Genomic DNA, 55,947 nt, shown 5'->3' with positions numbered 1-55,947 from the left:
CGTGCCCGGCTACGGCTGGCGCCGGCACCCGGCGGTGCGGATGTGGACCGGCTACGAGGAGGCCCTCGTCCGCTACGGACTGGAGATCTGCCGCGTCTGGCGGGAGCAGGGACACCAGGACGGCTGCGCCGCCCAGCTCGTCGCCGGACTCGCCGCCTCCCGTCCCGGCACCGCGGTGCGCGACCAGCCCGAGCTGGCCGCCGCCGGGGAACTGCCGCCCTGGCTCGGCGACGACGCCTTCCACCGCAGTCACCGATCGGCACTCGTGCGCAAGGACCCGGACGTCTACGCCGGACTGTTCCCGGGCGTCCCGGACGACCTGCCCTACGTGTGGCCGGCCTCGGACCGCGAGCCGGGGGAAGGGGGAACGTAGTCCCCGCGCGGATTGGTCCCCGATGGCGCCCGGGAAGTGGACCTCATGGCGGACCGCCCCGCTTCCTAACGTCGTGGCCATGAACGCCACCACCACGCGCGGGGCCCTGCTCGCCGCGCTCGCCTGTGTCCTCGTCGGAGGCTCCTTCACCGCCAACAGCCTGCTCGGCGACTATCCGTACGCGGGCGGCCAGTTCCTGCGCTACGGCCTGGCCTTCCTGCTGCTCCTCCCGCTCGCCGGCCCGGGGGCCACGGCCCGGCTGCGCACGCTCGGGGCCGGCCGGTGGCTCCGGCTCGCGTTGCTGGCCGCCGTCGGCATGGTCGGTTTCAACCTGGCCGTCCTCGCCGCCGAACGCACCGCCGAACCGGCGGTCCCCGGTGTCTTCGTCGGCTGCGCCCCCGTGCTGGTGGCCGTGCTGGTCCCCCTCCTGGACGGGCGCAGGCCGCAACGCGCCGTGCTGTACGGGGCGTCGTTCGTGGCCGTCGGGGCGTTCACGGTCCAGGGCTGGGGCCGCACCGACGGCGCGGGCCTCGCCTTCTCCGTGTGCGCCCTGGCCGGCGAGGTCGGGTTCGCGGTGCTCGCCGTGCCCGTCCTGCGTCCCCTGGGACCGCGGCTGCTGTCCACGGTGGTGTCCGGGATCGCCGCCGTCGAGTCCGCGATCGCCGGCGTGCTGCTCGACGGCGCGGGGTGGCTGCGGCGGCCGGACGCGGTGGAGACCGGTGCGCTGCTGTGGCAGGCGGCGGTGGTCACCGTCGTCGGGTTCGTGTGCTGGTACATGGGCATGCAGCGCATCGGGGCCGAGCGCGCCACCCTGTTCTCCGGTCTGATCCCGGTCGCCGCCGCCTGCACGGCCCCGCTCGTCGGCACGGGCTCCTACGGTGCCGCGCAGGCAGCGGGCAGCGCCCTCGTCTTCGCCGGAGTGGCGGTGGGCTCGGGGGCCCTGGCCGCCCGGTCTCCCCGGCGCGGCGGCCCCGGGACGGGTCACCGGCTGGCGGAGCGCCCCTTGGAGAAGCTGTAGAGGTCCTGGGACGTGCTGATCAGCTCCCGTCGTTCGCTGCGTGAGCCGACCATGGGCTGCGATCCGTGCAGCGGCACCTGGGCGCTCTCCGGCAGGAACTTCACCGTCACCAGGCCGATGGCGCCGGCCACCATCAGGTAGTAGGCGGGCATGAGGTCGTCGCCGGTGATGCTGACCAGTGCCTCGGTGACCAGGGGCGTGGTGCCGCCGAAGGCGGCGACGGCGAAGTTGAAGCCGATGCCCATGGCCGCGTAGCGGACGGCGGTCGGGAACAGGGCGGGCAGGGTGGCCGCGCTCGGCGCGGCGAAGCAGGCCAGCAGCGTGGACAGGATCAGGACCCCGAGGACGGGCGCCGCGGTGCCGTCCGACTTGAGCAGCAGGAACGCCGGCACGGCGAGGACGATCATCGCGGCGGCCCCGACGGCGTAGAGGGGGCGCCGGCCGACATGGTCGCTGAGCCGGCCGAGGAAGGTGATCAGGACGACGATCCACAGCATGCCGATCAGCACCAGCACGTCGGCAAAACCGCTGGAGCGGTCCAGGGTCTCGGTCTGGTACGTCGGCAGGTAGCCGGTGACCATGTAGTTGGTGACGTTGTAGAGCAGCACGATGCCCATGCACAGGAGCAGCGGGCGCCAGTGGTCCTTGACGATGGTCTTGAACTCGCTGCCCGCCGACTCCTGGGCGAGGCTCTTCTCGTGCTCGTCGAGCTGCTGCTGGAAGGCGGGGGACTCCTCCAGCTTGAGCCGCATGTAGAGGCCGATGACACCGAGCGGACCGGCGATCAGGAAGGGCAGCCGCCAGCCCCAGGAGAGCATCTGGGCGTCGGTCAGCCACAGGTTCAGGCCGGTGACCAGCGCCGATCCCAGGGCATAGCCGACGAAGGTGCCGAAGTCGAGCCAGCTGGAGAGGAAGCCGCGCCGCCGGTCGGGTGAGTACTCGGCGACGAAGGTGGTGGCCCCGCCGTACTCACCGCCGGTGGAGAAGCCCTGGACCATCCGGGCGAGCAGCAGCAGGATCGGGGCGGCGATGCCGATGGTGGCGAAACTGGGGATCAGGCCGATGGAGAAGGTGCCGACCGCCATCATGATCATGGTGGTGGCGAGCACCTTCTGCCGCCCGAGCCGGTCCCCGAGGGGACCGAAGACGAGACCGCCGAGCGGACGCACCACGAAGGCCGCGGCGAAGGTGGCGAACGACGAGATGACCTGGGCGGCCGGGGAGGCGCCGGGGAAGAACACCTTGCCGATGGTGGCGGCCAGGTAGCTGTACACACCGAAGTCGAACCACTCCATGCAGTTGCCCAGGGCCGACGCGCCGACCGCGCGTTTGAGCAGGGGTTTCTCGACGACCTGCACGTCCTCCTCGCGGAAGGCCCGCTTGTTGCGGCGGAGCCGGCGGGCCAGCTCCTCACGCACCTGGTGCGGCAGTGCCGCGACCGTGCTCGGCATCTTCACCCGGCCGAGGGGGCCGGACGGGCCGTCAGGCTTCGCGTCCGTCACGCTGCTGCCTTTCTGTTGCTTCACCACGTTTCGCCTGAGCGAATTCTGCGCCGCAATGATCGTCCGGCGCACGTCAGAGCTGCTGCCCATGTTCGCGCGGGTCACACCGGCGACCGGGTGAGTCCGGGTGGCCCGGTCCCATGACGGTGCCCGATCCGTTTGCGGATTCGAACTCTCGGGCGAACGTGCGCGCGCACCCCGGCGGCCGGTCGCCGGGGTGCGCGCGTGTCGGTGCGGGGACGCTCAGGGCTGTGCGGGCACGGTCCAGCAGTTGGAGCCGGCCGGCTTGCCGTCCAGCCGGTCGGTGAGCCACGAGATGGCGGTGCCCTGGTCGGTGAGCAGCGGCGCGGCGTGGTTCAGCAGGCCGCTGCCGACGCCGGGGAGCAGGACCGGCGCGTAGGTGACCTGGCCGCCCCTGCGGCACCAGTCGACGGCCAGCTGACGTGCCTGCCCGTGCGGGACGAGGTCGTCGCCGACGCCCGTGGCGACGCGCACCGGTCCGCTCGGCTTCGAGGTGCCGATGCGCTGCTTGTCGAGGAACGCCTGGAGCGCGGGCTCGGCCCGGACGATGTCACCGAGCGACTGGCCGGTCTTCGTCCAGGACGTGCTCTCGTCGCCGCCGTAGGAGAAGAGCGCGTCGCCGATGCACATGGTGGACAGGTCCTCCAGCGCCTTCTCGCCCGCGGCGTTGACGTACCGGTCGGCGATGGGCCGCAGGGCCGGTTCGCTCTGGAGGAAGCCGTTGAGCGACCAGCCCAGCGCGCCCGCGAGGTCGCTGCCGTCGATCGCCTCGGTCACCTTCGCCAGGTCGGCGGGCGGTGCGCCCGCGTAGGTGCCGGCCAGCACGACGTCAGGCGCGTAGGACGGCTGCAGTTCGGCCGCGGCGGCCGTCGCCCCGCCGCCCTGGCTGTAGCCGAACAGTCCCACGCGCGAGTCGGCGGTGATGGACGCCGAGTCCAGGGCGCGTGCGGCGCGTACGGCGTCCAGTACCGCATGGGCCTCGTCCACGCGGTTGACGTAGGTGTGCAGCCGGTCGGTGGTGCCGAGGCCCGGGTAGTCCGTGACGACGACCGCGACGCCGCGCGCGAGGAGGCGGTAGACCGACAGGTCCTCGTACCCGACCGAGACCGTTTCGCCGTTCAGCCGCAGCGGGTGCTCCAGGCCCATCGACGCGGCGCACTGGTCGCCCTGGCCCATGGTGCCGGGGGCGACCACGACCAGCGGGCGCGGCCCGTCGCCGCGCCGGCGGGCCGTCGGCTCGATGTAGGCGCCGGTGACGGCGACCGGTTCACCGTTCGCGTCCGTGGACTTGTACATCAGACGGGTCGCCCGTCCCGGCAGGGGGCCGCCGATGCTGGGCAGGCTCAGCGCGAGGCGGAGCGGTTCGCTGCGGATCAGGGTGCCGTCGGCTTCGGGCAGCGAGGAGGGCGGGGTGTAGAAGGCGGGAATCTCGACGCCGCGGGACACCACCGGGGCGGGAGCGTCGGTGGCGGCGGCCGGGACGGCCTGGGCGCCGAGCGCGAGAGCCGCGGCGACGGCCGCGGCCAGCATGCGTGGGCGTGAGGGCATGGCGAACCTCCTGGGGAAGGACCGGGCCGGTCGTCCGCCGGTCCGGTGGGTGAGGGGCCGTAGTCGCGCTGCTCCTATGGGGTGCCGGGACCGTAACCGACCAGGGGTTACCGCGGGTAGCGGCCGACTGGTTACGGTTCAGTAACTTGACGCTTCGTCCCACAACGCGATGTTCCAGGAGCCGTCCACGCCCCGGTGGTGACGCCCCTCCGGGGGCAGCCCGGCGATCGCCGGCGCCTGCGCCGTGCCGGGCCTCCCGCGCGGCCCGCGGTTCTCGGTGAAGACCGCCTCGGCGTCGGTGTGGGTGCGCTCGGCGGGATGGCGGAAGGGGTGGGCCGGCCGCTCCGCCGCGCACCGGCGGACGCACTGGTGCCGGTCGTGGTCGCCCCAGCTCGCCCAGGGCCGGATGCCTGCGCCGCACTCCCGCACCAGCGTGTCGCAGGCCTCGGCGAAGCTCACGCCGGTGTCGGTCTCGGCCTGGGTGAGGCCGGTGAGTCCGGTGTGCAACGCGCTGCGCGGGAGCGGGTGGGCCCCACCGGAATCCGGTGCCGGGCCACCCGCTCCCCGGCGTCGAGGTCGACCACGGCGAGCCCGATCTCGATGATCTCGCTCACCGCGCCGGGCGGCGGGTGCCTCTCCCAGCCTCCACGTCGGTGACGTTCAGCAGACCGGCGTGGGCCTCCGGCGCGGTGTGTCCGTCCGTCCCGGCACCGTACGAGGGGGCGGAGGGCAGCGTCACCGGGTTGTCGGGCGCCCGCCCGGCTACCGCCTGCTGCGTACCAGCAGGTAGAGGAAGTACGGCGTCCCGATCACCGCCGTCATGAGTCCCGCGCCGAGCTGGGCCGGGGCGATCACCGTGCGGCCCAGCAGATCGGCCGTGCAGACGAGCGCGGCGCCCAGCAGCATCGCCACCGGGACGACCCGCACGTGCCGCCGGCCCACCAGGGCGCGTGCCGCGTGCGGCGCCACCAGGCCCACGAAGCCGATGGTGCCCGCGCACGCCACGGCGGTCGCGCTGAGCAGCACGCTCAGCACCAGGAAGCCGAGGCGGCCCGGGCCCAGCGACAGGCCGAGCAGCCGGGGCGTGTCCTCGTCCAGGGAGAGCAGGTCCAACTCCGTGCGCCGGGCCACGGCCACGACCGTGCCCACGGCCAGCACCAGGGCGACAGGCAGCACGTCCGGCATGCCGCGCCCGTAGGTGGAACCCGACAGCCAGGTCAGCGCCTTGGTGGCGTTGAACGGGTCGGTGAGCACGATCAGCAGGCTGATCAGCGCCGTCGTCGCGGCGGCGACGCCGATGCCGACGAGGACCAGCCGGTTCTGCTGGAAACCGCCCCGCGCGGCGAGCCCGAAGACGACGACCGCCGTCGCACCGGCCCCCGCGAACGCGGCACCGGCGACAGCCCACCCCCCGGCGACGGGCGCGGTCGTCACCAGGAGCACGGCACCCAGCGCCGCCCCGCCGGAGACGCCCAGGACGCTCGGCTCCGCCAGCGGATTGCGGGTGACGGCCTGCACCAGCGTGCCCGACAGGGCGAGCGCCGCACCCGCGCACAGCGCCGCCAGCACCCGCGGCACCCGGGTGTCCAGGACGAACGAGACGGTCCGTCCGGCGTTTCCCCGAGCCCAGTTGACGACGTCACCGAGCAGCAGCTTGCTGTCGCCCACCAGCACGGCGGCGACGACCAGGCCGACCAGGACGGCCACGAGGACGGCCACCGTGGCGAGGAACACCGCCCGGCTCGGGATGCGCAGCCGGTCCGGCGCACCGGTCCCCCCGGTGTCCCGCAGCCGCAGCGCCATCACGACCAGGAACACGGCACCGACCAGACTCGTGACGACACCCGTGGGCACGGCCACCGACAGGTCGTCCGGCACCAGCGCCCGCAGCAGCACGTCCGAACCGAGCACCAGGGCCGCGCCGGTGAGCGCGGCGGCGGGCAGGGCCGTACGGGAGCGCGCGTACCCGCGGAACCGGCGGGCGAGCGGGCGCACCAGGGCGGGCGCGGCCAGGCCGACGAAGCCGATGGGGCCCGCGAGCGTGACCGCCGCGGCGGACAGCAGCGCCGCCAGGACGACGACGGTGACGCGCGTGGCGCGCACCGGAACCCCCACGCCGCGCGCCGCGTCGTCGCCGAGGGCGAGCGCGTCCACCCGACGGGCGGTCAGCATCAGTCCCGCCAGGCCGATCAGGGCGATCGGCAGCATCTGGAGGACGCCGTCGAAGCCGTTCTGCGCGATGCTGCCCTGGTTCCACTGGTACAGGCCCTCCGTCTCTTCGGGGAACAGCAGGAGCAGCCCCTCGGTGACGGAGGTCAGGCCCAGCATCAGCGCGGTGCCGGCCAGGACGAGCCGGACGGTTCCCGTGCCGAGGCCGGACAGGCCGAGCACGACGGCCGCCGCCGCCAGGCCGCCCGCGAAGGCGACACCGGAGGAGGCGATCATCGGGAGCGAGACGCCGGTGGCGCCGACCAGCCCGAGGGCCAGGTACGAACCGGCGTTCACCGCGAGGGTGTCGGGCGAGGCGAGCATGTTGCGGCTGACCGCCTGGAGCACGGCGCCGGCCGCGCCGAGCACGGCGCCGACCAGGAGTCCGGCGGTCATGCGCGGCAGCCGGGACGCGACGACGACGGACGCGTCGTCGGGGTCGGCCCGGCCGGTCAGGGCCTTGAACACCTCGGCCGGTCCGACGGCGGCGGTGCCCTGGGAGATGTCCACGACCGCGAGGACGGCGACCAGGAGGACGAGTCCGGCCGTCACCGCGGCCGCGCCCGACCGGGACGTGGGAGCCGTCGACGGACGGGCGGCGGGTTTCGTTGCGGTGACGGCCATGGCCCCGCTACTTCGTCAGCGCGCCGACGAGGGCGTCGATGTACGCCGACATCGAGGCCGGGCCGCCGAACATCCAGATGCCGTCGTCGAGCCGGTGCACGTCGCCGGCCTTCACGAACGGCAGGGACTTCCACACCGAGTTCTTGGCCAGCGCGCCGGTGAACGGCGTGGCGTTCGGGTCGTCGTCGTTGCCGATGTAGGCGAACTGGACGTCCCCGGGCAGGGCGGTCAGTCCCTCGACGTCGGTGGAGCCGAGACCGTACGCCTCGTCGCCCTTCACCTTCCAGGCGTTGTTCAGGCCGATCGCCTCGTTGACCTCGCCGATGAGCGACGTCGCCGTGTAGGGGCGGACGGAGACCTGGTTGGACGTGACGTAGCCGTCGGCGAAGGCGATGTCCTTGCCGGCCGATCCCGCGTCGGCCAGGGCCTTCTTGCCCTCGGCGACCTTCGCCTCGAAGCCGTCGCGGACCGTCTTCGCCTTGTCGGTGGTGCCGGTGGCCTTGGCGACGAGGTCGACGTTCTCGAGCATCTGGCCGATCTGGTCGGTGCCGTCGGCGGACGTGACCTCCAGCACCGGGGCGATCTCGCGCAGCTGCTTCACGGCGGCCGGCGGCAGGTCCGTGGTGGCGACGATCAGGTCGGGGGCGAGCGAGGCGACGGTGTCCATGCTCGGCTCGCCGCGCGTGCCGATGTCCTTGGGCTGGTTCTTCAGCGGGGCGGCGGTGTCCCAGGTCTGGTAGCCCTTGACGTCCGCGACGCCGACCGGGTCGACACCGAGCTGGACGAGGCTCTCGACGACGTTCCACTCGGTGGCGACGACCTTGGTGGCCGGGCCGTCGAGCTTCACCTCGGTGCCCTTGCCATCCTTGAGCGTGATGGCCTCGGAGGCCCTCTTCTCCGTCTTGTCGGCGGCGGATTCGGTGGTGCCGCAGGCGGCGAGGGTCAGCGCCGCGGCGGTGGCGGCTGCCGCGGTGAGCAGGAGGCGTCTCATGAGGTGGTGCCGAGCCTTTCGGTTCGTATGTGGTGGCGGCCGATCGGGCGGGTGCGCAGCCGGCCGGTCAAGGGGTCGGTGTCGACGTCGATCCGGATGCCGTAGACGGCGGTCAGCCGTTCCGGCGTCAGGACGTCCTCGGGCAGGCCGTCGGCGACGATCCGGCCCGCTTCGAGCAGCGTGATCCGGTCCGCGACGGCCGCCGCCTGGTCGAGATCGTGCAGGACGACTCCGACGGCGATCCCGTGGTCGTCCGCCAGGTCGCGGATGAGGTCGAGGAGTTCGATCTGGTAGCGCAGGTCCAGGTAGGTCGTCGGCTCGTCGAGGAGCAGGACGCCGGTCTCCTGGGCGAGGCAGCTCGCGAGCCAGACCCGCTGCAACTGCCCGCCGGACAGGTGGTCGGCGCCGCGGTCGGCGAGGCCGTCGACGCCGGTGAGCGCGAGCGCCCGGTCGACGGCGGCCGGACCGTCCGGATCCGGCCGGCCCCAGCGGCCCCGGTACGGATAGCGGCCGAACTCGACGACGTCCCGTACGGTCAGCCCGCCCGGGGTCGGCCTGCCCTGCGTCAGCAGCGCGACGTAGCGGGAGAACTCACGGGCCGTCAGCGCCAGGCCGTCGGTGGTGCCGTCGATGCTGAGCGTGGCGCTGCGGGCCCGCTGCAAGCGGGCGATCGTCCGCAGCAGCGTGGACTTCCCGCTGCCGTTCGGGCCCACCAGGACGGTCACTTCACCGGGCCTGAGCCCGACCGCCGCGTCGTGCACGACATCGACGCCGTCGTACGACACGGTCACGCCCGTGGCCGACAGCTCATGGCCCCGCAGGCGCGGGGTACCGGCTGCGTCTTCACCAGATCTCACATGACGAAGGTTAGCCTAACCTAAGAAGTGCTGGTGGCGCCGGGTGCGGGAGGCTCCGAGCGGGAGGCGGTCGGGTCCGTGCGAGCCCCCGAGGAGCAGCGGTCAACTCGCCTTCGGCGCCCGGGACTTCCACAACCCCGCGCGGTTCAGGGACGCCGGGCAATGGAGGTATATCTCGTCGATCTCCAGGAGCAGCGCCAGATCCGGGCGCCGGCCGTCCCGTGCCATCGCGTCGAAGAACGGCGCGTCTCTGAGCACGCGCGCCCGGCCGTTGATCCGCAGCACCTCCTTGCCGCCGGGGATCAGGTGGAGCAGTCCGGCGTGCGGGTTGTCGAGGATGTTGTGGAAGCTGTCCCCCCGCCGGTTCCCCGGCCGGTCCGGCAGGGCGAGGGTCCCGGCGTCCAGGACGTGCGTGAAGCCCGGAGCGTCGCCGCGCGGCGACACGTCGCAGTTGCCGTCCGCGTCCGAGGTGGCGAGGAGGCAGAAGGGGGAGCGGGCCAGCAGGTCCCGGTCGTCGTCCGTGAGCCGGTCGTGGACCTTGTCGATCACGACGGGCCAGGGCTCGCCCAGCAGCTCGCGCAGTTCGGCGCGGGAGCCGACCTCGGTCCAGCCCTGGTCGGTGACGGCGCCGGGCCGCTCTCCGGTCGTGTCGAACGTGTGCGGCAAGGCCGGCTCCCCACAGGTGTGCTCCGGGTGGATGGTTGCACGCAGCACCTTAACTGACGTTAGGTTCGGCTTACCTAACCGGCTGGCGGGTCAGAAGGCGTACCGGATGCGCAGCCAGGGTGCGTGGGCGGCGACCAGCGCACGGAGCCGCGCGACCGCGTCGGCCTTGACGCCGTTGCGGTAGCGCACGTTGAGCGCCCCGTTCTCGGAACGCTTGGCCTGCTGGAGGTCCGGCCGCCACAGCGTCTCCTCCGCCCGCGGATGCCAGCCCAGGTTGACCTCGTGCAGCTCCCGGTTGTGCGTCAGCATGATCACCTCGGCGGCGGCCTGCCGCTTCACCCGGTCCGGCAGCACGTCGTCGAGGTGCCCCAGCAGCTCCGCCCAGGCCTCCTCCCAGCCCGGCCGCACGACCACGGGGGACAGGTTGAAGTGCACCTCGTACCCGGCGTCCAGGAAGTCGCCCGCCGCGGCGATGCGCTCCGCGACCGGGGAGGTACGCAGGTCGAGCAGCCGTGAGTCGTCCGGCGGCATCAGCGAGAAGCGGATCCGGGTCCGGCCCCGCGGGTCGAGAGCGAGCAGGTCCGGATTGACGAACTCGGTGGCGAAGGACGCCTTGGCCGTCGGCCACTGCCGGAAGGCGTGCACCAGGTCCGCGGTGTTGTCGCAGATCAGGGCGTCCACCGAGCAGTCGCCGTTCTCGCCGATGTCGTACACCCAGGCCTCGGGGTCGCACTGGTTCGGCTCGGTCTTGGGCCCCTGCCGGGCGATGTGCCGGCCGAGGTGGGCGACGATGCGGTCGATGTTGGTGAAGACGGTGACGGGGTTGGCGTACCCCTTGCGGCGGGGCACGTAGCAGTAGGCGCAGGCCATCGCGCAGCCGTTGGAGCCTCCCGGCGCGATCCAGTCCGCGGAGCGGCCGTTGGGACGCGTGGTCAGCGTCTTCTTCTTGCCGAGGACGAGCGTCTCGCCCTTGACCCGCACCCAGCGCTCGACGTTGCCCTCGTTGCCGTGCAGGCCGGGGATGCGCCAGTGGGAGTCGACCTCGATCACGCGGGCGTCGGGAAACCGGGCGACGACCTGACGGCCGCGCGGGGACGCCGCGGCGGCCGGCTCGGCGTGGATCTCGCGCACGGGCAGCAGCCGGCGGGCCGCGGCCGAGTCCCGGAAGAGCGGACCGGGAACGGGCGTGGCGGAGGGCGCGGCGGCCGGGGGCGCGGGCGAGAGGGCGTCGAGGCCGAACAGGGTGCCGGAGCCGTCGTCCGGTGCGGTGGACGGGTCGTGCATGTCAGCTCCGGTGCGCGAGTGCCAGGACGGACCCTCCCGGCCGCGGAAGGCCCCGGTCCCTCCACTGTACGAAAGCGCGGGGTGCCGTACGCCGTGTCACCCGTCCCGTCGGGGGCATACGCGTGACACGGCACCGGCCCGGTGCCACCGATCCGAAGGGGTGTACACCGTGCTCGCCATCATCGCGGCGGTTCTGTTCCTCATCGCCTGGCTGATCAACGCGGCGGAGATCTCGACCAACGACGTCTTCACCTCGACCAACGTCATGCTCATCGGTCTCGCCCTGCTGGCCCTGCACGTCGCCGGGATAGGCAGCGGCTGGGCGGCGCGCGGGCGCCGCCGCTGAGTCACCGCCCCGCGCCCCGGCGTCAGAGGACGCGCGCCACGCCCGCGTAGATGCCGCTCTCCTTCGCCGCCGGCGGCTCCTGGTCCGCGCCGTACCACTCGGTGGCGGTGACCAGCCCCGGCGGTAGCAGTTCCAGTCCGTCGAAGAACCGGGCCACCTCCGCCCGGGTGCGGAAGCCGAGCCGGATGCCGCCCTTGGCGTACTGGGCGATCACCTGCTCCGCCAGTTCGGGGAACAGGTCGATCGCGGCGTGCGAGAGGACCAGGTGGCTGCCCGGCGGCAGGGTGGCGACCAGGCCGCGGACGATGCCGTGGGCGTCCTGGTCGTCCGGGACGAAGTGCATCAGGGCGATCAGGGACAGGGCGACGGGCCGGTCGAAGTCCAGGATCTCGCGGGCGTGCCGCACGATCTCCTCCGGCTCGCGCACGTCGGCCTGGATGTAGTCCGTGGCGCCTTCCGGGGTGCTGACCAGCAGCGCCTCCGCATGCCGCAGCACGATCGGGTCGTTGTCGGCGTAGACGACCCGGGCCGACGGCACCGTCCGCTGCACGATCTGGTGGAGGTTGGGCTCGGTGGGTATGCCCGTGCCGATGTCCAGGAACTGGTCGATGCCCTGCGCGGCGAGGTGGGCCACCGCGCGGTTCATGAACGCGCGGTTCTGCCGCGCCGCGTCCCGTGCCTCGGGCGGCAGCGTCTCGCCCACCGCCTCGTCGACGGGGTAGTTGTCCTTGCCGCCCAGCAGCCAGTCGTAGACCCGCGCGGGATGAGCCCGGCTGGTGTCGAGGCGAGGGGGCTGGGAATGGTCCGTCGTCATGGCACGCTCCGTCGTCCGGGAGGTGAGGCTTCGCCGCTGATTTCGATCATCGTACTGCCCTGCGGACGTGCCATGTGCGGCCCCTGCGACGGGAGTTGCACCCCGGTCCCTCACCCGTCCCGGCCCAGGGTCCGGGGCGGACGGTACGTCCGCTCCCGGTCCGCGTCGGTGATCTCGCGGGAGGGATGCCGACCGCCCGGCACTGGGGGCGGGCGGTCGTTGTCCTTCACCGAGGAACAGATCGGCGCGATCAACCTGGAGATCGCGCTGACCAACTTCTTCAACAGGATCAACCGCACCATCAAGGAACCAGCCGGCCAGACCTGGGGATGAGCCCGGCGTGGCTCCTGGTTGCGGGCGTCGGCCGGCTCCTTGCCCCGCAGGCGCTCCTCGGCCAGGCCCGCCAGACCCGGTGCGCCGTCCGAGCAGAGCTCCCGCGCCGCCGTCCTGCCGCGTACGCCGAGCTCGCGGGGGGCGATGGTCATGCCGTCTCCTCGCGTCTCGCGGCCCCGTCCGCACCGCCGGCTGCCGTGCGGACGGGGCCGTGCCGCTCAGATGGGCAGGGATCAACCGGCGGACACGTCCGTCACCGTCCAGCGCTGGTTGGCACCGGAGTTGGGCGGCCATGTCGTGACGGCCGCGCCCGCGTGCGTCGCCTGGCCGCCGACCTCCAGGAGGCGTCCGGTGGCGGCGTTGACCAGCGTCCAGGTGCCGTCGCCGGTGGTCGACAGGAGCCATTCGGTGGCCGCGTCGCGCCTGCCGGTGTCGGGTTCGGCCACCGGGACGTCGTCGCGTACGGCCAGCCGCGTACCGCCTCGCGGGTCGGTGAAGACATAGCAGTCGCGGACTCCGCTGTCGGGGCGCACCGCGCTCAGCCGCCACTGCTGAGCGTCCGTGCCGCTCCCGGAGCCGAGGACCAGGCCCGAGCCGTCGTCCGCGACGGTGACGGCCTTGCCGCTCTGCACGCCGGTCAGCGTGTAGGTGTGACCCTTGCGGAGCGCCGGGGCGTCCTTCGCGACACCGGAGACGCCCTCGATCCCGAAGGAGGTCACGGACTGCGCGGGCACGGTGAAGGTGGCCGTGCGGTCGCTGACCCTGATCGGGGCCTGCTCCGCGAGCCTGCCGTCGGCGCTGGTCACCACCGGGGTGACGGTGGCCCTGCGGCTGACGTCGCGGAACTTCGACAGGTCGATGGTGACCGTGCGGGGCTCGGTGGTGCGGTTGACGTGGACGAGGGAGGCGCCCTTGCCGTCGCGGGTGACGGCGGCGGCGCTGGACGTGTCGTCCGTCCTGATCAGCCGGTCGCCGGGCTTGATGAAGTGGGTGAAGTTGCGCGCGGTGTCGAACTTGGTGTTCGTCCGGATCGGGCAGGTCTCGAGGGTGTCCCGGGCGGTGCAGCTGAACGGTAGCTGGATGCTGCCCCAGTTGCCGCCCTCGGCGGACTCACCGCCCGGCTTCATGTTGTCGTAGTCCTCGACGGGCTGCCAGAACACCCAGGCGCGGGGCTCCAGTTCGCGCAGGTCGTCGACGATCTGCTGGGCGAGGCCGAGGCCGGGCCGCATGTCCTCGAAGTCCTGCCCGTCCCCCCAGTCGCCGCCGACCTCGCTCATCCACAGCGGCTTGTCCGCGGCCTTGGCGAGGTCGCGCACGGTGGTGCGCTGGCCGGTGCCGTAGGTGTGGACGTTCATCTGGCCGACGAGGTCGCGGTCGGCCGGGGAGTACGCGCTCCAGTTCTTCGCGAAGGTGCCGGGGTTGGTCTCGTCCATCGCCGAGATGTCCGCCTTGACCTTCGCCTTCCTCAGCGCGGGGGCGAGGGCCTGCAGGACCTTGCGCTGGAGCTCGGGCCCGATGTGGGCCCCCTCCTGCCGGCCGCCGACGGGCTCGCCGTCGGCTCCCAGCCGTGTTCCCCAGTAGGGCGTGTTGGGCTCGTTGAACGGATCGACGGTGTCGACCTCGATGCCCTCCGCCTGCTCCAGCCGCCTGGTCGCGCCTGCCAGGTAGGCGGCGAAGTCGTCGACCGAGTCGGTCCTCAGCTGGTCGGCGGAGGAGTCGAAGCCGCCGGAGACGTAGCCGCTGACGGTCATGAACCAGGGCGGCGAGTTGCTGAACGTCTCCCAGTGGTCGATGTCGTCCTTGATGCGCTCGACCCACCAGCGCTGGGTGGCGTCGGCGTCCTTGTTCCAGTCGGCCGGGTCCTCGGCGCTCCACCAGCCGGTGTCCTCGCGGGTGGTGCCCGCGGGCGCCTTCCACCAGCCCTCGACCGCGCCGCCGGCGCGCAGATAGTCCTTGACGTCCGGCGCGTTGCCGCCGCCGATGTTGTAGCGGGCGATGTTCAGCCCGAGACCGTCGTCGCCGAACAGGAGCCGGGCCAGCTTCTCGCGTATCTCGGGCGGGTAGTCGCCGGTGGCGTTGGCGAACCAGACGAGACTGGTGCCCCAGCCCTCGAACTCCTCCTGCTGGTACGACGGGTCCGGCCGCACGGTGACGGCGGCGGCCGCGGCGGGCTCGGCCTGCGCGGGGACACTGATCAGAGCGGCCCCGGTGGCCAGGGCGGTGAGCGCAGCGGCTCCGAGGAGGCGTCTGCTGCGGGTACGGCGTGCCATCGTGTGCTCCCAACGGGAAGGTGTGGTCGCTGCGGTGGCCCCTTCCGCCTGGTTCCGGGCAGGAGGGGATGGCCCCGGAGCGGGTGCGTGCCGCTCCGGGGAGACAGGGGGTGGTGCGGGGTGTGCGCTCAGTCGGTGGGCGTGCGCAGGACGGCGACGCCCCGCGGCGCGAGGACGACGGCGCCCTCGTCACCGGTGCCGCCCACCAGGACCTCTCCGGTGAGCCCCGGGACGGTCACGGTCTCGTCGGTCCGGTTGACCAGGAACAGGAAGCGCCCGCCCGGACCGCGGCGCACGGTGGCCTCGACCAGCCCGCGCACCTCGGCGGGCAGGTCGCTCGCCACGCCGGCCGGCGCCAGCAGCCGCGGCAGCAGCGCGGCGAGGCCGTCGGCGCCGAGCCGGGTGGAGACGTAGGCGGCCGAACCGCTGCCCGCCGGGCGCCGGGTGACGGCCGGGCGGCCCGCGTGCGTGCCCGTGCGGTAGCGGGCGAGGACCTCGGTCTCGGGCGCGGTGACGGTGACGTGGTCGGTCCACAGGGCGCCGGTGGTCGCGTCGTCCAGCTCCACGGTCTCTCCGTCGGGCAGCGGACCGAACTCCTCGACGCGGATGCCCAGCAGGTCCCGCAGGGCCCCCGGGTAGCCGCCGAGCCAGACGTGGTCGTTCTCGTCCACGATGCCGGAGAAGTAGGTGGTGACCAGGTGCCCGCCCTGCTCGGCGTACCGGGTGAGCTCCTTGGCGAGGTCGGCGGGGACCATGTGCAGCACGGGCGCGATCAGCACCCGGTGACGGCTCGGATCGGCGCCGGTGGTGACCACGTCGGCGCGGACGCCGAGGGTGAGGAGCGCGGAGTACCAGTCGAGCGCCTCCTGGTGGTAGTCGAGCAGCGAGGTCGGGTGCGAGTCCTGCTCGCTCGCCCACCGCGACTCCCAGTCGAAGAGGATGCCGACCTCGGCGGGCTCCCGCTCGCTGCCGGCGACCGGCGCCAGCGTCTTCAGCGTGTCGCCGAGCGCGGTGACCGCGCGGAACAGGTCGCTGTCGGCACCGGCGTGCGGCACCATCGCCGAGTGGTACTTCTCGGCGCCGGCCGCGGACTGGCGCCACTGGAAGAAGCAGACGGCGTCGGCGCCGTGCGCCACGTGCGTCAGCGAGTCCCGGGCCAGCTCACCCGGCCGCTTCGCCAGGTTCACGGGCTGCCAGTTCACGGCGCTGGTGGAGTGCTCCATCAGGAACCAGGGCCGGCCGCCCGCGATGTTGCTGGTGAGGTTCGCCGAGAAGGACAGCTCGTCGCGGGCCTGCGGGTGCGGGACGACGTAGTGGTCGTTGGCGACGAAGTCCACCTCGCCCGCCCAGTCCGCGTAGTTCATGCCCGTGGTGCCGGGCATCACCATGAAGTTGGTGGTGACGGGAACGTCCGGCGTGAACTCCCGCAGCACCTGACGCTCGGCCCGCAGGTGGTCCTTCAGCGCGTCCGACGAGAAGCGCTTGAAGTCCAGCTGCTGGGTCGGGTTCGGGTGGGAGGCGGCGAGCCGCGGGGGCAGGATCTGCTCCCAGTCGCTGTAGCGCTGCGACCAGAACGCCGTCCCCCAGGCGTGGTTGAGGGCGTCCAGCGTGGTGTACCGGGCGCGCAGCCAGTGCCGGAAGGCGCGGGCCGCGTCGTCCGAGTAGTCGTAGACGTTGTGGCACCCGAGCTCGTTGCTGACGTGCCAGGCGACCAGCGCCGGGTGACCGGCGTAGCGGGACGCCATCTGCCGGACCAGGCGCAGGGCGTGCTCCCGGAAGACCGGCGAGGTCGGACGCCAGTGCTGGCGTGCTCCCGGCCACAGCGTCTCCCCCCGGTCGGTGACCGGGAGGATCTCCGGGTGCGCGGTGGTCAGCCAGGGCGGCGGGGACGCGGTGGCGGTGGCCAGGTCGACGCCGACGCCGTTCGCGTGCAGCAGGTCCATGACCTCGTCGAGCCAGGCGAAGTCCCAGGTGTCCGGGCCGGGCTGGATCCGGGCCCAGGAGAAGATGCCGACGGAGACGACGTTGACGCCGGCCTCGCGCATCAGCCGTACGTCCTCCTCCCACACCTCCCGGGGCCACTGCTCGGGGTTGTAGTCGGCGCCGAAGGCGAGACGAGGGACGGGCGCGCCGTCCGGCCCGCCCTGGAGGCGGGACAGGAGGGTGGACATCATGGCGGTCCTTCCGGTGTGGTGCGTGCGGTGCGGGGGCGGCGCGGATGCCGCGCCGCCCCGTGGGACCGCCGCATCGCGTGCTGGTGCTACTGCTCGACGGTGAAGCCCTGCTCCTTGCCGTACTTGACCGAGGCGTCCTGCCAGGACTTCAGGCCCTCGGCGAGCGTGGTGCCGGAGACGTAGGCCTTGCCGACGGTGTCGTTGAAGATCGAGTTCGCGTACACCTGGTAGGGCAGGTACGACCAGTCGTCGGCGACGTTCGCGGCCGCCTCGGCGAAGATCTTGTTGGCCTGCTGGCCGCCGAAGTACGGGAACTTCGTGTCCTGGAACGTGCTGGACTGCAGATCCGCGGTGGTCGCCGGGAAGGCGCCGTTCGCCAGGCGGGTCTGCACGCCCTTGCCCGCGTTGGCGTACTCGACGAAGGCGTACGCCAGCGCCTCGTTCTTGCCGAGCTCGGGCAGGGCGAGCGCGCTGCCGCCGTTCTCGGCGCCGGCCTCGTCGCCCGCCGTCCACTGCGGGAGCGGGGCGGCGCGCCAGTCACCGGAGGCGTTCTTCACGCCCGACTCCAGGTTGGCGGGCATCCAGGCGCCGGTGGCGAGGGTCGCGATGCTGCCGTCGCCGAGGCCCTTGTACCACTCGTCGCTCCAGCTGGTGACGGGAGCGAGCAGCTTCTCGTCGATGAGCTTCTGCCAGACGGCGGTGAACTTCCCGGCGCCCGCGTCGGAGAAGTCGATCTTCACCTTGGTGCCGTTCACCGTGTAGGGGTGCGAACCGGCCTGCCAGAGCATGCTGGTGGCGAAGCCGGCGTCACCGGTGTCGGCGGTGATGTACGCCTTCGGGTTCTTCTTGTGCAGGTCGCGGGCGGCGGTGAGGTACTCGTCCCAGGTGGTGGGCACCTCGATGCCGTACGTGTCGAAGACCTTCTTGTTGTAGAACAGCGCCATCGGACCGGAGTCCATCGGCAGGGCGTAGACGCCGTCACCGCCGGCCTTCACGCCGTTCCAGGGGCCGGGCGAGTAGCGGGCGGCGAGCTTCTCGGCGCCGAAGCCCTTGAGATCGGTGAGCTGATCGGTCAGGGCGAACTGGCCCATCGCGTAGTACTCGATCTGGGCGACGTCGGGCACGCCCTTCTTCGCCGATATGGCGTTCTGCAGCGCCGTGTACTGGTCGTTGTTGGTGCCCGCGTTGACCAGGTTCACCTTGACGCCGGGGTGTTCCTTCTCGAAGCCGGCGGCCACCTGCTTGAGCGTGGGCTCCCACGCCCAGACCGTGATGGTGCCGCCCTTCTTCAGAGCCGCCTGGACGTCCTCCTGGGAGACCGACTTCCCGCTCGATCCGCCGTCGTCGCTGCCGCCGCAGGCGGTCGCTCCCAGGGCGAGGGCGCAGACGAGACCGATGCCGCGCAACAGGCGGCGCGAGTGCTTGTGCATGGGCGAGCTTCCACTTCTTCGTGGCCGGGAACCGGCACAGTCGAGGGTCGGAGAAACGTGGCGGAACGTGGGGGAGGCGGAGCGCGGGGGAGGAGGCCGGGCTATTCCTTGACGCTTCCGGCGGCCAGTCCGGACTGCCAGTACTTCTGCAGCAGCAGGAACGCGGCGATCAGCGGCAGGATCGTGATGAGGGACCCGGTGACCACCAGGTTGAAGACGGCCTCGCCGCCCGCGGTCTGCGCCTGCTGGTTCCAGCTGTTCAGGCCCAGTGTCAGCGGATACCAGTCCGGGTCCTTGAGCATGATCAGCGGCAGGAAGTAGTTGTTCCAGGTCGCCACCATGGTGAACAGCAGGACGGTGACGATGCCGGGCGCCAGCAGCGGCAGCGCGACCCGGAAGAAGGTGCGCACCTCGCCGGCGCCGTCGATGCGGGCGGCCTCCATCAGCTCGGTCGGGATGGCCTCGCTCGCGAACACCCACATCAGATACAGGCCGAACGGCGAGATCAGCGACGGGATGATCACCGCCCAGGGCGTGTCGGTGAGCCCCATCCTGCTGAACATCAGGAAGGTCGGCACCGCCAGCGCCGTTCCCGGCACCGCCACCGCGCCGATGACGACGGCGAAGACGCCGCGCCGGCCGGGGAAGTCGAACTTGGCGAGCGCGTAACCGCCGAGGACGGCGAGGAAGGTGGCGCCGCCGGCGCCCAGTCCCACGTACAGCAGGGTGTTCAGCAGCCAGCGGGTGAACACGCCGTCGTTGTAGGTGAACGTCTGCGTGATGTTGTCCCACAGGGCGAAGTCCCCGTCGAACCACAGGCCGAAGGAGTCCGACAGGCCCTCCTGCGTCTTGGTGGCGCTGATGACCAGCCAGAGCAGCGGCACCAGGCTGTAGAGCACCACCAGCCCGGTGAGCACGGTCAGCAGGACGCTGCGTCGGGGCCTGCCCGGGGAGTGCCGGCGGCGGGCGGCGCGCAGCTTGGGCGCGGCGCGGTGGGCGCCGGACGGCGTGGGCGCGGGACGGTCGGAGACGGTGACGACAGGACTGGTCATCGCTGTTTCACACTCCCTTGCGCATGCCGCGCAGCTGGACGACGTAGGCGATGACCATGGTGATCAGCCCCATGACGATGGCGACCGTCGCGGAGTAGTTGTGCTGCTGTCCGTTGAAGGACAGCGAGTACGTGTAGAAGTTCGGCGTGTAGTCGGTGGTGATGGCGTTGGGCGCCAGCGGCTGCAGGATGTTCGGCTCGTTGAAGAGCTGGAAGCTGCCGATGATCGAGAAGATCGTCGCGATGACCAGCGCCCCGCGGATGGCCGGGAGCTTGATGGCGGTGATCACGCGGATCTGTCCGGCACCGTCGATCTCGGCGGCCTCGTACAGCGAGTGCGGGACCACGCGCAGGGCCGCGTAGAAGATCAGCATGTTGTAGCCGATGAACTCCCAGGTCACGATGTTGCCGATGGAGGCCAGCACCAGGTCGGGGGAGAGCGGGTCGGGCAGCGTGACGCCCAGCGCGTCGTTGATGTCGCCGACCAGGCCGAAGCGGGTGCCGTACATGAAGCCCCACATCAGGGTGGCCACCACGGCGGGCACGGCGTACGGCAGGAAGATCGAGATCCGGAAGAAGTCCCGGCCGTAGAGGCGGCCGCTGTCCAGGGCCAGTGCCACCAGGAGCGCGATGCCGAGCATGACCGGCACCTGGACGGCCAGGAAGAGCGCGACCCGGCCGAGCGAGGCCCAGAACCGGTCGTCCTGGAGGGCCTGCGTGTAGTTGTCCAGGCCGACGAAGGTGGTCCCGCCGATGAGCTGGTCGCGGAAGAGACTGAGGTACACCGAGTAGGCGATCGGCGCGAGGAAGACCAGGGCGAACACGGCCACGAACGGACCGAGGAAACCCCACCCGGTCCAGGACCGGCGGTCCCGTCTCGTCGGTGGCGGTGCCGGCCGCGGCTCGGCGGCGGCCGGCGGTTGCAGCGTCGTCATGTCGTCGTTCCTCGCTCGTCCACGTCCTGGAACTGCGCGATGTTTACGTAAACATCGCGCACCGCGAAAAGGCGCCCGGCTGTAATGTTTACGTAAACATCTGATGGCGGCATGTCTACACTGCCCCGATGACGACGGTCAAGGGTCCTTTCGCACCAGGGCCTGACAGCGACAGAGAGGCGGCTGACGGCGAGTGAGCACGGCTGAGGAAGTCCCGACGAGCGCACCCGCGCGTCCCCGGCGCGGCCGGGACCGCACGGCCTCCATGGCGGACGTGGCCCGGCTGGCCGGGGTCTCCTCGCAGACCGTCTCCCGCGTCTCCAACGGATACGCCGGAGTGACCGAGGAGACCCGGCAGCAGGTCCTGGCGGCCATGAAGGAGCTGGGATACCGCCCCAACAGCGCCGCCCGGGCGCTCAAGCGCGGCGAGTTCCGCACCATCGGCGTCATCACGTTCTCGCTGTCCACCACGGGCAACGTGCGCACCCTGGAGGCCATCGCGACCTCCGCGGCGAGCGAGGGGTACGCGGTGACGCTGCTGCCGGTCGCCGTGCCCACGCAGGACGAGGTGCGGGGCGCGTTCTCCCGGCTGGAGGAGCTCGCCGTCGACGCGGTGATCGTCATCATGGAGGTCCACCTGCTGGACGCGGCCACCGTCACCCTGCCGCCCCACGTCCAGGTCGTGGTGGTCGACTCCGACGCCGGCGACCACTACACGGTCGTCGACACCGACCAGGCCGGCGGCACCCGTGCGGCCGTCCGGCACCTGCTCGGCCTCGGGCACGACACCGTGTGGCACCTGGCGGGGCCGGAGGGCTCCTTCGCCGCCCAGCGGCGCGCGGACGCCTGGCGCCGGACGCTAGCCGAGGCGGGCTGCACCCCGCCGCCCCTCACCCGGGGCGACTGGTCCGCGGAGTCCGGTTACCGGGCCGGCCTCGAACTCGCCGCCCGCGAGGAGTGCACGGCCGTCTTCGCGGCCAACGACCAGATGGCCCTGGGGCTGCTGCGCGCCCTGCACGAGCGCGGCCGGCGCGTCCCCGAGGACGTCAGCGTCATCGGGTTCGACGACATCCCGGAGGCCGGCTCCTTCCTGCCGCCGCTGACCACCGTCCACCAGGACTTCGCCGAGGTGGGGCGGCTCTGCGTCCAGGCCGTGCTGCGCAAGATGCGCCAGGACGGCCCGGAGCGGGGGACGACGCTCGTGCCCACCCGGCTGGTGACCCGCGACAGCACCGCGCCGCCCCCGGCCCGGTGACGCCGACGGCGCCCCTGCGTGGGTCACTGTGCCCGGGAGGGGGAGCTGCTGCGTGCGAAGCCCCTGGGTGACCGGACGGGTGGGTATCGCCCGGTTTATGACCCGTGGGGGAAGGCACTCAGACACCTCACCTTGTCCTTCACGCGCTTCCGGGAGTGCCCATGACTCAAGTTGCCGACTTCGTACTTCAGCGCCTGCGGGAGTGGGGTGTCGAGAGGGTCTTCGGCTATCCGGGTGACGGCATCAACGGTCTGCTCGGCGCGTTCGACCGGGCGCAGGGCAGTCCGGAGTTCATTCAGGCGCGGCATGAGGAGATGGCCGCGTTCATGGCCTGCGCGCATGCCAAGTTCACCGGTGAGGTGGGCTGCTGTGTGGCGACGTCCGGGCCGGGTGCGGTGCATCTGCTGAACGGCCTGTACGACGCGAAGCTCGATCATCAGCCGGTGGTGGCGGTGGTGGGTCAGCAGAAGCGGTTGTCGCTGGGCACCCACTACCAGCAGGAGATCGCCCTGGACCAGCTGTTCGCGGATGTGTCGGAGTACTGCCAGATGGTGGTACATCCGGGTCAGGCCCGGCACGTGGTCGACCGGGCGTTCAAGACGGCGCTGACCACGCGGGGCGTGGCCACGATCATCATTCCGAACGACGTGCAGGAGGAGGACGCGGTGCCCTCCCCGCCGAAGACGCACGGCTCGGTCTTCTCCAGCGTCGGCTGGAGCCGGCCGCGCGTCCTTCCCGATCCGGACGAGCTGCGCAAGGCGGCCGACGTCCTCAACGCGGGCGAGAAGGTCGCCATGCTCGTCGGCCAGGGCGCCGCGAAGGCCGAGGACGAGGTGATCGAGGTGGCCGAACTCCTCGGCGCCGGCGTCGCCAAGGCCCTGCTCGGCCGCGAGGTCCTCCCCGACGACCTGCCGTTCGTCACCGGTCCGATCGGTCTGCTGGGCAGCAAGGCCAGCGACAACATGATGCAGGACTGCGACACCCTGCTGATGGTCGGCACCAGCTTCCCGTACGCGGAGTGGCTGCCGGACGAGGGCCAGGCCCGAGGCGTGGAGATCGACATCGACGGGCGCATGATCGGCATCCGCTACCCGATGGAGGCCCACCTCGTCGGCGACTCCAAGGAGACGCTGAGGGCGCTGCTGCCGCTGCTGCGGCGCAAGGAGGACCGCGGCTGGCGGAAGAAGATCGAGAAGGACGTCCGCGAGTGGAACGACCTGTGCGACCGCTGGGCGGGGGAGCACTTCGGCAACACGATCAACCCGCAGGCGGTGGCCGCCGAGCTGTCGCCGCGGCTGCCGGACGGGGCGATCCTCACGGCGGACTCCGGTTCCGGCACCAACTGGTGGGCCCGGCACCTCAAGCTCCGCGACGGCATGCACGCGTCGCTGTCCGGGACGCTGGCGACCATGGGCCCCGGCGTTCCGTACGCCATCGCGGCACGGTTCGCGTATCCGGACCGGCCGGTGATCGCCTTCGTGGGCGACGGGGCGTTCCAGATGAACGGCATGAACGAGATGATCACCGTCAAGCGGTACCTGGACCGGCTCTCCGGGACCGCCCCGCTGATCTTCTGCGTGTTCAACAACCAGGACCTCAACCAGGTCACCTGGGAGCAGCGCGCCATGGCCGGCGATCCCAAGTACCCCGGCTCCCAGGACATCCCGGACGTCCCCTACGCCGCCTACGCCGAGCTGCTCGGCCTCGAGGGCATCGTCTGCACCGACCCCGACAAGGTCGGCGCCGCCTGGGACCAGGCGCTCGCCTCGGACCGGCCCGTGGTGCTGGAGTTCAAGGTCGACGCGGAGATCGCGCCGATCCCGCCGCACATCATGGCCGAGCAGGGCAAGAAGGCCGCCAAGGCCGCCGTCCGCGACCCCGAGCGTGCCGGCATCGCCGCCAAGGGCGTCCGCCAGAAGCTCACCGAGTACGCCGAGCACCTGCCCGGCCGGGGCAAGAAGTGACCGGCGCGGGCCGGTTCGGACGCGGCGGACCGCGTCGTGGGGCGGGCCGCGCCGAGGTGGTGGTCGTGACCGGCGCGACCGCCGGCGTCGGCCGGGCCACGGCCCGGGCCTTCGGCGCACGCGGCGCCGCCGTGGCCCTGCCGGCCCGCGGCGAGCACGCCCTGCGCCGGGCGGCCGAGGAGGTCAGGGAGGCGGGCGGACGGGCGCTGCCCCTGATGGTGGACGTCGCCGACCCGGACGCGGTGGACGCCGCCGCGAACCGAGTACTGGGTCGGCGGTTCCACCGTCGCGACCCTGCTCGGGCAGAAGCTCGCCCCGGGCCTGCTCGACCGCTGCCTGGCCCGCACCGGCTACGACGCGCAGCAGACCGAGGACCCCGTCGACCCGTCCCGGCCGGTCAACCTCTACGAGCCGGTGGACGACGCCGCGCCTGTCGACTACGGCGCCCACGGCCTCTTCGACGACGAGTCGCACGGCCGGAGCCTCCAGTTCTGGCTTTCACGCCACCGCCGCCCGTTCGCGCTGGCCGCGGTGGCCGCCGGAGCCGTCACCGCGGCACTGGCCGGCGGCGTGGGCGGACGCGCCCGCGCCGGCAGCTCCGAGGCGGTGCGGCGGACCGTGCGCACCGGCACACGCGCGTGCGGGAAGGGCCGGGGCAGGCTGCCGGGCAGCTGACGCCGCCCCACGCCGTACCCCCGCGGGAGCACCCCGGCGGCCTTCGGGCCCGTCAGTGCTCTCCCGCGGAACCCGCCCGGACGGCCCGGCGGGAGGAACCGGATCACCGCTCCCGGTCGATGTTGCGTGTCCACCAGTGGTGCTCGCAGAACCAGTGGCCGACCATCGCGCCCCCGAAGACGACGAACCCGACCCCGATGAACCAGGACTCCACCACCAGCACGATGCCGACCGCGCCGTAATTGATCGCGTTGTCGAGGATCAGGGGGGTGAACACGAGGTAGGAGAAGCCGCGCAGTCCGATCAGGCCCACCATGGTGGCCAGCGCTCCCGGCAGCAGGTCGCGCCAACGGATCTGGCTGCCCAGCAGGAAGTGCTGACCCCACCAGAAGAACAGCATGCCGGTCGCCGTGGACAGCACGATCCGGGTTGAGCCGTGCAACGCGGTCCGGGTCTGCACCTCCTGGTAGAGGTACCCGGTCAGGGCGATGATCCAGGTCAGCTGCCGCCAGACGCGATGCCAGGGGCCGGACGGCAGACCCCAGATGCGTTCGTAGCCGTTCTGCACGCTCGCCGCGAAGGACACACCGAAGACGGCGAGGGCGATACCGCCCCAGACGCTCGTGGTGCCGACCACCTTGGTCGGCGGGCTGATGATGTCGGTCAGTACCTTCGCGGACCGGCCGGACAGTCCCATGCCGTCGGCCAGCCAGGAGGCGAAACCGCCGCGTCCCAGGGGATCGGCGGCGGCCACCACGATCAGCAGCGGCGCCAGCGTGACCAGGGCCAGCGTGGCGAAGCCCATGGCCCGGTGCATCAGCTCCAGTTCCCGGCCGCGCCGGACCAGCGCGGACGCGGCCAACCGGTCCCACAGACGGAGGAAGGGGCGCCGGTACCGGTTCACAGGTGCTCCTCGGGCGGTCCTCGGACTGGCTCGCCGATGCGGAACTGAGTGACCCGGGGACGCCGCGGACAAACGTGACCCCCGGTACGCGCACCCGTCCGCGCCGCCCGGAGCCGCCGAACGAAGGACGACCGAGGTCCTGGTCCTCGCGGCTGGATGGAGCAGGGCATCCCGCAAGTGAAGGCCGCAACGAGGCCCTGTCAGGGACCCGCGGGTTCCATGACGAGTGGCACGTGCGCCGGTTCGAGGAACCCGTCGGGACGCGACCGTCCTGACCCGTCAGGGGTCCATGCGCTGCCGCTGGCGCATCTGCTCGTTGTGCCAGGCGATCGCGCGGCGGATCTGTGGCTCGTGCAGGCCCGTCCGGCACGCGAGCTGATCCATGGAGAGTGCCGGCGGCCCCGTGGTGAGCGCCCGGGTCAGCTTCGCCGCCCAGAGCTCCTCCTCCACGAAGGGCCGGTCCTGGTAGCCGTCCTTGACCACGTCGAAGTGGTCGTCGCAGCACGCGGTGATGAGCCGAAGCCCGTCGAACCATTCGTTGGTGGCGGGGGCGGAGGAGGAGTCCGGCACGTAGCCGCGCACGGCCTCGTCCTCCGGGAACACCCTGGCGCACAGATCGCACAGCTCCATGGGAACGGCCCGCGCGGTCCGGCGGCCCTTCCTGCGCTTACGGTTCCACATCGCGCCTCCTGGAATCACCGCCCAGCAGCGTCGACGCCGTATGCCGTGTCGGTCCGGCGTCCGGAATTCCGGAGTTACCCGATCGGAAGGGGACAAACGCCCCTCCCGGCCCCCAGGTGCCGCCCAGGCGAGGCGGACCGGCAGCTCGAAGAGGTCGTTCCGCGTGACCACCGGCTTGTTGTGCAGTGCGGACGCCGGTACCGCCAGGTCAAGCCAGGGGAAGCGTGCGTAGAGGGCGGGGAGCGCCACACCGGCCTCCAGGCGGGACAGGGCCGCGCCGGGGCACACGTGCGGGCCGGGCCCGATCGCGATGTGCCGGTTCCGCGAGGCGCGGGTGATGCCGGACGCGCCCGCCGTCGGACCGTGTGCCCCCTCGTCCCGGCCCAGCGCCCCGTACGACACGATCAGCGCGTCCCCGGCGGGCAGCACCCGGTCGCCGACCGGGACGTCCTCGGTCGCGAAGCGGATCAGGACGTGCGAGGCCGGGGTCGAGTACCGCAGCGTCTCCTCGACACACATCGGTCCAGTCCGCCTCGCCGGACAGCACCAGGGCGCGCTGCTCCGGGTGCGCGGACAGGTTGACGACGGCGTTGACGATCAGCGAGATCGTCGTCCCGTGGCCCGTGGCCCGTGGCCCGTGGCCCGTGGCCCGTGGCCCGTGGCCCGTGGCGGCCATCAGCTGGAGCGTGGAGACGATCTCCTCGTCCATGAGGCGCTCGCCGTCCTCGGAGGCCAGGACCAGCGCGCTGGCCAGGTCGTCACCGGGCGTGGCACGCTGCGCGGCCACCGTCTCCGCCATGATCCCGGCCGGCTCGATGAGGGTGGCGACGACCTCCTCGGGCGGGGCCCGGGTCGAGAAGAACCTCTCGAACAGCACCTTCAGTGTCGGCGGCACGGGTGAGCAGGGGGCGTCCGTGCGGCGCCTCAACGGGCGCTCAGAGTACGGGAGTTCGTGAGCGCCGTGAGGGGACCGGGCTCAGGGGAGGCCGCCCCGCTCGCAGACCTGCCGGGCGACGTCGCGAAGCTTGACGTTGCGGTCCTGGGAGTAGCGGCGCAGCGCGGCGAAGGCCTGGTCCTCGGTGAGACGGTGACTGCCCATCAGGATGCCCATGGCCTCGCCGATGGTGTGACGGGTGCCGATGGCCTCCTGCAACTGCGCCTGGGTGCGGGCGCTGGAGAAGGCGACCGCGGCGTGCGAGGCCAGCAGCCAGCCGGCGGTCTCACTGGCCTCGGTGAAGGCCCCGGGCCGGCGGGAGTAGAAGTTCAGCGCGCCGAGGTCCTCGTCCTCGGTGAACAGCAGGATGCCCATCATGCTGCCCAGGCCCAGCTTGCGGGCCTCGGGCACGTACGTGGGCCAGCGCTCCGTCACGTCGGTGAAGTCGGCGATCCGGAACTGCCGCTCTCCCACGGAGGTGCGCGCGGCGTCGAAGCAGGGCCCCTCCCCGGCGCGTTCCTGGAGCTGGTCGCTGTCGATCACCAGCTGCTCGGTGGGCGCCAGCGACTGCACCCGTCTGCCGCGCAGCAGGAGGATGCCGGCGGCGTCGCAGCCCTCGACCAGCTCGGTGGCCGCGCTGGTGATCCGCTCCAGCGTGTCGCGCACGGACTCCTGGGCCAGCAGCTCCCGGGCCAGCGAGGCCATCTTCTCGGCGAACGTTCGCCAGTCCATGCCGTCCTCCCATTCCGCCGTGCCGGCGCGTCACTGCGCCGGTCGACCCTCTAGGAGTGCCCGGGGACGAGCGGATGCAAAAGCGCCGGGAGCCACCCGGGGAGGGGCCCCGCGACACCTTGTTCCGCGTGACATCCAAATGCGGCCGGCGCGCTCACCCACGCCGCCGGCTGCCCCGTCGTCCTCGTCGACCCGGACGACGCGCCCTTCCCCTCACCGCCGCCGCACTGCCCGGCCTGCGCACTGAGGCGCGCTGAACCGGTACGGCTCAGCGCCGGATGAGACCGAGGCCGGTGGCGGCGGCGACCGCGGCCGTGCGGGAGTCGACGCCCAGCTTGGCGTAGACACGGGCCAGATGGGACTTCACCGTGCCCTCGGTCAGGTGCAGCCGGCCCGCGATGTGCTGGTTGGACAGCCCCTCGGCGACCAGCACGAGGACCTCGGTCTCGCGGCGGGTCAGCGAGGTGTGCGGCTCGCGCAGCCGGGTCATGAGCCGGTCCGCGACGGCGGGAGCGAGCGTGGTGCGCCCCGCCGCGGCGGTGCGCACGGCGGCGGCCAGCTCCTCCGGCGGCGCGTCCTTGAGGAGGTACCCGGTGGCACCGGCCTCGATGGCGGGCAGCGTGTCGGCGTCGGTGTCGTACGTCGTGACGATCAGGACCCGCGGGGCGCCCGGACGCGCGGTGATGGCGGCCGTGGCCTCGGCACCGTTCATGCCCTTGCCGAACTGGAGGTCCATCAGGACGACGTCGACGTCACCGAGTCCGGCCCGCACGACGGCCTCCTCCGCGGTCGCCGCCTCCGCGACCACGGCGATGCCCTCCTCGGTCTCCAGCACCGCGCGCAGGCCCGCCCGGACGACAGGGTGGTCGTCGGCGAGCAGCAGCCGGATGGGCGTCGGGGCGGTCTCGGTCACGGCCGGTCCTCCGGGTCGTCGTCGGTGGGGGTGAGGGGAAGCCGGGCGGACAGCGCGGTGCCCCGCCCGGGGGCGGACTCGACGGTGAGCGTGCCGCCGACGGCGTGCACGCGGGCTCGCATGGCGGCCAGCCCGAACCCGCCACCGCCGTCCGCACCGGGCACCCGCACGGCAGCCGGGTCGAAGCCCACGCCGTCGTCCACGACGGTCAGGACGACCGCGTCGCGGAGGTGGCTCAGGGTGACCTCGGCCGTGCCGGCCCGCGCGTGCCCCACCGTGTTGGCCAGCCCCGACTGGGCGACGCGCAGCAGGGCGACCTCCTGCGCCGTGGGCAGCGGCCGGGGCGGGCCCGCAAGGCGGAACCGCACGTCGAGCCGGTGCCGGTCGGCGGTGGTGGCGCACAGCCGCTCCAGCGCGCCGGCCAGGGGAGTGTCGTCCAGCGCGGGCGGGGAGAGGGCGGCGACGAAGCGCCGGGCCTCCGCCAGATTGTCCAACGCGGCCTGCCGGGCCTGGCCCACGTACGTGACGGCGGGCTCCGGCCGGCCGGGCAGGGCCCGCTCGGCGGCGCGCAGCAGCAACTGGATGCTCGACAGCCCCTGGGCGAGCGTGTCGTGGATCTCCCGGGCCAGCCGCTCGCGTTCCTCGAGGACGCCCGCGGCACGCTGGGCGTCGGCCAGGTCGGCACGGGTGGCGGTGAGCTCCTCGATCAGCCGGCGGCGCTGCTCGCTCTCCCGGTACAGCGCCTGGTAGCCCCACACCACCGCCACGGCGACGGCGGCACCGAGGGCCGGGCCGATCGCGGTGGCCGCCGTGAACGTGCCCTCGTGGACGGAGAAGGCCGCGATCGCCGCGACCGCCGTACCGAGCACCGCGGCCGGCCCGGCCCGGCGCGGCAGCAGATGGAGCTGGACGAAGTACAGCGGGAACGCCAGCCACACCGCCTCGGCCGACAGGGTCAGCAGGACGAGCCACACCGCGCCGACGGCCGTCAGCCACAGGGCCGCCGCGCGGCGGGAGGCGCTGACCGCCGGGAGGGCGGGGCCCACGGCGTACACCGCGCCCAGCACCGCGGCGACGGCGACGACGGCGGGCGCGTGCGGCCGGCCGTCCGCCACCGCCCGCAGCGCCACCAGGGCGAGCAGGCCGGCCACGAGCAGGTGCATGGCCAGGGCCAGGGAGCGGGGGGTGGGAGTCAGCGCGTTCACGGTCGTCCCAGCCTACGGACCTCCCGGCGGGCCGGGCATCTGCCGAAAGTAAGAGGCCGGCCCGCACCCTTCGGCCCCCGAAGTGCCCGCCCAGGACCGATGCCCGGCAGGCCCCCGAACGACGACGGTGGAGACGTCGCCGATACCGGGGCGACACCCCCGTCCACTCCACCACACCGCTTCGAAAGGCCGGGCGAAGACGTGTTTGTCGCCTTGAGAGACCTGACGTTCGCCAAGGGCCGGTTCGCCCTGATGGGAACCGTCGTCGTACTGATCACCCTGCTGGTCGGCCTGCTGTCCGGACTGACCGCGGGCCTGGCCCGGGAGAACGTCTCCGCCGTCACGTCCCTGCCCGCCGACCGGATCGCCTTTGCCGCGCCGAGCGGCGGCCAGGACCTGTCGTACGCCGACTCCACCGTCACCGAGACCCAGTGGCGCCGGTGGGCCGAGGCCCCCGGTGTCCGCGGCGCCGAGCCGCTCGGCATCGCCACCACCCGCGCCCGCGCGGGCGACCGGAGCACCGGCGTGTCCGTCTTCGGCGTCCGGCCCGGCTCCCCGCTCGCACCCCGCGGCGACCGGATCGACGACCGTACGGTGGTGCTGTCCACCGCCGCCGCCGACGAACTCGGCGTCCGGCCGGGTGGCACCGTCACCGTCGCCGGCCGGCGGCTGACCGTGGCCGCAGCCGAGGGCGACGTCTCCTTCAGCCACACCCCGGTGGCGTGGACGAGCCTGCGGACCTGGCAGGCGATCGCCCCGCCCGCCGGCGCCGCGGACGGCCCCACCGCGACGGTGATCGCCCTGGACACCGGCCCCGGCGCCGACCTCGCGGCCACGGACCGGGCGGCCGGCACCGAGACCGTCAGCAAGGACGACTCGCTGTCCGCGATCGGCTCCTACGCCTCCGAGAACGGCTCCCTGCAGCTCATGCGCGGCTTCCTGTTCGCCATCTCAGCCCTGGTCGTCGGCGCCTTCTTCACCGTGTGGACGATCCAGCGCAGCGGCGACATCGCCGTCCTGAAGGCCCTGGGCGCCACCACCGCCGGGCTGCTGCGCGACGCGCTCGGGCAGGCCGTCGTCCTGCTGGCCGGCGGCACCCTCGTCGGCACCGCCGCCGCCGCGACCGGCGCCGCGGTCTCCGGTGCGGTGCCCTTCGTCCTGGCACCCGCCACCGTCCTCGTCCCGGCCGCCGTGATGATCCTGCTCGGCGGTCTCGGGGCGGCACTCGCTGTCCGCCGCATCACGTCCGTCGACCCGCTGACCGCCCTGGGGAGCGCCCGATGAGCCTGCACCTGACCGGCATCACCCTGACCTACCCCGACGGCGACGGCCGCCTCACCGCCCTCGACCGCGTCACCCTGGACGTGCCCCGCGGCAGCGTCACCGCCGTCGTCGGCCCCTCCGGATCCGGCAAGTCCAGTCTGCTGGCCGTCGCGGCGACCCTCATCACCCCCGACGCCGGCACGGTCACCGTCGACGGCGCCGACACCGCCGCGATGAGCCGCGGCGAGCTGGCCGACCTGCGCCGGCGCCGCATCGGGATCGTCTTCCAGCAGCCCAATCTCCTGCCGTCCCTCACGGCGGCCGAACAGCTCCAGGTCATGGCCCACATCGACGGCCGCAGCCCCCGCGCCGCCCGGGGCCGGGCGCTGGACCTCCTCGGCGCCGTCGGCCTCGCGGACCAGGCGGACCGCCGCCCCCACCAGCTCTCCGGCGGGCAGCGTCAGCGCGTCAACATCGCCCGGGCCCTGATGAACGACCCCGGGGTGCTGCTGGTCGACGAGCCCACCAGCGCCCTCGACCACGAGCGGGGCGCCGCCGTCGTCGGCCTGATCACCCGCCTCACCCACGAGCGGGCCACCGCCACCGTGCTGGTCACCCACGACCACGCCCATCTGGCCGCGGCCGACCGTGTCACCGAGGTGCGGGACGGACGGCTGAGCGTGTCCGCACCGGCCGGCTGACCGGGCCGCCGGCTCAGACGCCGTCGGGACGGAGCCGGTCGGCGGCTCCGGGCGGCTGGATCCGCAGGCCGGGCCGGCGCCGGTGGACCGTCAGAAACGTCACGCCGTCGGGCCCGGCCTGGACGGCGCGCGTCGAACCGTGCGGCAGCCAGGTCAGCAGCCCCGGCCGCAGCGGGCGGTCGCCGTCGGTGCAGACGAGGGTGGCCGCCCCGTCGAGGACGAGCAGCAGGACGTCGAGGTCGGGTTCGGAGTGCGTGCCGACCCGTCCGGACGCGGGGACGCGGACGACGTTGGCGTCCAGCTGGCGTCCCGGTTCCGCCAGCCGCCACAGGGCGCCGGTCGGCGCGTCACCGGCGAGGGCCAGGAGCTCCGCGGTGTCGCACAGGACCCGGGGGAGCGGAGCCTCCTCGGCCGGGGCGGGGGAGCCGCCGTCTTCCGCTGTCATCGGATGTCACCGTCCGCCGTGTCCCACCGCGGCCGCCCGCCGCCCCGTTGGGCGGCCGTCCCGGCACGGCCCGTCAAGTCGCGCACTCCACAGGGCCCCAGCCGCAGGTAAAGGGGAATCTAACATGCGTATTTGTTAGGGTCCGGCTGTGCGGCTGACGAAATTCACCGACCTGGCGCTGCGTTCCGTGATGCGCCTGGCGGTCCTGAAGGACGGCGACGACCCCCTTGCCACCCGCGAGGTGGCCGAGGTCGTCGGCGTGCCGTACACGCACGCCGCGAAGGCCATCACCCGCCTGCAGCACCTCGGTGTGGTGGAGGCCCGGCGCGGCCGTGGCGGCGGACTGACACTGACCGAACTGGGGCGGCACGCCTCGGTCGGCTGGCTGGTCCGGGAGCTGGAGGGCGATGGCGAGGTCGTCGCCTGCGAGGGCGAGACGCCGTGCCCACTGCGCGGGGCCTGCCGACTGCGGGGTGCCCTGCGCGCCGCCCAGGAGGCGTTCTACAGCGCGCTCGACCCGCTGACCGTCGCCGACCTGGTGGCCTCGCCGACCGGCCCGGTCCTGGTCGGACTGACGGTTCGCCCGTCCGGCTGACGGGCGGACGGGGCGGCACGTGCCGGCCCGTGACTCAAGAGACGAAGATCATCCACCGATCAAGGAGTCGTTGTGCTCTCCGAACAGTCCGCCCCCGTGGTCCGGGCCACCCTTCCGGCGGTCGGAGCGGCCATCGGTGACATCACCGAGCTGTTCTACCGGAAGCTCTTCGACGCCCACCCCGAGCTGCTGCGGGACCTGTTCAACCGGGGAAATCAGGCCATCGGGGAGCAGCAGAAGGCACTGGCCGGGTCCATAGCGGCGTTCGCCGGCATGCTGCTGGAGCGTCCCGACGCCCGGTCTTCGGCCCCGACCTCTGGCTCGGACAGCAGGAGAACCGCCGGGCGAACGGACGCCCGGCGGCACCGGGTGCCGGCGACGGACTCCGCCGCCGGCACCCGCATATTGCGGGACGGCGTTAGGCCGCTGCGGTGAAGGCGGTGCTGATGGCGGTGTCGACCCGGGCGTGCACGACCAGTCGGGGGCCGGTCGTGTCGGCGTTGTTCTCCAGCAGCCGCCGGACCGGGGCGCTGTGGGTGACGACGCTCATCAGGACACCGAGGCGACCGCACCACTGGTGGGCCCGGAGCACGGCACTGACCGCGGCACCACTGGAGGCCTCCTCGGTCAGGACGATGACGACCGGAGCCGGCTGGTGGGCGTCGACGAGATGCGTGATGTGTGTGGACAGCGCGGCCCGCCCGTCGATTCCCGGATCCTGATCCACCGTGATGACGAGGACTCCATGCTCCAGGGTGTGGGACAGCATCGTGGTGGCCTCCGATCTGACGCCTGATGGCGAAGTGCCTTCAGTGAAAGTGCCCCGGACCCGCTCCGCAATGCGCGGCGACGGCGACGCCGCCGACGGGGCGGCTCCGGTGTCCCCGTGCCGCGGCACCGGGTGCCCGGTGAGGCGGGGAGCGAGACCGTCCTCCCGAAGGGCCCGGCGGGCCTGCGCACCGCCGCCGCGTACGATCGTCCGGTCCGTCCCCGAACCGGCAAGGAGCCCCGACCGGTGCCCGCCCTCCTCCCCGCCCCCCGAACCGGGCCCCGTCTGCTGGAGCTGGAGCGCCTGACCCGCGTGGAGGACGGCGAACGGCTGCACGCCCTGCTGTGGCGGCCCGGGCCGGGCTGGCGGATGGCCGGCAGCGCCGTGCTCGGCGGCGGCATCGCCGACTGCGCGTGGGTCCTCAACGCCCAGGTGGCGCACGGCTATCGACGCACCGATCCCGCCCGCCACCTGGCCGACCTGGCGCTCGCCGCCGGAGCCGAGGGCCGGGGCATGGGCCTGATGACCGCCGCCGACGTCCGCGACCCCGGCCGCGCACGGGACGGCGGCACGGAGGCCGTCGTCACCGCGGGCGTCTCCGTGCGGGGATGGGCGGCCGCACCGCAGGAGGGCGGCACGGGAACAGCCGGGCCGGGCACCATCAACATCCTCGCCGCCCTGCCGGTGGCCCTGAGCGACGCCGCCCTGGTCAACGCGGTCATCACGGCCACCGAGGCCAAGGTGCAGGCACTCGTCGAAGCGGGCCTCGACTGCTCCGGCACCCCCACCGACGCCGTGTGCGTCGCCGCCCGCGCGCCGCGGCCCGGCAGGGAGGTCCACGCCTTCGCCGGCCCCCGCTCCGAGTGGGGCGCCCGGTTGGCACGGGCCGTCCACCGCGCCGTGCACGACGCGCTGCCCGCCGCCGCACACGGCTGAGCCCCCGCCCCAAGTCCTCCGCGCCGCACCCGGCTTCGGCGGCCGACGGCCGCCCCGAGCGGCTACAGCGAGTTCCTGCGCCGTATCGCCGCCGCGCGCACGGCCAGCGCCGCGGCCAGCAGCACCCAGGCCACGGCGCAGTACGCCCAGGCCGTCGCACCCCGTGCCACGCCGACGGCGCTCCAGACGGCCCACAGCGCGAGCACCACGCACAACGCCGTCCACGAGATGTCGGCGACACGGGTGCGCAACTGCGCGCGCTGCCGTGTGCCGGGTTCCAGATCGCCGAGACCGGTGCCTGCTGGTGCCTTCCGACCGTCCACGTAGGGCTCCTTCGCTGGAGTACTCACGAGTGGGCGTCGGGTACCCCCTCGGGGGTCTGGCAAGCGGCCCGGGCACACATGCGCGGGGACGGCCCGCTCCGGCCGTCCCCGCGACTGTCCTCACGTACTGCTCAGCGCTGTCCGCTCTTCTCCAGCGCCTTGTCCAGGGCGGCCGCGAAGCCGTAGGCCCACAGTTGGTTCACCCGGCTGCGCTCGGTGGAGTTGGGGTACGGGTTGGTGCAGGACGGGCCGGGGCCGCCGCCCGACATCAACTCGCTGCACGGGCCGCTGTAGTGGTCGGGCAGGCCGAGCACGTGCCCGGTCTCGTGGGCGGTCACGCGGGTCGAGTCGTACTGCCGGTTCTGCGCGTAGTCGAGGAAGATGTAGCCGCTGCCGTGTCCGTCCGTGGAGGCGTACGAGCCGCGTGAGTCGTTGCCCTCGTAGTACGAGAAGTCGGCGCCGGAGCTGCTCTCCTGGAGGCGCACGTTGGACACCGAGCTGTTCCAGATCTGGGCGCTGCGGGATATCTGGGTGCGGAAGCTGGGCGCGTTTCTCGTGCTGTAGTAGACGGTGACGGCGGCCGCCGAGGACGGGCTCGCCGCCCGCTTCTCGGCGACGGACTTGACGACCGCCTCGAAGAACTCCTGGTTGGCGCGGGCGTCTTCGCCCGAGCCGGCCGACGGCTGGTAGCCGGCCTGCGCCGCGGGGGCCTGGGGCTGGGGAGCGGCGGCCGTCGCGGCCGGGCCGGTGCCGAGCACGGCGGCGGTCAGACCGAGGCCGACCGCGGTGGACAGCAGGGGCAGGGTGATGCGCATCGATGACTCCTTGTGTGGGGGAGTGGGGAGAAGTCGTCACCGGTGAGTGTGAGGCGCCCATGAGCCCGCTGTGATGATGGCAACAGGCGATAGGACCGGGCTATCACCCAGGTTCGGCCGGAGTGCAGAACTCGCCCTGTTCCGCCGCGTTTTGTTCACCTGGCGCAACCAACTGTTCCGCTCTACGCTCCCTGCATGGAGCTCGAGGTGAGGCATCTTCGCGCGCTGTGCGCCATCGCCGACGCCGGCAGCCTGCACCGGGCGGCACGCCAACTGGGCGTCGCCCAGCCCACGTTGAGCACCCAGCTGAGCCGCATCGAACAGGCCCTGGGCGGGCAGCTGTTCGTCCGGGAACGCAGCGGCTGCCGCCCCACCCCGCTCGGCCGCACCGTCCTCGGCCGGGCCCGCCCGCTGCTGGCCGACATGCGGACCCTCGTCCGCGAGGCCCGCGCCGCCGCGGCCGGCGGCGACAGCCGGCTGCGCGTCGGCTCCACGGCGAGCCGGGCCCTCGCCGGCTGGCTGCGCCGGCTCAGACACCCCGGCCTGGAACCGACGCTCCAGATGGACGTCTCCGCCAACGCGCTGCTGCGCAGGGTCGGCGACGGCCAGCTCGACGTCGCCTTCGTGCACGAGGTGGAGGGCTGCCCGCTGCGCGTCCCCGAGGGCCTGCGGCTGCGGGTCCTGATCGAGCGCGAACCCCAGTTCGTCATGCTGCCCGCCGACCATCCGGCGGCGGCACGCCCCGTCGTCCACCTCACCGACCTCGCCGACGACCGGTGGATGGTCGACCCCACCGTGGACGGCGAATGGGACGGCGTGCACCGCATGCTGCGCGCCGTCGGCCTCGACCCGCGGGTCCTGCACGGCGACTACCACACCGCCGCGTCCCTCGTCGCGACCGGCGAAGTCGTCACCGTCTGCCAGCCCAGCTCCCAGTCCCGCCCCGACATGGTGGTACGGCCCCTGTACGGCGACCCCCTCGGCGTGCGCCTGCTGCTGGCCGCCCGCACCCGGGCCGAGCTGGACGCGGTCTACCCCGCGCTCGAGGAGGCGTACTGGGAGGTGGCCCGCCAGTCCTCCGTCTACCGCGAGTGGCTGGAGGGTCCCCGGCCGCACGCCGTGGCCCCGTGCTCACCGGCGACCGGAGCGGGGACCGACCGGGCGGAGTTCGTTCCCGCCCGCTGAACCGGACCATCCGGCCATTCAGGTGCTTTCCGTCCCGAACCGGTATGACAACAGGGCCAAACGGTTACGCAGAGGGGCATGAGCTCTGCGCGACGACTTCCCCCCATGCGTTCGGTGGCCGTGATGTGTGCCCTGGGCAGTTCCGTACTGCTGATGGCGGCCTGCACCAATGCCGATACGACACGCTCGAGTGTCGCCGAGGCGGCACAGACCGGTTCCCCCACCGGTACCGCTTCCCCGACCGACACCACTTCCTCCCCCACCGCTTCCCCCACCGCCTCGGAGGACCAGGACAAGGCCGAGCGCAAGGCCCTGGTCCCGATGGCCAAGGTGACCTGGGACAAGGCCGCCGACACCGCCGTCAAGGAGGTCTCCGGCAGCAAACTCGTCGACCTCGAACTGAAGAAGACCTCGGCCGAGGCGACCGCCTCACCCACGGGCTCACCGATGCCGAGCACCCCGAACCCCGCCCCCAGCGCGGGCGCCCCCGAGTGGGAGGCCAAGGTCGCCGCCTCCGACGGCACCGTGCACCGCATCGACATCGACGCGGTCAGCGGGAAGGTCTTCCGCACCCAGGTCGAGGCGGACCAGAGCGCCGACGACAAGAAGGAGATCGCCGACCGGCTGAGCAAGGCCACCCAGACCCCGCAGCAGGCGGTGAAGGCCGCCACCGGCAAGGCCAAGGGCACCGTCACCGGCGTCGAACTCGACGAGAACGACAACCAGCAGGTCATGTGGGCCGTCGACGTCGTGGACACCGGCAACTGGAACGAGACGACGGTCGACGTCGACGCCACGAACGGCAAGATCCTCAGCGAGCACGTCGACAGCGACTGAGCACCGGTCCGGCAAGCACTCAGGGAGCAGCGGGCCACCTCGCCCGACTGCTCCCTCTCCTCGTGCCGTTCGGTGTCAGACGGCGGCCTCGACGGCCTCCGTCGTCTCGCCCCGCATCCGGCCCGGCAGGGTCAGTACGGCCAGGAAGCCGCAGACCGCGACCGCGGCGAAGAAGTAGAAGCCCCACGGGTGACCGATCCCCGAGGAGACCAGGGCCCCGGTGATCGACGGGCCGACGATCGAACCGATCCGGCCGATGCCGGACGCCGAGCCGAGCGCCGTGCCGCGCACGGAGGCCGGGTAGAAGTTCGTCACGTAGGCGTAGACGAGCACCTGCGCGGAGAAGACGAACACACCGGTGAGGAAGACCACCGTGTTCAGCAGCAGGTCGCTCTCCATCTTGATGCTCAGACAGGCCAGCATGAGCACCGACACCGCGAACCAGCCCATCGTGGTGCCCTTGATGCCCCGCCGGTCGGCGACCCACCCGCCGAGGACCAGGCCGACCACGCCGCCGACGTTGAGCACCAGGAGCTGGGTGACGGCCGTGGGGACCGGGTAGCCGGCGTCGTTCATGAGCTTCGGCAGCCAGGTGTTGAGGCCGTAGACCAGCAGCAGTCCCATGAACGAGGCGACCCAGATGCCGATGCCCGCGCGCAGGTACGCCGGCTTCAGCAGTTCCGTGAACGGCACCCGTGCGGCCCCGTCCCGCTTGGCCCGCACGAAGGCCTCCGACTCCGGCAGCTTGAACCACTGCACGGCGGCGACGGCGAGGCCGACGACGCCCAGCACGTAGAAGAGGACCTCCCAGTCGTCGGTGACCTGGAGGGCCAGCAGCGAGGTGATGACGGCGCCGGTGTGGTACCCGGTCATCGTCAGGGTGCTGGCCCGCGCCCGGCGGCCGGCCGGCATGTGCTCGGCCATCATGGTCAGCGAGACGGGCATGCAGGCGCCGAGGCCCAGACCGGCGGCGAGGCGCAGCGCGGCGAACATCGTCACGGAGTTCGCCAGCGGTACCACGATGGTGAAGACCGAGAACACCACCACCGAGCCGATGAGCAGGCGCCGGCGGCCCAGCCGGTCGGCGAGCGGACCGACGCAGACCGCGCCGATGGCCACGCCGACGAGCGAGAGCGTCGCGACGGTGGTCGCGTCACCCGCGGTCATGCCGAGATGGTGGGTCTTGAGCAGGGTGGGGATGATGGCGCCGAGGACGACGAGGTCGTAGCCCTCGAGCAGGACGGTGATCCAGCACAGGAGCACGGTCCATCTGCTGTTTCCGGTGGCGCCGGTGCGGGCCGGCGCGTCGGACGTGGTGGCGGAAGCCATGGTGACATTCCCCCCAGGGGACGGGAGTGGGCGAGCGGACGGGGAGGAGCGGGGAGGGACCTCAGAACGGGTAGTCGGCGATGTCCGGGCGGACCGTGACCCACTGGGTCTCGGTGAACGCCTCGACGTTGGCCGCGGCGCCGCCGAAACGGGAGCCGGTGCCGGAGGCCTTGACCCCGCCGAAGGGGGCGTTGGGTTCGTCGCCCACGGTCTGCTCGTTGATGTGGATCTTTCCGGAGTCGATCCGGTCGGCGAGCTTCATCGCCGTGCCGACGTCGCCGAGGATGCCGACGGACAGCCCGTACTCGCAGTCGTCGACGATCCGCGCGGCCTCCTCCAGCGTGGAGAAGGAGATGACGGGGGCGACGGGGCCGAAGATCTCCTCGCGCCAGGCCGGCATGTCGGTGGTGAGGCCGGTCAGCACGGTGGCGCGGTAGCAGGCGCCGTCGATCTCGCCGCCCGCGGCGACCTTCGCGCCCGCCGCGACGCTGTCGGTGACGATGCCGTGCACCCGCTCCAGCTGACGGCGGTCGATGATCGGGCCGAGCGCGACGTCCTCGCGCGCCGGGTCGCCGACGGGAAGCGCCTCGGCCTTCGCGGCGAGCGCGGCGGTGTACTCCTCCACCAGCGACTCGTGGACGATGTGCCGGCCGGTCGTCATGCAGATCTGGCCCTGGTGCAGATAGGAGCCGAACGCGCCCGCCGAGGCCGCCTTCTGCACGTCCGCGCCCGGCAGCACGACCAGCGCGTTGTTGCCGCCCAGCTCCAGGTGGGCCCGCTTCAGCAGCCGGCCGGCCTGCTCGCCGATCGCCCGCCCGACCGGCGTGGAGCCGGTGAAGGAGACGACCCGGACCTCGGGTGCCTCGACGACCGCCTTGCCGACCGAGCCGTCGCCCGGCAGCAGGTGGAGGACGCCGGCGGGGAGCCCGGCCTCCTCGAAGACCCGGGCGATGACGACACCGCCGCTCACCGCCGTGCGCGGGTCCGGCTTGAGCAGCACCGCGTTGCCGAGGGCGAGGGCGGGGGCCACCGAGCGCAGGCCGAGGATGAGCGGGAAGTTGAAGGGCGCGATCACGCTGACGACACCGGCCGGACGGCGGCGCGCGAGCGACCAGCGGGCCTCCTCGGAGGTGAGCACCTCGCCCTGCGGATGCGTCGGCAGGCCCGCGCACTCGAAGCACTCGCCGATCGCGAGCCCCACCTCGAAGCCCGCCTTGGTCCGCACCGAGCCGGCCTCGCGCACCAGCCAGGCCTCGATCTCGGCGGCGTGCTCGGTGAAGAGCTCGCCCGCGCGGCGCAGTACGGCGGCCCGCTGCTGCGGGGAGGTCGCCGCCCACGCGCGCTGGGCCTCGGCGGCCCGGGCGGCGGCGCGCCCCACGTCCTCGGCGGCGGCCAGGCCCACCGCGCCGAGCGTGTCACCGGTAGCCGGTTCGACGACCGGCTGCTCGGCGGGGGAGTCCTGCCAGCCGTCGCTGAAGAACTTCCCGCCCCAGACGTCGCTGTCCAGGAATGTCATCGTCTTCCCCTTCATCGGGATCTTCGGGTGCCGAGCGCCTCGGCGGCTCCGGGCGCTCGGCCGGTCGGTCGGGCCGGGCGGTCAGGACGGCGTGGTGAGTGCCGTGTCCACCTGGATCAGCCGCGGACCGTCGGGCCGCTCGGCGAGCGCGGCACGCAGTTCCTCCACGCCGCCGACGTGCCGGGCACGGACGCCGTAGCCCTCGGCGATGCGGGTGAAGTCCAGTCCCGGGATGTCCAGTCCGGGAGCGTCCGGCACGCCGAGCAGGCCGCCGAACCAGCGCAGCGCCCCGTACGTGCCGTTGCGCAGCAGGACGACGGTCAGCGGGACCCGGTGCTGGGCGGCCGTCCACAGGGCGGTGATGCCGTAGTTGGCCGAGCCGTCGCCGACGACGCCGACGACCGGGCGGCCCGGCTGCCCCATCGCGACGCCCACCGCGCCGGGCAGTCCGAAACCGAGGCCGCCGGCCGCCGGGAAGTAGTAGGAGCCGGGGCGGCGCAGGTCCATCTGGCGCCACCACGCGGCGTTGGTCGACGTCGACTCGACGACGTACGCGGTGTCCTCGGGCAGTTCGTCGCGCAGCGCGGCGAAGACCTGCTCGGGGTGCAGGCTCGGCCCCTCGGCGGTGAGCGGCTCGGGCACCGGCAGATGGGCGCCGGCCGGCTCGGCAGGAGCCTCGAGGGTCTTCAGCAGCAGGTCGACGACGGCGCCCGGGTCGGCCACCAGTGCCTCGCCCATCGGTGCCCGCGCGGCGGCCGAGGCGTCCTCGGTCACCTGGATGAGCCGGGTGCCCTCCGGCAGATACCGGCCGGGCAGGTACTCGTGGTAGCGGAACACCGGTGCGCCCAGCACGAGCACCAGGTCGTGGCCCTCGAACGCCTGCGAGACCGGCGCGATGCCGGCGGGCAGCACGCCCCGGAACAGCGGGTGCCGGTTCGGGAAGGGCAGCCGGAACTGCGACGGGGCCGCCCACACCGGTCCGCCCAGGCGCTCCGCCAGCCGGACGGCGTCGTCGAACAGGCCCGCCGAGTCGATGTCCCCGCCCAGCACCAGCGCGGGCCGCCGGGCGGCGGTGACCCTTTCGGCGAGCCAGCGGCTCTGCTCCCCGTCGGGCACGGAGGCCCGCCGCACCTGGCGGTCGAGGACGGCCAGGCTGTTGTCGCCGGCCTCGGCAGCCCAGTCGTCGTAGGGGACGGAGAGGTACGTCGGCCGTCGCTGGAGCCGCGCCTCGAAGACGGCCTGGGCGAGCGCCCGGGGCACGTCCTCGGCGCACGCCGGTTCCGCCGCCCAGCCGACCAGCGGCTTCATCAGGGCCGGGGCGTCGACGCTGGCCAGGTTGGCCTCCGGGCCGACGGCCGGCCGCACCTGCTGACCGGCGACGACCACGAGCGGGGTACGGGAGGCCACGGCGTTCGTCAGGGCGCCCATCGCGTTGCCGGAGCCGGAGGCGGCGTGCAGGTTGACCAGCACCGGACGGCCGGTCGCCTGGGCGTACCCGTCGGCCATGCCGACGACGGCACCCTCGTGCAGCCCGAGGACGTAGCGGAAGCCCTCGGGCAGGCCGGCGAGGAAGGGCAGCTCGTTGGAGCCGGGATTGCCGAAGACGGTGGTGAGGCCCTGGCGCTCCAGGAACTCGTGGGAGACACGACGCACGGATGGCACGGACGTTCCTTTCGAAGTGACGTCCGACACGCTAAGCACCCCGCGACATGGGCACCAATAGATGTTTCGGCGGTCCGATATAGAGTCGATCGATATGGGCACCTTCGATCTCAACCTGGCCCGCGTCTTCGTCCTGCTGTACGAGACCGGCAGCGTCACGGCCACCGCGGAGACGCTCCACGTCACACAGCCCACCGTCAGCTACAGCCTGGGCAAGCTCCGCCGGCACTTCGACGACGAGCTGTTCCGCCGCACCGGCCGAGGGCTGACGCCGACGGCGGGCGCCCGGCGGCTGTACGAGCCGCTGCAGCGTGCCCTCGCGGACATCGACGGGACGGTCCGGCAGGCCGACACCTTCGACCCCGAGACCATGTCGGGCCGCTTCACCATCGCCCTGTCCGACCTCGGCGAGGCGACCCTGCTCCCGAGGCTCCTCGCCGCGGCCCGCGAGCGGGCGCCGGGGGTGTCCTTCACCGTGCGCCCGTTCGACGTGGAGGACGCCGAGAGCCATCTGCGCCGCGGCGACCTCGACGCGCTCGTGGCCACGCCGGTGCTGGCCTCGCACCGGACCGTGCGCATCCCGCTCTTCCAGGAGCGCTACGTCGTCATGGTCGCCGCCGATCACCCCCGCGTCCGGGGCGACGCGGTCACCCTGGCGGAACTCGCCGCCGAGCACCACGCGACGGTGTTCGGGCCGAGCGGCCACGTCACGCCCCGCGCGCTCCTGGCGGCGCACGGGCTGCTCGACCGGGTGGTCGTGGACGCCACTCGCTTCTCGATGCTGCCCTACCTGCTGGAGCAGACCGACCTGATCGCCGTCGTTCCCGAGTACGTCGGAGAGGTCTTCACCGCCTCCCACCGGGTGCGCCTGGTACGGCTCCCGTTCGAGACCGACCCGATCGAGGTGGCGCTGTACGCCCGTCACGAGTCCTCGCGCAGTCCGGCGCAGCGGTGGCTCGTGCGGTTCATGGCGGAGGTGCTGGGCGAGCAGGTGAGCCCCGCCCAGCTCCCGCCGACGGCGGCGGTGACGTAGCCGTCACGGCCGGGGCGGCCGCCCGCTCACGACGATACGGGGCGGCGCCGCCCTGATCAGCTCCGCTTCAGCCACTCCTCGTACCGCGTCGCGGCCGTCTCCACGGTGCCGTCCCCGGTCAGGATGCCGTCCGGGACACGGGCGAAGAGGCCCGCGTCCTCGTCGGTCACGACCGAGCGGCCGTCCGGGCGGGCCGTGAGGGTGATCTCACCGAGCCGGTCGAGCCGGTGGATCTCGGGGCCCGCGATCTCGCGGTAGCCCCGCAGCGGATCACCCTGCGCCGCGTCGGCCACCGCTCGCGCGACGTCGGCGGACGCGATCGGGCGCAGCTGTGTCGACGGCAGGTGCACCTCCGTGCCCTCGGTGCCCATGTCCATGACCGGACCGACGAACTCGAAGAACTGGGCGGCCCGCACGATGCTGTACGGCACCCCGCCCTCGCGCAGCGCCTCCTCCTGGGCGACCTTCGCCCGGTAGTAACCGATCCCGGGCAACCGGTCGATGCCGATGATCGACAGGGCCACGTGGTGGCGGACGCCCGTCTCCTTCTCGGCGGCGACCTGGTTCCGCGTCGAGCGGACGAAGAAGTCCCGGGCGACGTCCTCCTCGAAGGAGGGGGAGTTGGTCACGTCCACGACGACGTCCGCACCCCGCAGGGCCTCCGCCAGACCCTTGCCGGTGAGGGTGTCGACGCCCGTGGTGGGCGAGGCGGCCACGGCCTCGTGACCGCCGTCGCGGAGAAAGCGCACGACCTGCGTACCGATCAGCCCCGTACCGCCGATGACCACGATCCTCATCGTTCTCTCCGTCTCGTTCCGTTTCCCGTGGGGTCGACGCCGTTCGCCGGCCCCGGAGCACCGAAATGCGCAGCAGCGGGACAAGGCAGCGTCCGGATCTGTGACAGCCGGGCGCGGCGCGTGTTTGCCGCCGGAGTGACAGGCAAAGCGGAGTCCATGAGCGATCCGAACAAGGACACGAACCAGAAGCCCGACACCACCCGGACGGCCGAGTCCAAGGCGCGCGGTGCCGCGGACCGGGCGACCGCTCCCGCCTCGCGGGCCGCAAAGTCCGCCGGCAGTAAGGCCGCTGACGCAGGGTCAGCGGCCAAGGCCGGAGCCGAACGCTCGGCCCAGGCGGCGTCCGGGGCGGTGCAGACGGCGGCCAAGGGCGTCGAGGCCGGGCGGCAGGCGGTCATCACCACCTCGGGGCACGTCGCCACCACGGCGAAGACGGCGTGGACGGTCATCGCCCAGCGCAGGCTCGTCGCCGCGGGCGTGGGCGCCGGCCTGACCGCGCTGAGCGCCGCCTCGTACGCCATGGGCCGGCGCTCGGGACGCCAGACGCACGGCCCCCTCACCCGGCTCACCGGCGGCCGCATCTGACGCCCGTCGCCCGGCGCGCCGGGACGGGCGGGCATGTCCGTCCGGGCACCCGGCCGGGCAGGACGGGCCACCGGGTGGGCCGAGCCACCGGCCTCGCGGTCCAGGGCGCCGGCCGGTGGCCGCGCCGTGCCCGGGTGCCGCCGCCGGCGCGGCCGGCTCCGGCAGGTGCCGTACCACCGCCTCGGCATGACGTTCGCCCCGCCCCCGGACGGGAAGGTCCGCCACCGCTCCCCGGAGAGGGGAAGATAGGACCGCGAGCGAATGCATGACCGATGCGGAGGAGTGGGCGCATGCAGCACGACCGGGCCGGGCGGCCGGCCGACCCCGAGGACCTGATCGACGTCGCCAGGCTGGTGACGTCCTACTACGCCCTGCACCCGGACCCCGCCGAGCCCGGACAACGCGTGGCCTTCGGCACGTCCGGGCATCGCGGCTCGTCCCTGGCGGCGGCGTTCAACGAGGACCACATCGCCGCGACCAGCCAGGCCATCTGCGAGTACCGCGCGGCCCAGGGCACGACCGGCCCGCTCTTCCTCGGCGCCGACACCCACGCGCTGTCCGAGCCGGCGAGGATCACCGCGCTGGAGGTGTTCGCCGCCAACGACGTCACCGTGCTCATCGACACGGCGGACGGCTACACCCCCACCCCGGCCGTCTCCCACGCCATCCTCACCCACAACCGGGGCCGCGCCTCGGGGCTCGCGGACGGCGTGGTCGTGACCCCCTCGCACAATCCGCCGGCCGACGGCGGCTTCAAGTACAACCCGCCGAACGGCGGCCCGGCGGGCTCGGACGCGACCTCCTGGATCCAGGACCGGGCCAACGAGATCATCGCGGCCGGCCTGAAGGACGTCCGGCGCGTCCCCTACGCGCAGGCCCTCGCCGCCCCCGGCACCGGCCGCTACGACTTCCTCGGCACATACGTCTCCGACCTGCCGAGCGTCCTGGACCTCGACGCCATCAGGTCCGCCGGGTTGCGCATCGGCGCCGACCCGCTGGGCGGCGCCTCCGTCGCGTACTGGGGCCGGATCGCCGAGCAGCACCGCCTCGACCTGACCGTGGTCAATCCGCTGACCGACCCCACCTGGCGGTTCATGACGCTGGACTGGGACGGCAAGATCCGCATGGACTGCTCGTCGCCGCACGCGATGGCCTCCCTCATCGAGCAGCGCGACCGCTTCACCATCGCCACGGGCAACGACGCCGACGCCGACCGGCACGGCATCGTCACCCCCGACGCCGGCCTGATGAACCCGAACCACTACCTGGCCACCGCCATCCACTACCTGTACGCCCACCGCACCGAGTGGCCCGCCGACGCGGGCGTGGGCAAGACGCTGGTGTCCTCCGGCATGATCGACCGGGTCGCGGCCGACCTCGGCAGGCGGCTGGTCGAGGTGCCCGTCGGGTTCAAGTGGTTCGTGGACGGACTGGTCGGCGGCACGCTCGGCTTCGGCGGCGAGGAGTCCGCCGGCGCCTCCTTCCTGCGCCGGGACGGCTCCGTGTGGACCACGGACAAGGACGGCATCATCCTGGCCCTGCTCGCCTCCGAGATCACCGCCGTCACCGGCAAGACCCCGTCCGAGCACTACGCCGCCCTCACCACCCGCTTCGGCGAGCCCGCCTACGCCCGCATCGACGCCCCCGCCACCCGCGAGGAGAAGGCCCGCCTGGCCGAGCTGTCCCCGGCCCAGGTCACCGCCGACACCCTCGCCGGCGAACAGGTCACCGCCGTGCTCACCGAGGCGCCGGGCAACGGCGCGTCGATCGGCGGCATCAAGGTGACCACGGAGAACGCCTGGTTCGCGGCCCGCCCCTCGGGCACCGAGGACGTCTACAAGATCTACGGCGAGTCGTTCCTCGGCCCGGACCACCTCCGGCAGGTGCAGGACGAGGCCAAGCTGGTCGTCCTCGGCGCCCTGGGCGGCTGACACCCACGCCTGTGCTCCCCCGGGCCGGTCACTCCCGGCCGGTCCGGGGGAGCGCCACGGTCAGCCCGCGGATCTCGTAGCCGCCGATCGCCTCCCGGAAGCCGACCCGCGGCCGGCCGGTCATCCGCAGGCCGTCGAGGGCGAACAGGCGGCTGAGGAACACATCGGTCTCCAGGACGGCGATGTGCGCTCCGGGACACCGGTGCGGTCCGTCGCCGAAGGAGAGCCCGGCGCCGACCTCCGGCGTCCTGCCGGGCCGGACCAGCAGGGGATCGTCGCCCACGGCCGTCGGGTCGGCGTTGGCGTGGTCCAGCAGGATCTCGACGTGCTCGCCCGGACACACCGTCACCGGCCCGTCGGGCGCGTCCAGTCGAAGCTCCTCGGTCGCCCGGCGGCGCAGTTGCCCGACCACCGGCTCCAGGCGCAGCAGCTCCTGGAGGACGGCCAGGCGCCCGGCCTCGTCCGCCGAGCGGTAGTGGTCGAGGAGCCCGGCGTCCGTGAACAGGTGCCAGGCGGCCAGACACACGAATTCGCGGGTCGTGACCATGCCGGCCGCGGCGAACGTCAGGCACTCGCCGAGGATCTCCGCGTCCGAGCAGCCCTCCGCGATCAGGTGGGAGATCAGGTCGTCGTGCTCCCGGCGGCGGTGCGCGCGGACGGCGGGGCGGACGTCGGCGAGATGGATGCGCAGCCAGTTGGTGTTCTGCCGCAGGAACCAGTAGAGGCCGCGCACACTGGTCAGGCCCGGCTCGCCGAACTCCTCCGGGAAGAACCGCTCCAGCCTGCGGCGGATGCCGGGTCTGCCGTACCGCAGGCCGACGACCTCGCTCACCACGCCGATCGCCAGATCGAAGGCGAGGTCGGAGAGCTGGGCCTCCCCGGCCGTGCGCAGGGCCGCCAGCTGCTCCTCGGCGATGCGGACCATCAGCTCGCGGTAGTGCTCGTCCACCCGGCGGGGAGTGAAGAAACGCGCGGTCTGCCGGCGGTGTTCCCGGTGATCGGGCCCGTCCCGGTAGAGCACGGGACGGCGGATGCGGGGCGGCAGCTTCTCCACCGTCTCGATGCCGAGACCGGCCTGCACGGTTCCCGGGCCGCGCAGCAGCGCACGCGCCACGGCGTAGTCGTGCACCCGCCACGTCCCGTCGTCGGCGCGGCTGACCGGGCACGTGGGCCGGGTCCTGCCCCGGTCGGCCTTGCGTGCGGATCCCGTCCCGTCCTGCACCGGCGGACACCCCCAAGTCCGTTGGCGGGCAGCCCTGGTGGCCGCCCGGCCTGACCGTCGTGGTCCCAGGATCGGGCACGCGCCCCTCCGCCGGCCACCCCCGGAAGCGGCGGCGTCGCGGCGGGCCGGCCACTCGATACCGGGCACGTCGCCGCACTCCACGACGCGGTGGCCGGAAACAGCACCGGTTCGCCGGCCTCCGGACCCGGACCGTCCCTCCGACCCGGACAGCGGCCGGACGCTCGCGGTGGCCACCGAGCACCGTGACGGGTGGCTGCGCGGGTACCGGGGCGTGCAGGGCTTCGCCTGCCTGGTCCTGCGCCCGCGGTGACACGAGGGACGTTCCGGACGGCCCGATGACGACCGTGCCTGATGGTGCCCGGCTTTTGGGGGTAGACGGCTGGCGTAACGGTCAAGGCTCAGGAAGAGGGCGGATCGGATGAACGGGGCTGCCCACCATGGGGACCGGCTGGAAACGACGCCGGTCAGAGTTTCGGCGGAGTACGAGGGCATTCCCGGTGACATCGCCCGGGGCCGGGAGCTGGCCCGGGGATTTCTGGCACGTCTGCGGGCGGCCCGGGGGATCGCCGTGTCCGACCGGACGGTGGACGTGGTGCAGCTCGTGGTCAGCGAGCTGCTGACGAACGCCTGCAAGTACGCGCCCGGGCCGTCCCTGGTCGATCTGGAGCTGGCCGAGGACCGGGTGGAGGTGAGCGTGTGGGACAGCGATCCGGTGCTGCCCGTGCCCGCGGCCTCGGACCCCGGCCGGGTCGGCCGGCACGGGCTGGAGATCGTCATGGCCGTCTGCCAGACGTACGAGGTACGCAGAGAAACGGTCGGCAAGCGCACGACGGCCGCGGTGCGGCTCGCCGACGCATGAGGGCCGGCCGGGAACCGCGGGCCGGGCGGCCGAAGCGGGCCGGCGCCCGAACGGCCTCCGTCACGCTCCGGCGGGCCGCCGGCCGGGGCGCGGGAGCCGGTACAGCACACTCCGGCGCAGCGGCCCCTCCGGCACTCCCGGGTCGTCGAAGTCGTCGGCCGGATCACGGGTCATGCCCAGGCGGCGCATCACGGCCCGCGAACGACGATTGGTGACCGCAGTGATCGCGAGGACCTCCGGCAGAGCGAGCTCCTCGAAGGCGAAGGCCACCACGGCACGGGCGGCCTCGGTGGCGTAGCCGTGCCCCCAGGCGGGGCGGGCCAGCCGCCAGCCGGCCTCGACACCGGTGAAGGGCATGCCGTCCTCGACCGGATCGAGCCCCGTGAACCCGATGAACTCACCGGTGGCCGCGACCTCCACCGCCCACCACCCCCAGCCCCGCCGCTCGAGATCGGCCTGGAAACCGGCCGCGGACGCCTCACTCCGCTCCCGGTCGAGCACATCGGGGAAGTACGCGCGGACCTCCGGGTCGGCGTTCATGGCCGCCCACGGGGCCAGGTCGGACTCCCGCCACTCGCGCAGGACAAGACGATCGGTACGCAGCTCGGACATCACGCCAACCTAGAGGGACCGCGTCCGCGGAGCCACCGGATAACGGCTCGTGCGGGCGCTGCCCGGCGGGCCGGCGGCGTTCCCTCCATCGGCCGCCTTCGGGGCGGTTCGTCCGTGCCCTCTGAGGGAACCTGGCGGGATGGACGGCATCGGAAGGCTGTGAGGGTCGTGACATCACGCTGGGCGGGCCACCGGGAGGGCGACGGACCAGGACACGACGGGTCGGACGGTGTCCCCGGGCCCGGCTTCGCCCGCGCCGTCCTCCACGACCTCGGCGCCGGCGTCCTCACCCTCGACCTGTCCGGCCGCATCACCTCGGTGAACCCGTGGGCCGAGCAGTTGCTGGGGCGGTCGGCGGCGGAGATGACCGGGCTGGACGCGCACGACCTGCTGCACCGGTACGCCGACGGCGGCCCCGTCCCCCGGGAGCGGTGCGCGCTGCGCAACCCCCTGCGCGGGGCGTCGGCCGAGGAGGGCAGCGAGGAGTACTTCCAACGGGCCGACGGCAGCACGGTGCCGATCATCTGGGCGGCCACCCCGCTGGTCGTGGACGGCCGCCCGGAAGGGCTGGTGCTCGTCTTCCACGACTTCAGCCTGCACCGCAGCGCCGCCGAGGAGGCGCAAGGGCGCACCGCGGCCCTGGAGACCCTCACCGCCCAGCTGCACCTGGTGGCCGACATCTCGACGGTGCTGGTCCCCACCGAGCGCATCTCCGTCACCATCCGCCGCCTCCTGCGGATGCTGGTGCCGGAACTGGGAGGGTGGGCCGCCGTCGACGTCGACCCGGGACAGCAGGACGTCCTGGAACGGCTCGCCGTCCGCAGCAGCAGCCATCCGCAACGGGCCCGGCGGCTGCGAGGGCCGCTGTCCCCGCTGCCGGGCCCGTCACGCGCGGCGCTGGCCCGGCTGGTCAACGGCGACCGTCCCGTCGTGCTGAGTGCCGAGGACGTGCTCCACGACCCGCGCGCCCCGCTCGCGGCCACCCACCGCGCGCTGTTCGAACAGCTCGGCGGTCACACCGCCGTGGTCGTCCCGCTGCGCACCCGGCAGCGGTCCTACGGAATCCTGACCGTGGCCCGCACCGGAAACTCACCCGCCCACACCGAGGCCGAGGTCGCCCTGCTCGCCGACATCGGCCGCCGCGTCGGGCTGGTCCTGGACAACGCCCGGCTCTACCACGAGCAGCAGAACGTCGCCGAGACGATGCAACGCCAGCTGCTGACCCCCCTCCCGCAGGTCGACCACGTCCGCATGGCCGCCCGCTACTGGCCCGCCGAGAGCGCCATGGAGATCGGCGGCGACTGGTACGACGCGTTTCTGCTCGCCGACGGGGTGCTGGCCCTGGTCATCGGGGACGTCGTCGGGCACGACCTGCAGGCCGCGGCCCACATGGCGGAGGTCCGCAACATGCTCCGCGCCCTGGCCTGGGACCATCAGGAGCCGCCCAGCGTGATCATGCACCGTCTCGACGAGGCCGTCACCCACACCAGCGACGCCCCCATGGCCACGCTGGTCTTCGCCCGCGTCGAGGGCCCCGAGGGCGGGCCCTGGCAGTTCCACTGGGTCAACGCCGGTCATCCGCCGCCCCTGCTGATCACGTCGGACGGCGAGACCCGCTACCTGGAGGGCGGCCACGGCCCGCTGATCGGCATGAGCGAGGCACTGCGCCTCGGCCTGGAATGGCCCGACGCCCGCGAGGAACTCCCGCCGGAGAGCATCCTCCTGCTCTACACCGACGGCCTGGTCGAAAGCCGTGCGCGCCCGATCGACCTCGGCATGGCCAAGCTCCGCCACCACGCCGGCGTCCTGGCCCGCCGGCTGGGGGAGCGGACCGTCGACGACTTCTGCGACGAACTCCTGGCACGCATCGCGCCCCGCGGCGACGACGTGGCCCTGCTCGCGCTGCGCCTGCCCGCCGCGGGCGTCGGTGCCGCCGGCGACACCGCACCGCCCCCGCCGGCCCAGTCCCCGCACAGCGAGGCCGCCCCCGACCGGGCCGCCCCCGGCTCCCGCCGCGAGCACCCGGAGGTTCTGGACCCGACCCACGACGACCCGGAGGACCAGGGCCCGGCGTAGAAGCGGCCCGCGAGTCTCTGCGCCATGACGGCGGACTCGCGCCGAGACCGTGCCCGCGGAGTCCTGGACCCCGCAGAAGCGGGCCACCGTCCTACGGCCGCCGCAGCAGTCCCCGCTCCATGGCCACCACCACCGCCCGCGTCCGGTCGTTCACGTCGAGCTTGGCGAACAGGCGCAGCAGATGGGTCTTGACCGTCGCCTCCGAGATGACGAGGCGTCTGCCGATCTCCGCATTGGTGAGGCCGTCGGCCACCGCCCCGAGCACGTCCGTCTCACGGGCGGTGAGCGGGTCCTGCACCGGGCGCCGCATGCGCGCGATCAGCTTCTCGGCCACCCGCGGCGCCAGCACGGTCTCACCCCGCGCCGCCGCGTGGATCGCGTCGGCGAGCTGCTCACGGGTGGTGTCCTTGAGCAGATAGCCGATGGCGCCCGCCTCCACCCCCCGCTCGATGTCCTGGTCGGTGTCGTACGTCGTCAGGATCAGCACCCGGGTCCGCGGATACCGGGCGACGATCTCGGTGGTCGTCCCCACCCCGTCGAGCACCGGCATCCTCAGGTCGATCAGCGCGACGTCCGGGGCGTGCCGCTCGACCAGGTCGAGGGCCGCCCTGCCGTCCGCCGCCTCCCCGACGATGTCGATGCCGTCCTCACCCGCGAGCAGCGCGACCACGCCCGCCCGCATGACGGTGTGGTCGTCCACCACGAGCACCCGGATCCGTCCGCCGGTCATCGCGTCGCCTCGCTCTCCGTGTCGCCGGCCTCGGCCGGCAGGTCCAGGGGTATCACCGCGAGCACCCGCGTGCCGTCGCCGACCGAGCTGGTGACCGTCAGCCGGCCGCCCAGTTCCGCCAGGCGTTTGCGCATCCCGTCGAGCCCGAATCCCGTCGACTCCTCCGGTACGAAGCCGATGCCGTCGTCGGTGATCTCCAGCTCCACACCGTAGGGCCGGCGGGCGAGGACCACCCCGACCGTCGAGGCCCGCGCGTGCTTGCGGACGTTGGCGAGGGACTCCTGGGTGCAGCGCACCAGCGCGATCCGGGTCTGCTGGTCGCACCGGACGTCCGCCAGGTCGGAGGACACCGAGAGCCCGGTGTCCTCCGTGAAGCGGTCCAGGACGCGGCGCAGTGTCTGCGCCACCGTGCCGGCCGCCGCCCCGCCCCGCCGCTGCGCCGAGCCCACCAGTTCCCGTGCCTCGGCGAGGTTCTCGCGGGCCGTCGACTCGATGGAGCGCAGCTGCTGGGCGCTGCGGGCCGGTTCGGTGCCGAGGCCCGCCCGGGCCGCCTCCGCGAGGACCACGATCGACGCGAACCCCTGGGCGAGGGTGTCGTGGATGTCCCGCGCCATCCGCTCCCGTTCGTCCGCGGCTCCCTGACGCTGGTGCGCCTCCGACAGCTGCGCCTGGGCCCGTTCCAACGCGACGATCAGCCGGGCCCGTTCGGAACTCTGCGCGACCACCGCGTGCGCCCACAGCCCGATCAGCACGCCCACGGCCACGACGATCAGGGTGGACACCATCGTCTCGCCGAAGAACTCCAGCGACCAGCCCTGCCGGTACCAGCTCCCGGCCAGCGTCGTGGCGGTCGCCAGTCCCAGGAACGCCATGGACACCCTCGGAGTCCGTCCGAACATCCAGTAGTGCGGCAGCGTCACCATGAACAGCGCCGCGTAGCTGCCGCCCAGATACGCGAGGCCGCCCAGCGCGCCCACCAGCACCGAGAGGTAGACCTGCGGCCGCACCACGGGGTTGTCGGGGAAACGGTCGAGGACCGCGTAGCAGAGCACCACACAGCCGAGCAGCGCGAGCGCCCCGTACCTGCTCCCGCCGGGCCCTTCCATCGTGGCCAGACCGACGGCCATGGCGGCGAACAGCACCCAGCACACGGCGTTCCAGCGGCGCAGTGAAACGGACCAGAGGTCGTCGGCGGAGGGCCCGGTGAGAGCGGTCATGCCGGTCAACGTACGTCGGCCACCGGCCGGCCGGATACGGCGAGGTCCGGTTCGGCGCTGCCCTGCCGCCCCGGGCGCGACGGCCACCAGGTCTTCTCGCCGAGCAGGAGCAGCGCCGCCGGCAGGATCATGATGCGTACCACGAAGGCGTCGAGCAGCACCGCGGCCGCGAGGACGAAGCCGATCTGCTTCATCTCGATGATGTGCAGAAGGACGAAGCTCACGAAGACGGTGGTCATCACCACCGCGGCACTGGTGACCACGCTCGCCGACGTCCGGATCCCGTCGAGCACCGCCTGCCGCGTGGGCGCCCCGGCGAGCGCCGCCTCCCTGATCCGGCTGACCACGAACACCTGGTAGTCCATGGAGAGGCCGAACAGGATCACGAAGAGGAAGAGCGGGACCCGCGAGCCGATCGAGCCGGTGGAGTGGAAGTCCAGCAGCCCTTCGGCCCAGGTGCCCTGGAAGACGAGGACGAGCACTCCGAGCGCCGCGGCCGCCGACAGCAGGTTCAGCACGACGCCGATCAGACCGAGCACCACGGAACGGAAGGCGTACACGGTCATCGCGAACGTCACCAGCAGCAACGCCCCGAGCACGAGAGGGATCTTGCTGTTCTGGTGGGCCGGATAGTCCGCGTAGCGGGCCACGTCCCCGCTGACGCCGTACTCCACGCCGTCGACCCGGCCCACCGTGGCCGGCAGATAGTCGTCGCGCAGATGTGCGAGGGAGTCGCGGGCCTCGGAGGAGTTGCCGAGGTGGGGCACCGTCAGCCGCAGCACGCTGACGCGGTGGTCGGCCGAGGTGCTGATGTCCGAGGCGCCGGTGAACAGCGGGTCCCGGCCGGCGAGCCCGGCGAGCCCGCGCAGTGCGTCGGTGACCTCCCCGGCGCGTTCCGCGTCGGCGCGCACGACGACGTCGTGGGTGACCCGCCGGTCGGGGAAGGCTTCGTTGAGGCGGTCGTACACGCGCATCGCGGCGATCTCCCGGGAATGCGTGTCCCGGCTCATCTCCGTGATGTTCAGGCCGGCCAGGGGGAGGGCGAGGGCGAGCAGGGCGAGCACCGAGACGCACAGGGTGGCGAGCGGGTGCCCGGTGGCGGGCCGCAGCAGGGCCGTCCAGATCCGGCCGGCGCCGTCGCCGCGTAGGCGCCGGACCGGTTTCCCGTGCTCCGCCCGGCGCAGTGCCCTGCGTTCCGCGCGCCTGCCGAGCACGGTGAGCAGCGCGGGCAGCGCCGTCAGGGAGCTGGCCACCGCCATCAGCACGACCACGATGGTGCCGGTCGCCAGTGACGAGAAGATCACGTCGGAGGCCAGGTACAGCGTCGCCGTGGAGGCCACGACCGCCAGGCCCGACACCACGACCGCCCGGCCCGACGTGGCCGCCGCCAGCTCCACCAGCGCCTCGCTGCTCAGCCGGCCGCCGGCCCGGGCCCGTTCCTCCCGCTCCCGTTTCAGGTAGAAGAGCGTGTAGTCGACGCCGACCGCCAGGCCGATCATCAGGATCACGTTGGTGCCGACCCCGGCGTCGGGGGAGAGGTGGGAGACCACCATCGACAGGCCGATCGCGGCCGCGATCGACGACAGCGCGAGCAGCAGCGGCACCGCGGCCATGACCACCGAGCCGAAGGCGATCAGCAGGGTGACCAGGGTGACCGGCAGCGTGATCTTCTCGGACAGCGCCAGGTCCTCACCGCGCTGCCGGTCGACCCCCTTGCTGACGGAGGGGCTCCCGGTCTCCTCCAGCAGCAGCCGGGGGTGGGCCTTCTGCACGGCGGCGGTCTGGGCGAGGAGCGCGTCCACCTTGTCCTTCGCCTCGCGCTCCTCGCCCTTCAGGGACACCTCGACCATGAGGATCCGGTGGTCGCCCGACCACACCGGTGCGGCCACGCCCGCCACATCGGGCAGCGTCTTCATCCGGTCCGTCAGATCCCGTGCCGCCGCCTCGGCCGCCTGCCCGTCCACGGCACCCGATCGGGCGGAGATCAGCACCTGCTCGGCGGACGTGCGTTCCAGGTGTGCTTCGGCCGCCATGGCCTCGGCGCGGCCGGCCTCGCCGACGCGGTAGTCGGCCGTCCTGGCGCTGTTCGTGCCGACGGCTGTGCCGGTCACCAGGCACAGCACCACGAACAGGAGCCAGCCGACGACGGCCCGCCAGGGGTGCCGTGCGCTCCAGCGCGCCATGCGCACAGTCATTGGGTTCATGCCCGAAAGCCTCGCGGACCAGGGCAGTTGACGGACAGAGGTGTCCGGCTGAACCTGCCGTCCACCGATCGGTGGACGGCGGCGGTGGGGAAGACCCCCGTGTCCGCCGGCCGTATCTTCCGGGCGGTGACGTTCACCCGGGTGAGCGCCTGGAGTGGTGGAAGAGAGACGGCTGACTGACGGTAAATCACGTCAGGGCCGAGTCACATCAGCTGACGAAGCACCAGCTGCTCGGTCGTGGCGGAAGGAATCTCAGATGCGATCTACTCGCACCCTCCTGGCCACAGCGGCGGCTTCGACCGTCCTCGTCCTCGGCGCTCCCGGCGCCTACGCGGCCGGTGGCGACTGGGACCACGATGACTCTTCCTACAGCAAGGAGCAGGGCAACGGAAGCAAGCACGACGAGCCGCGCGGCGGAGTACACACGGGTGGCGGTGCGCTGACCGCGGTGAACGAGGGCGACTGGGGCGGTTCCGGCGACGACGGCGGTGAGAAGTCCCGGGGTGGTTCCGGCGACGACGGCGGTGAGAAGTCCTGGGGCGGCGGCGGTGAGAAGTCCCGGGGTGGGGACGAGCG

Annotated in this window: 48 protein-coding genes and 5 pseudogenes (1 of these 53 cut by a window edge); 20 read left to right on the top strand and 33 right to left on the bottom strand. The window is 72.9% G+C overall.

Going from position 1 to position 55,947, the window contains the following annotated elements; translation table 11 throughout:
• Positions 1-373, top strand: the 3' portion of a protein-coding gene (locus tag ACIRG6_RS09095) for an MSMEG_6728 family protein (RefSeq protein WP_403321732.1). The gene continues 110 nt to the left of window position 1, outside the view; 373 of the gene's 483 nt are visible here — the last part of the coding sequence; the start codon falls outside the window, past its left edge; its stop codon occupies positions 371-373.
• Positions 374-452: 79 nt separating this feature from the next.
• Positions 453-1,391 carry a DMT family transporter gene (locus ACIRG6_RS09090; RefSeq protein ID WP_364820584.1) on the top strand — a complete coding sequence of 313 codons (939 nt, stop codon included), beginning with the start codon at positions 453-455 and terminating at the stop codon, positions 1,389-1,391.
• Here ACIRG6_RS09090 and ACIRG6_RS09085 read toward each other — a convergent pair.
• From ACIRG6_RS09085 to ACIRG6_RS09050, 8 genes and pseudogenes are all read right to left on the bottom strand, one after another.
• Positions 1,355-2,842, bottom strand: coding sequence for an MFS transporter (locus ACIRG6_RS09085; RefSeq protein WP_364679494.1), 1,488 nt, complete (start codon positions 2,840-2,842; stop codon positions 1,355-1,357). The two genes, ACIRG6_RS09090 and ACIRG6_RS09085, sit on opposite strands and share 37 nt — an antisense overlap.
• A gap of 294 nt (positions 2,843-3,136) precedes the next feature.
• A complete protein-coding gene (locus ACIRG6_RS09080; RefSeq protein ID WP_403321730.1) occupies positions 3,137-4,462 on the bottom strand; it encodes an alpha/beta fold hydrolase in 1,326 nt (441 codons plus the stop codon).
• 138 nt (positions 4,463-4,600) lie between these two features.
• Positions 4,601-5,076, bottom strand: a pseudogene (locus tag ACIRG6_RS09075) (DNA polymerase III).
• A 148-nt stretch (positions 5,077-5,224) separates the two neighbouring features.
• Positions 5,225-7,294, bottom strand: coding sequence for an iron ABC transporter permease (locus tag ACIRG6_RS09070; RefSeq protein WP_403321729.1), 2,070 nt, complete (start codon positions 7,292-7,294; stop codon positions 5,225-5,227).
• A 7-nt stretch (positions 7,295-7,301) separates the two neighbouring features.
• On the bottom strand, positions 7,302-8,285 hold the full coding sequence (locus ACIRG6_RS09065) for an iron-siderophore ABC transporter substrate-binding protein (RefSeq protein WP_403321728.1): 984 nt from the start codon (positions 8,283-8,285) through the stop codon (positions 7,302-7,304).
• Entirely contained in the window at positions 8,282-9,142 is an 861-nt protein-coding gene (gene cdtA / locus ACIRG6_RS09060) for a siderophore ABC transporter ATP-binding protein CdtA (RefSeq protein WP_403321726.1), read from the bottom strand. Before cdtA ends, ACIRG6_RS09065 begins: the two co-directional genes overlap by 4 nt.
• 102 nt (positions 9,143-9,244) lie before the next feature.
• Positions 9,245-9,808: an MSMEG_1061 family FMN-dependent PPOX-type flavoprotein gene (locus ACIRG6_RS09055; RefSeq protein WP_403321724.1), complete on the bottom strand. Its 564-nt coding sequence runs from the start codon at positions 9,806-9,808 to the stop codon at positions 9,245-9,247.
• 90 nt (positions 9,809-9,898) lie between these two features.
• Positions 9,899-11,092: a spore photoproduct lyase family protein gene (locus ACIRG6_RS09050; protein ID WP_403321722.1), complete on the bottom strand. Its 1,194-nt coding sequence runs from the start codon at positions 11,090-11,092 to the stop codon at positions 9,899-9,901.
• Between the two features lie 169 nt (positions 11,093-11,261).
• Between ACIRG6_RS09050 and ACIRG6_RS09045 the strand changes: the two genes are divergently transcribed.
• Positions 11,262-11,438 carry a hypothetical protein gene (locus ACIRG6_RS09045; RefSeq protein WP_189229309.1) on the top strand — a complete coding sequence of 59 codons (177 nt, stop codon included), beginning with the start codon at positions 11,262-11,264 and terminating at the stop codon, positions 11,436-11,438.
• 22 nt (positions 11,439-11,460) lie between these two features.
• On the opposite strand, the gene ACIRG6_RS09040 is transcribed toward ACIRG6_RS09045, so the two are convergent.
• The gene (locus ACIRG6_RS09040) at positions 11,461-12,252 is read right to left on the bottom strand and encodes an SAM-dependent methyltransferase (protein ID WP_364679426.1); all 792 of its coding nucleotides are present in this window, start codon (positions 12,250-12,252) and stop codon (positions 11,461-11,463) included.
• 225 nt (positions 12,253-12,477) lie between these two features.
• Here ACIRG6_RS09040 and ACIRG6_RS09035 point away from each other — a divergent pair.
• A pseudogene (locus tag ACIRG6_RS09035) lies at positions 12,478-12,585 on the top strand (carboxymuconolactone decarboxylase family protein); the annotation flags it as partial.
• 233 nt (positions 12,586-12,818) lie between these two features.
• Here ACIRG6_RS09035 and ACIRG6_RS09030 read toward each other — a convergent pair.
• The 5 genes from ACIRG6_RS09030 to ACIRG6_RS09010 form a co-directional block, all read right to left on the bottom strand.
• Positions 12,819-14,855 carry an RICIN domain-containing protein gene (locus tag ACIRG6_RS09030; RefSeq protein WP_403321720.1) on the bottom strand — a complete coding sequence of 679 codons (2,037 nt, stop codon included), beginning with the start codon at positions 14,853-14,855 and terminating at the stop codon, positions 12,819-12,821.
• Between the two features lie 128 nt (positions 14,856-14,983).
• Entirely contained in the window at positions 14,984-17,029 is a 2,046-nt protein-coding gene (locus tag ACIRG6_RS09025) for a beta-galactosidase (RefSeq protein ID WP_403321719.1), read from the bottom strand.
• An 86-nt stretch (positions 17,030-17,115) separates the two neighbouring features.
• Entirely contained in the window at positions 17,116-18,459 is a 1,344-nt protein-coding gene (locus ACIRG6_RS09020; RefSeq protein WP_364679417.1) for an ABC transporter substrate-binding protein, read from the bottom strand.
• Positions 18,460-18,560: 101 nt separating this feature from the next.
• The gene (locus tag ACIRG6_RS09015) at positions 18,561-19,511 is read right to left on the bottom strand and encodes a carbohydrate ABC transporter permease (protein WP_318217068.1); all 951 of its coding nucleotides are present in this window, start codon (positions 19,509-19,511) and stop codon (positions 18,561-18,563) included.
• A gap of 7 nt (positions 19,512-19,518) precedes the next feature.
• Complete coding sequence (locus ACIRG6_RS09010) at positions 19,519-20,445, bottom strand: carbohydrate ABC transporter permease (protein ID WP_318217067.1); 927 nt, start codon at positions 20,443-20,445, stop codon at positions 19,519-19,521.
• Between the two features lie 193 nt (positions 20,446-20,638).
• Between ACIRG6_RS09010 and ACIRG6_RS09005 the strand changes: the two genes are divergently transcribed.
• The 3 genes and pseudogenes from ACIRG6_RS09005 (at position 20,639) to ACIRG6_RS37725 (ending at position 24,339) form a co-directional block, all read left to right on the top strand.
• Complete coding sequence (locus ACIRG6_RS09005) at positions 20,639-21,700, top strand: LacI family DNA-binding transcriptional regulator (protein WP_403321716.1); 1,062 nt, start codon at positions 20,639-20,641, stop codon at positions 21,698-21,700.
• Positions 21,701-21,861: 161 nt separating this feature from the next.
• Positions 21,862-23,664 carry a thiamine pyrophosphate-requiring protein gene (locus ACIRG6_RS09000; RefSeq protein WP_364820565.1) on the top strand — a complete coding sequence of 601 codons (1,803 nt, stop codon included), beginning with the start codon at positions 21,862-21,864 and terminating at the stop codon, positions 23,662-23,664.
• Positions 23,661-24,339, top strand: a pseudogene (locus ACIRG6_RS37725) (SDR family NAD(P)-dependent oxidoreductase). Before ACIRG6_RS09000 ends, ACIRG6_RS37725 begins: the two are co-directional and overlap by 4 nt.
• A gap of 103 nt (positions 24,340-24,442) precedes the next feature.
• On the opposite strand, the gene ACIRG6_RS08985 reads toward ACIRG6_RS37725, so the two are convergent.
• The 6 genes and pseudogenes from ACIRG6_RS08985 to ACIRG6_RS08960 all read right to left on the bottom strand — a co-directional run bounded on the left by ACIRG6_RS08985 (position 24,443) and on the right by ACIRG6_RS08960 (position 29,666).
• Positions 24,443-25,243 (bottom strand): ribonuclease BN, encoded by an 801-nt coding sequence (locus ACIRG6_RS08985; protein WP_403321714.1) that lies wholly within the window; start codon positions 25,241-25,243, stop codon positions 24,443-24,445.
• 279 nt (positions 25,244-25,522) lie between these two features.
• Positions 25,523-25,924 (bottom strand): hypothetical protein, encoded by a 402-nt coding sequence (locus ACIRG6_RS08980; protein ID WP_364679406.1) that lies wholly within the window; start codon positions 25,922-25,924, stop codon positions 25,523-25,525.
• Positions 25,925-26,053: 129 nt separating this feature from the next.
• A pseudogene (locus tag ACIRG6_RS08975) lies at positions 26,054-26,813 on the bottom strand (cytochrome P450); the annotation flags it as partial.
• A gap of 87 nt (positions 26,814-26,900) precedes the next feature.
• Positions 26,901-27,590 carry a GAF and ANTAR domain-containing protein gene (locus ACIRG6_RS08970; RefSeq protein ID WP_403321713.1) on the bottom strand — a complete coding sequence of 230 codons (690 nt, stop codon included), beginning with the start codon at positions 27,588-27,590 and terminating at the stop codon, positions 26,901-26,903.
• A gap of 268 nt (positions 27,591-27,858) precedes the next feature.
• The gene (locus tag ACIRG6_RS08965; protein ID WP_239767633.1) at positions 27,859-28,503 is read right to left on the bottom strand and encodes a response regulator; all 645 of its coding nucleotides are present in this window, start codon (positions 28,501-28,503) and stop codon (positions 27,859-27,861) included.
• The gene (locus tag ACIRG6_RS08960) at positions 28,500-29,666 is read right to left on the bottom strand and encodes a sensor histidine kinase (protein WP_364679492.1); all 1,167 of its coding nucleotides are present in this window, start codon (positions 29,664-29,666) and stop codon (positions 28,500-28,502) included. Before ACIRG6_RS08960 ends, ACIRG6_RS08965 begins: the two co-directional genes overlap by 4 nt.
• Positions 29,667-29,909: 243 nt before the next feature.
• Between ACIRG6_RS08960 and ACIRG6_RS08955 the strand changes: the two genes are divergently transcribed.
• Positions 29,910-30,992 (top strand): ABC transporter permease, encoded by a 1,083-nt coding sequence (locus ACIRG6_RS08955; protein ID WP_403321711.1) that lies wholly within the window; start codon positions 29,910-29,912, stop codon positions 30,990-30,992.
• Entirely contained in the window at positions 30,989-31,672 is a 684-nt protein-coding gene (locus ACIRG6_RS08950) for an ABC transporter ATP-binding protein (RefSeq protein ID WP_364679401.1), read from the top strand. Before ACIRG6_RS08955 ends, ACIRG6_RS08950 begins: the two co-directional genes overlap by 4 nt.
• A 13-nt stretch (positions 31,673-31,685) precedes the next feature.
• Here the strand turns inward: ACIRG6_RS08950 and ACIRG6_RS08945 are convergent, their stop codons facing one another.
• Positions 31,686-32,117: a hypothetical protein gene (locus ACIRG6_RS08945; RefSeq protein WP_403321709.1), complete on the bottom strand. Its 432-nt coding sequence runs from the start codon at positions 32,115-32,117 to the stop codon at positions 31,686-31,688.
• A gap of 148 nt (positions 32,118-32,265) precedes the next feature.
• Between ACIRG6_RS08945 and nsrR the strand changes: the two genes are divergently transcribed.
• On the top strand, positions 32,266-32,712 hold the full coding sequence (nsrR, locus tag ACIRG6_RS08940; protein WP_364679396.1) for a nitric oxide-sensing transcriptional repressor NsrR: 447 nt from the start codon (positions 32,266-32,268) through the stop codon (positions 32,710-32,712).
• Positions 32,713-32,784: 72 nt separating this feature from the next.
• Positions 32,785-33,016: pseudogene (locus ACIRG6_RS08935) on the top strand (hemin transporter); the annotation flags it as partial.
• A 114-nt stretch (positions 33,017-33,130) separates the two neighbouring features.
• Here the strand turns inward: ACIRG6_RS08935 and ACIRG6_RS08930 are convergent.
• Complete coding sequence (locus tag ACIRG6_RS08930; protein WP_225630638.1) at positions 33,131-33,481, bottom strand: hypothetical protein; 351 nt, start codon at positions 33,479-33,481, stop codon at positions 33,131-33,133.
• Positions 33,482-33,727: 246 nt separating this feature from the next.
• Between ACIRG6_RS08930 and ACIRG6_RS08925 the strand changes: the two genes are divergently transcribed.
• Complete coding sequence (locus ACIRG6_RS08925) at positions 33,728-34,417, top strand: adenosylcobinamide amidohydrolase (RefSeq protein WP_403321708.1); 690 nt, start codon at positions 33,728-33,730, stop codon at positions 34,415-34,417.
• Positions 34,418-34,479: 62 nt separating this feature from the next.
• Here ACIRG6_RS08925 and ACIRG6_RS08920 read toward each other — a convergent pair whose 3' ends face one another.
• Entirely contained in the window at positions 34,480-34,740 is a 261-nt protein-coding gene (locus ACIRG6_RS08920; RefSeq protein WP_318217056.1) for a hypothetical protein, read from the bottom strand.
• 131 nt (positions 34,741-34,871) lie between these two features.
• Positions 34,872-35,555, bottom strand: coding sequence for a snapalysin (gene snpA, locus ACIRG6_RS08915; protein ID WP_318217055.1), 684 nt, complete (start codon positions 35,553-35,555; stop codon positions 34,872-34,874).
• A 195-nt stretch (positions 35,556-35,750) separates the two neighbouring features.
• Between snpA and ACIRG6_RS08910 the strand changes: the two genes are divergently transcribed.
• Positions 35,751-36,740, top strand: coding sequence for a LysR family transcriptional regulator (locus ACIRG6_RS08910; RefSeq protein ID WP_364820545.1), 990 nt, complete (start codon positions 35,751-35,753; stop codon positions 36,738-36,740).
• Between the two features lie 78 nt (positions 36,741-36,818).
• Positions 36,819-37,577, top strand: coding sequence for a PepSY domain-containing protein (locus ACIRG6_RS08905; protein ID WP_403321706.1), 759 nt, complete (start codon positions 36,819-36,821; stop codon positions 37,575-37,577).
• 75 nt (positions 37,578-37,652) lie between these two features.
• Here the strand turns inward: ACIRG6_RS08905 and ACIRG6_RS08900 are convergent, their stop codons facing one another.
• The 3 genes from ACIRG6_RS08900 to mdlC form a co-directional block, all read right to left on the bottom strand.
• On the bottom strand, positions 37,653-38,906 hold the full coding sequence (locus tag ACIRG6_RS08900; RefSeq protein WP_364679381.1) for an MFS transporter: 1,254 nt from the start codon (positions 38,904-38,906) through the stop codon (positions 37,653-37,655).
• 61 nt (positions 38,907-38,967) lie between these two features.
• Positions 38,968-40,422: a benzaldehyde dehydrogenase gene (locus ACIRG6_RS08895; RefSeq protein ID WP_350716898.1), complete on the bottom strand. Its 1,455-nt coding sequence runs from the start codon at positions 40,420-40,422 to the stop codon at positions 38,968-38,970.
• Between the two features lie 81 nt (positions 40,423-40,503).
• Positions 40,504-42,084 (bottom strand): benzoylformate decarboxylase, encoded by a 1,581-nt coding sequence (gene mdlC / locus ACIRG6_RS08890; protein WP_350716900.1) that lies wholly within the window; start codon positions 42,082-42,084, stop codon positions 40,504-40,506.
• A 94-nt stretch (positions 42,085-42,178) separates the two neighbouring features.
• On the opposite strand from mdlC, the gene ACIRG6_RS08885 reads away from it, so the two are divergent.
• Positions 42,179-43,117, top strand: coding sequence for a LysR family transcriptional regulator (locus ACIRG6_RS08885; RefSeq protein WP_364679374.1), 939 nt, complete (start codon positions 42,179-42,181; stop codon positions 43,115-43,117).
• A gap of 56 nt (positions 43,118-43,173) precedes the next feature.
• On the opposite strand, the gene ACIRG6_RS08880 is transcribed toward ACIRG6_RS08885, so the two are convergent.
• A complete protein-coding gene (locus ACIRG6_RS08880; RefSeq protein WP_364679371.1) occupies positions 43,174-43,914 on the bottom strand; it encodes an SDR family oxidoreductase in 741 nt (246 codons plus the stop codon).
• Positions 43,915-44,070: 156 nt separating this feature from the next.
• Between ACIRG6_RS08880 and ACIRG6_RS08875 the strand changes: the two genes are divergently transcribed.
• Both ACIRG6_RS08875 and pgm read left to right on the top strand, forming a co-directional pair.
• On the top strand, positions 44,071-44,499 hold the full coding sequence (locus ACIRG6_RS08875) for a hypothetical protein (protein ID WP_403321703.1): 429 nt from the start codon (positions 44,071-44,073) through the stop codon (positions 44,497-44,499).
• Between the two features lie 290 nt (positions 44,500-44,789).
• On the top strand, positions 44,790-46,430 hold the full coding sequence (gene pgm / locus ACIRG6_RS08870; RefSeq protein WP_403321701.1) for a phosphoglucomutase (alpha-D-glucose-1,6-bisphosphate-dependent): 1,641 nt from the start codon (positions 44,790-44,792) through the stop codon (positions 46,428-46,430).
• 28 nt (positions 46,431-46,458) lie between these two features.
• Here pgm and ACIRG6_RS08865 read toward each other — a convergent pair whose 3' ends face one another.
• The gene (locus tag ACIRG6_RS08865) at positions 46,459-47,652 is read right to left on the bottom strand and encodes a cytochrome P450 (protein ID WP_364679362.1); all 1,194 of its coding nucleotides are present in this window, start codon (positions 47,650-47,652) and stop codon (positions 46,459-46,461) included.
• Between the two features lie 439 nt (positions 47,653-48,091).
• Between ACIRG6_RS08865 and ACIRG6_RS08860 the strand changes: the two genes are divergently transcribed.
• Positions 48,092-48,532 (top strand): ATP-binding protein, encoded by a 441-nt coding sequence (locus ACIRG6_RS08860; RefSeq protein WP_392145416.1) that lies wholly within the window; start codon positions 48,092-48,094, stop codon positions 48,530-48,532.
• A 60-nt stretch (positions 48,533-48,592) separates the two neighbouring features.
• On the opposite strand, the gene ACIRG6_RS08855 is transcribed toward ACIRG6_RS08860, so the two are convergent.
• Positions 48,593-49,144, bottom strand: a complete 552-nt coding sequence (locus ACIRG6_RS08855; RefSeq protein WP_364679356.1) for a GNAT family N-acetyltransferase — start codon at positions 49,142-49,144, stop codon at positions 48,593-48,595.
• Positions 49,145-49,312: 168 nt separating this feature from the next.
• Here ACIRG6_RS08855 and ACIRG6_RS08850 point away from each other — a divergent pair, with 168 nt between their 5' ends.
• Complete coding sequence (locus ACIRG6_RS08850; protein WP_364679353.1) at positions 49,313-51,220, top strand: SpoIIE family protein phosphatase; 1,908 nt, start codon at positions 49,313-49,315, stop codon at positions 51,218-51,220.
• A gap of 91 nt (positions 51,221-51,311) precedes the next feature.
• Here the strand turns inward: ACIRG6_RS08850 and ACIRG6_RS08845 are convergent, their stop codons facing one another.
• The 3 genes from ACIRG6_RS08845 to ACIRG6_RS08835 are packed head-to-tail and all read right to left on the bottom strand — an operon-like array spanning position 51,312 to position 55,371.
• Complete coding sequence (locus ACIRG6_RS08845) at positions 51,312-51,950, bottom strand: response regulator transcription factor (protein WP_364679350.1); 639 nt, start codon at positions 51,948-51,950, stop codon at positions 51,312-51,314.
• A complete protein-coding gene (locus ACIRG6_RS08840; protein WP_403321695.1) occupies positions 51,947-53,167 on the bottom strand; it encodes a sensor histidine kinase in 1,221 nt (406 codons plus the stop codon). Before ACIRG6_RS08840 ends, ACIRG6_RS08845 begins: the two co-directional genes overlap by 4 nt.
• A 5-nt stretch (positions 53,168-53,172) precedes the next feature.
• Positions 53,173-55,371: an MMPL family transporter gene (locus ACIRG6_RS08835; RefSeq protein WP_403321693.1), complete on the bottom strand. Its 2,199-nt coding sequence runs from the start codon at positions 55,369-55,371 to the stop codon at positions 53,173-53,175.
• 256 nt (positions 55,372-55,627) lie between these two features.
• Here ACIRG6_RS08835 and ACIRG6_RS08830 point away from each other — a divergent pair.
• The coding region (locus ACIRG6_RS08830; protein WP_403321692.1) for a hypothetical protein at positions 55,628-55,947 on the top strand (320 nt) is incomplete at its 3' end.

The sequence above is a fragment of the Streptomyces flaveolus genome (assembly GCF_044765825.1).
GTDB lineage: Bacteria > Actinomycetota > Actinomycetes > Streptomycetales > Streptomycetaceae > Streptomyces > Streptomyces flaveolus.
This window is presented reverse-complemented; position numbering and strand designations above follow the sequence as displayed.

What these genes read in the sequence shown, in the direction of transcription:
- ACIRG6_RS09040 (WP_364679426.1), bottom strand. Translation starts at nt 12,252, where the DNA reads ATGACGACGGACCATTCCCAGCCCCCTCGCCTCGACACCAGCCGGGCT.
- ACIRG6_RS08895 (WP_350716898.1), bottom strand. Translation starts at nt 40,422, where the DNA reads ATGACATTCCTGGACAGCGACGTCTGGGGCGGGAAGTTCTTCAGCGAC.
- ACIRG6_RS08950 (WP_364679401.1), top strand. Translation starts at nt 30,989, where the DNA reads ATGAGCCTGCACCTGACCGGCATCACCCTGACCTACCCCGACGGCGAC.
- ACIRG6_RS08970 (WP_403321713.1), bottom strand. Translation starts at nt 27,590, where the DNA reads ATGGACTGGCGAACGTTCGCCGAGAAGATGGCCTCGCTGGCCCGGGAG.
- ACIRG6_RS08980 (WP_364679406.1), bottom strand. Translation starts at nt 25,924, where the DNA reads ATGTGGAACCGTAAGCGCAGGAAGGGCCGCCGGACCGCGCGGGCCGTT.
- ACIRG6_RS08835 (WP_403321693.1), bottom strand. Translation starts at nt 55,371, where the DNA reads ATGAACCCAATGACTGTGCGCATGGCGCGCTGGAGCGCACGGCACCCC.
- ACIRG6_RS09030 (WP_403321720.1), bottom strand. Translation starts at nt 14,855, where the DNA reads ATGGCACGCCGTACCCGCAGCAGACGCCTCCTCGGAGCCGCTGCGCTC.
- ACIRG6_RS08885 (WP_364679374.1), top strand. Translation starts at nt 42,179, where the DNA reads ATGGGCACCTTCGATCTCAACCTGGCCCGCGTCTTCGTCCTGCTGTAC.
- ACIRG6_RS08855 (WP_364679356.1), bottom strand. Translation starts at nt 49,144, where the DNA reads ATGTCCGAGCTGCGTACCGATCGTCTTGTCCTGCGCGAGTGGCGGGAG.
- ACIRG6_RS08960 (WP_364679492.1), bottom strand. Translation starts at nt 29,666, where the DNA reads ATGCACCTGCTCGTGGCCGGCCTGCTCGCCCTGGTGGCGCTGCGGGCG.
- ACIRG6_RS08875 (WP_403321703.1), top strand. Translation starts at nt 44,071, where the DNA reads ATGAGCGATCCGAACAAGGACACGAACCAGAAGCCCGACACCACCCGG.
- ACIRG6_RS09000 (WP_364820565.1), top strand. Translation starts at nt 21,862, where the DNA reads ATGACTCAAGTTGCCGACTTCGTACTTCAGCGCCTGCGGGAGTGGGGT.
- ACIRG6_RS09015 (WP_318217068.1), bottom strand. Translation starts at nt 19,511, where the DNA reads ATGACCAGTCCTGTCGTCACCGTCTCCGACCGTCCCGCGCCCACGCCG.
- ACIRG6_RS08860 (WP_392145416.1), top strand. Translation starts at nt 48,092, where the DNA reads ATGAACGGGGCTGCCCACCATGGGGACCGGCTGGAAACGACGCCGGTC.
- ACIRG6_RS09080 (WP_403321730.1), bottom strand. Translation starts at nt 4,462, where the DNA reads ATGCCCTCACGCCCACGCATGCTGGCCGCGGCCGTCGCCGCGGCTCTC.
- ACIRG6_RS08845 (WP_364679350.1), bottom strand. Translation starts at nt 51,950, where the DNA reads ATGACCGGCGGACGGATCCGGGTGCTCGTGGTGGACGACCACACCGTC.
- ACIRG6_RS09090 (WP_364820584.1), top strand. Translation starts at nt 453, where the DNA reads ATGAACGCCACCACCACGCGCGGGGCCCTGCTCGCCGCGCTCGCCTGT.
- ACIRG6_RS08900 (WP_364679381.1), bottom strand. Translation starts at nt 38,906, where the DNA reads ATGGCTTCCGCCACCACGTCCGACGCGCCGGCCCGCACCGGCGCCACC.
- ACIRG6_RS08945 (WP_403321709.1), bottom strand. Translation starts at nt 32,117, where the DNA reads ATGACAGCGGAAGACGGCGGCTCCCCCGCCCCGGCCGAGGAGGCTCCG.
- ACIRG6_RS09085 (WP_364679494.1), bottom strand. Translation starts at nt 2,842, where the DNA reads ATGCCGAGCACGGTCGCGGCACTGCCGCACCAGGTGCGTGAGGAGCTG.
- ACIRG6_RS09020 (WP_364679417.1), bottom strand. Translation starts at nt 18,459, where the DNA reads ATGCACAAGCACTCGCGCCGCCTGTTGCGCGGCATCGGTCTCGTCTGC.
- ACIRG6_RS08905 (WP_403321706.1), top strand. Translation starts at nt 36,819, where the DNA reads ATGAGCTCTGCGCGACGACTTCCCCCCATGCGTTCGGTGGCCGTGATG.
- ACIRG6_RS09010 (WP_318217067.1), bottom strand. Translation starts at nt 20,445, where the DNA reads ATGACGACGCTGCAACCGCCGGCCGCCGCCGAGCCGCGGCCGGCACCG.
- ACIRG6_RS08910 (WP_364820545.1), top strand. Translation starts at nt 35,751, where the DNA reads ATGGAGCTCGAGGTGAGGCATCTTCGCGCGCTGTGCGCCATCGCCGAC.
- ACIRG6_RS09065 (WP_403321728.1), bottom strand. Translation starts at nt 8,285, where the DNA reads ATGAGACGCCTCCTGCTCACCGCGGCAGCCGCCACCGCCGCGGCGCTG.
- ACIRG6_RS08930 (WP_225630638.1), bottom strand. Translation starts at nt 33,481, where the DNA reads ATGCTGTCCCACACCCTGGAGCATGGAGTCCTCGTCATCACGGTGGAT.
- pgm (WP_403321701.1), top strand. Translation starts at nt 44,790, where the DNA reads ATGCAGCACGACCGGGCCGGGCGGCCGGCCGACCCCGAGGACCTGATC.
- ACIRG6_RS08880 (WP_364679371.1), bottom strand. Translation starts at nt 43,914, where the DNA reads ATGAGGATCGTGGTCATCGGCGGTACGGGGCTGATCGGTACGCAGGTC.
- ACIRG6_RS08840 (WP_403321695.1), bottom strand. Translation starts at nt 53,167, where the DNA reads ATGACCGCTCTCACCGGGCCCTCCGCCGACGACCTCTGGTCCGTTTCA.
- ACIRG6_RS09070 (WP_403321729.1), bottom strand. Translation starts at nt 7,294, where the DNA reads ATGGCCGTCACCGCAACGAAACCCGCCGCCCGTCCGTCGACGGCTCCC.
- ACIRG6_RS09050 (WP_403321722.1), bottom strand. Translation starts at nt 11,092, where the DNA reads ATGCACGACCCGTCCACCGCACCGGACGACGGCTCCGGCACCCTGTTC.
- ACIRG6_RS09025 (WP_403321719.1), bottom strand. Translation starts at nt 17,029, where the DNA reads ATGATGTCCACCCTCCTGTCCCGCCTCCAGGGCGGGCCGGACGGCGCG.
- snpA (WP_318217055.1), bottom strand. Translation starts at nt 35,555, where the DNA reads ATGCGCATCACCCTGCCCCTGCTGTCCACCGCGGTCGGCCTCGGTCTG.